50 protein-coding genes (1 of these 50 running past the window's edge) are annotated in these 57,671 nt (G+C 45.1%); 39 read left to right on the plus strand and 11 right to left on the minus strand.

Annotation, left to right across the window (positions count from 1 at the left end):
* From PPA03S_RS33105 to PPA03S_RS28815, 3 genes are all read right to left on the minus strand, one after another.
* Positions 1-578 (minus strand): IS3 family transposase (locus tag PPA03S_RS33105; RefSeq protein WP_062329234.1); only part of this gene is annotated, 578 nt, incomplete at its 3' end.
* On the minus strand, positions 575-874 hold the full coding sequence (locus PPA03S_RS28810; protein WP_062329236.1) for an IS3 family transposase: 300 nt from the start codon (positions 872-874) through the stop codon (positions 575-577). The genes PPA03S_RS33105 and PPA03S_RS28810, both read right to left, overlap by 4 nt.
* 227 nt (positions 875-1,101) lie before the next feature.
* Positions 1,102-2,115 (minus strand): alpha/beta fold hydrolase, encoded by a 1,014-nt coding sequence (locus PPA03S_RS28815; protein WP_062329047.1) that lies wholly within the window; start codon positions 2,113-2,115, stop codon positions 1,102-1,104.
* A gap of 128 nt (positions 2,116-2,243) precedes the next feature.
* Between PPA03S_RS28815 and PPA03S_RS28820 the strand changes: the two genes are divergently transcribed.
* The 7 genes from PPA03S_RS28820 (at position 2,244) to PPA03S_RS28850 (ending at position 8,623) form a co-directional block, all read left to right on the plus strand.
* A complete protein-coding gene (locus PPA03S_RS28820) occupies positions 2,244-3,134 on the plus strand; it encodes a LysR family transcriptional regulator (protein ID WP_062329050.1) in 891 nt (296 codons plus the stop codon).
* 151 nt (positions 3,135-3,285) lie between these two features.
* Positions 3,286-3,999, plus strand: coding sequence for a TetR/AcrR family transcriptional regulator (locus tag PPA03S_RS28825; protein WP_062329053.1), 714 nt, complete (start codon positions 3,286-3,288; stop codon positions 3,997-3,999).
* 26 nt (positions 4,000-4,025) lie between these two features.
* Positions 4,026-4,772 carry a type I methionyl aminopeptidase gene (map, locus tag PPA03S_RS28830; protein WP_062329056.1) on the plus strand — a complete coding sequence of 249 codons (747 nt, stop codon included), beginning with the start codon at positions 4,026-4,028 and terminating at the stop codon, positions 4,770-4,772.
* Between the two features lie 59 nt (positions 4,773-4,831).
* Entirely contained in the window at positions 4,832-5,956 is a 1,125-nt protein-coding gene (solA, locus tag PPA03S_RS28835; RefSeq protein WP_062329059.1) for an N-methyl-L-tryptophan oxidase, read from the plus strand.
* Between the two features lie 199 nt (positions 5,957-6,155).
* Positions 6,156-7,187, plus strand: coding sequence for an ROK family protein (locus PPA03S_RS28840; RefSeq protein ID WP_062329061.1), 1,032 nt, complete (start codon positions 6,156-6,158; stop codon positions 7,185-7,187).
* 52 nt (positions 7,188-7,239) lie between these two features.
* Positions 7,240-7,812 (plus strand): sugar O-acetyltransferase, encoded by a 573-nt coding sequence (locus tag PPA03S_RS28845; protein ID WP_062329065.1) that lies wholly within the window; start codon positions 7,240-7,242, stop codon positions 7,810-7,812.
* A 100-nt stretch (positions 7,813-7,912) separates the two neighbouring features.
* Positions 7,913-8,623 (plus strand): DUF421 domain-containing protein, encoded by a 711-nt coding sequence (locus PPA03S_RS28850; RefSeq protein ID WP_062329068.1) that lies wholly within the window; start codon positions 7,913-7,915, stop codon positions 8,621-8,623.
* Between the two features lie 142 nt (positions 8,624-8,765).
* Here PPA03S_RS28850 and PPA03S_RS28855 read toward each other — a convergent pair whose 3' ends face one another.
* Positions 8,766-9,236 carry a ferritin family protein gene (locus PPA03S_RS28855; protein WP_062329069.1) on the minus strand — a complete coding sequence of 157 codons (471 nt, stop codon included), beginning with the start codon at positions 9,234-9,236 and terminating at the stop codon, positions 8,766-8,768.
* Between the two features lie 133 nt (positions 9,237-9,369).
* On the opposite strand from PPA03S_RS28855, the gene PPA03S_RS28860 reads away from it, so the two are divergent.
* The 7 genes from PPA03S_RS28860 (at position 9,370) to PPA03S_RS28890 (ending at position 16,622) form a co-directional block, all read left to right on the plus strand.
* The gene (locus PPA03S_RS28860) at positions 9,370-9,936 is read left to right on the plus strand and encodes a sigma-70 family RNA polymerase sigma factor (protein WP_062329071.1); all 567 of its coding nucleotides are present in this window, start codon (positions 9,370-9,372) and stop codon (positions 9,934-9,936) included.
* A complete protein-coding gene (locus tag PPA03S_RS28865; protein ID WP_062329075.1) occupies positions 9,926-10,420 on the plus strand; it encodes a DUF3600 domain-containing protein in 495 nt (164 codons plus the stop codon). The genes PPA03S_RS28860 and PPA03S_RS28865 overlap by 11 nt, the downstream gene beginning before the upstream one ends.
* A gap of 138 nt (positions 10,421-10,558) precedes the next feature.
* A complete protein-coding gene (locus PPA03S_RS28870) occupies positions 10,559-11,233 on the plus strand; it encodes a response regulator transcription factor (protein ID WP_062329077.1) in 675 nt (224 codons plus the stop codon).
* Positions 11,218-12,312, plus strand: coding sequence for a HAMP domain-containing sensor histidine kinase (locus PPA03S_RS28875; RefSeq protein WP_062329080.1), 1,095 nt, complete (start codon positions 11,218-11,220; stop codon positions 12,310-12,312). The genes PPA03S_RS28870 and PPA03S_RS28875 overlap by 16 nt, the downstream gene beginning before the upstream one ends.
* A gap of 51 nt (positions 12,313-12,363) precedes the next feature.
* The gene (locus PPA03S_RS28880; protein WP_062329082.1) at positions 12,364-13,824 is read left to right on the plus strand and encodes a serine hydrolase domain-containing protein; all 1,461 of its coding nucleotides are present in this window, start codon (positions 12,364-12,366) and stop codon (positions 13,822-13,824) included.
* A 215-nt stretch (positions 13,825-14,039) separates the two neighbouring features.
* Positions 14,040-14,753, plus strand: coding sequence for a beta-glucanase (bglS, locus tag PPA03S_RS28885; RefSeq protein ID WP_062329084.1), 714 nt, complete (start codon positions 14,040-14,042; stop codon positions 14,751-14,753).
* Positions 14,754-14,933: 180 nt separating this feature from the next.
* Positions 14,934-16,622: an extracellular solute-binding protein gene (locus PPA03S_RS28890; RefSeq protein ID WP_062329087.1), complete on the plus strand. Its 1,689-nt coding sequence runs from the start codon at positions 14,934-14,936 to the stop codon at positions 16,620-16,622.
* Positions 16,623-16,720: 98 nt separating this feature from the next.
* Here the strand turns inward: PPA03S_RS28890 and PPA03S_RS28895 are convergent, their stop codons facing one another.
* The gene (locus PPA03S_RS28895) at positions 16,721-18,361 is read right to left on the minus strand and encodes a response regulator (protein ID WP_062329101.1); all 1,641 of its coding nucleotides are present in this window, start codon (positions 18,359-18,361) and stop codon (positions 16,721-16,723) included.
* 10 nt (positions 18,362-18,371) lie between these two features.
* Positions 18,372-20,081, minus strand: a complete 1,710-nt coding sequence (locus PPA03S_RS28900; protein WP_062329104.1) for a sensor histidine kinase — start codon at positions 20,079-20,081, stop codon at positions 18,372-18,374.
* A gap of 212 nt (positions 20,082-20,293) precedes the next feature.
* Here PPA03S_RS28900 and PPA03S_RS28905 point away from each other — a divergent pair, with 212 nt between their 5' ends.
* From PPA03S_RS28905 to PPA03S_RS28935, 7 genes are all read left to right on the plus strand, one after another.
* Positions 20,294-21,178 (plus strand): ABC transporter permease, encoded by an 885-nt coding sequence (locus PPA03S_RS28905; RefSeq protein WP_245683762.1) that lies wholly within the window; start codon positions 20,294-20,296, stop codon positions 21,176-21,178.
* Positions 21,179-21,193: 15 nt separating this feature from the next.
* Complete coding sequence (locus tag PPA03S_RS28910; protein WP_062329109.1) at positions 21,194-22,072, plus strand: carbohydrate ABC transporter permease; 879 nt, start codon at positions 21,194-21,196, stop codon at positions 22,070-22,072.
* Between the two features lie 41 nt (positions 22,073-22,113).
* A complete protein-coding gene (locus PPA03S_RS28915; protein ID WP_062329112.1) occupies positions 22,114-26,568 on the plus strand; it encodes a carbohydrate binding domain-containing protein in 4,455 nt (1,484 codons plus the stop codon).
* Between the two features lie 184 nt (positions 26,569-26,752).
* The gene (licT, locus tag PPA03S_RS28920; protein ID WP_062329115.1) at positions 26,753-27,601 is read left to right on the plus strand and encodes a BglG family transcription antiterminator LicT; all 849 of its coding nucleotides are present in this window, start codon (positions 26,753-26,755) and stop codon (positions 27,599-27,601) included.
* A gap of 136 nt (positions 27,602-27,737) precedes the next feature.
* Positions 27,738-29,660, plus strand: a complete 1,923-nt coding sequence (locus PPA03S_RS28925) for a beta-glucoside-specific PTS transporter subunit IIABC (protein WP_062329118.1) — start codon at positions 27,738-27,740, stop codon at positions 29,658-29,660.
* Positions 29,661-29,736: 76 nt separating this feature from the next.
* Positions 29,737-31,206 carry a glycoside hydrolase family 1 protein gene (locus PPA03S_RS28930; protein ID WP_062329122.1) on the plus strand — a complete coding sequence of 490 codons (1,470 nt, stop codon included), beginning with the start codon at positions 29,737-29,739 and terminating at the stop codon, positions 31,204-31,206.
* Positions 31,207-31,556: 350 nt separating this feature from the next.
* Positions 31,557-32,855: an NCS2 family permease gene (locus PPA03S_RS28935; protein WP_062329125.1), complete on the plus strand. Its 1,299-nt coding sequence runs from the start codon at positions 31,557-31,559 to the stop codon at positions 32,853-32,855.
* A gap of 68 nt (positions 32,856-32,923) precedes the next feature.
* Here the strand turns inward: PPA03S_RS28935 and PPA03S_RS28940 are convergent, their stop codons facing one another.
* Positions 32,924-33,769, minus strand: a complete 846-nt coding sequence (locus tag PPA03S_RS28940) for a helix-turn-helix transcriptional regulator (protein ID WP_062329238.1) — start codon at positions 33,767-33,769, stop codon at positions 32,924-32,926.
* Between the two features lie 140 nt (positions 33,770-33,909).
* Here PPA03S_RS28940 and PPA03S_RS28945 point away from each other — a divergent pair, with 140 nt between their 5' ends.
* The 7 genes from PPA03S_RS28945 (at position 33,910) to PPA03S_RS33110 (ending at position 43,267) form a co-directional block, all read left to right on the plus strand.
* Positions 33,910-35,853, plus strand: coding sequence for a glycoside hydrolase family 127 protein (locus tag PPA03S_RS28945; protein WP_062329128.1), 1,944 nt, complete (start codon positions 33,910-33,912; stop codon positions 35,851-35,853).
* Positions 35,854-36,011: 158 nt separating this feature from the next.
* A complete protein-coding gene (locus PPA03S_RS28950; protein ID WP_082704354.1) occupies positions 36,012-37,772 on the plus strand; it encodes a sensor histidine kinase in 1,761 nt (586 codons plus the stop codon).
* Complete coding sequence (locus tag PPA03S_RS34120) at positions 37,769-38,899, plus strand: response regulator (protein WP_062329133.1); 1,131 nt, start codon at positions 37,769-37,771, stop codon at positions 38,897-38,899. The genes PPA03S_RS28950 and PPA03S_RS34120 overlap by 4 nt, the downstream gene beginning before the upstream one ends.
* Before the next feature lie 180 nt (positions 38,900-39,079).
* Positions 39,080-40,762, plus strand: coding sequence for an extracellular solute-binding protein (locus tag PPA03S_RS28960; protein ID WP_082704358.1), 1,683 nt, complete (start codon positions 39,080-39,082; stop codon positions 40,760-40,762).
* An 81-nt stretch (positions 40,763-40,843) separates the two neighbouring features.
* Positions 40,844-41,734, plus strand: coding sequence for an ABC transporter permease (locus PPA03S_RS28965; RefSeq protein WP_062329139.1), 891 nt, complete (start codon positions 40,844-40,846; stop codon positions 41,732-41,734).
* 22 nt (positions 41,735-41,756) lie between these two features.
* Complete coding sequence (locus PPA03S_RS28970; protein WP_062329142.1) at positions 41,757-42,641, plus strand: carbohydrate ABC transporter permease; 885 nt, start codon at positions 41,757-41,759, stop codon at positions 42,639-42,641.
* A gap of 482 nt (positions 42,642-43,123) precedes the next feature.
* A complete protein-coding gene (locus PPA03S_RS33110; protein ID WP_157284416.1) occupies positions 43,124-43,267 on the plus strand; it encodes a hypothetical protein in 144 nt (47 codons plus the stop codon).
* A gap of 329 nt (positions 43,268-43,596) precedes the next feature.
* Here the strand turns inward: PPA03S_RS33110 and PPA03S_RS28980 are convergent, their stop codons facing one another.
* The gene (locus tag PPA03S_RS28980; RefSeq protein WP_062329148.1) at positions 43,597-43,998 is read right to left on the minus strand and encodes a VOC family protein; all 402 of its coding nucleotides are present in this window, start codon (positions 43,996-43,998) and stop codon (positions 43,597-43,599) included.
* A gap of 218 nt (positions 43,999-44,216) precedes the next feature.
* On the opposite strand from PPA03S_RS28980, the gene PPA03S_RS28985 reads away from it, so the two are divergent.
* From PPA03S_RS28985 to PPA03S_RS29000, 4 genes are all read left to right on the plus strand, one after another.
* Positions 44,217-44,933 (plus strand): class I SAM-dependent methyltransferase, encoded by a 717-nt coding sequence (locus tag PPA03S_RS28985; protein ID WP_062329151.1) that lies wholly within the window; start codon positions 44,217-44,219, stop codon positions 44,931-44,933.
* Between the two features lie 193 nt (positions 44,934-45,126).
* Entirely contained in the window at positions 45,127-45,966 is an 840-nt protein-coding gene (locus PPA03S_RS28990) for an alpha/beta fold hydrolase (protein WP_062329154.1), read from the plus strand.
* 1 nt (position 45,967) lies between these two features.
* Complete coding sequence (locus tag PPA03S_RS28995; protein WP_062329157.1) at positions 45,968-46,432, plus strand: nitrogen regulation protein NR(II); 465 nt, start codon at positions 45,968-45,970, stop codon at positions 46,430-46,432.
* Between the two features lie 215 nt (positions 46,433-46,647).
* The gene (locus PPA03S_RS29000) at positions 46,648-47,070 is read left to right on the plus strand and encodes a hypothetical protein (RefSeq protein WP_062329160.1); all 423 of its coding nucleotides are present in this window, start codon (positions 46,648-46,650) and stop codon (positions 47,068-47,070) included.
* 395 nt (positions 47,071-47,465) lie between these two features.
* Here PPA03S_RS29000 and PPA03S_RS29005 read toward each other — a convergent pair whose 3' ends face one another.
* Complete coding sequence (locus PPA03S_RS29005) at positions 47,466-48,776, minus strand: amidohydrolase family protein (RefSeq protein ID WP_062329163.1); 1,311 nt, start codon at positions 48,774-48,776, stop codon at positions 47,466-47,468.
* Positions 48,777-48,936: 160 nt separating this feature from the next.
* Between PPA03S_RS29005 and PPA03S_RS29010 the strand changes: the two genes are divergently transcribed.
* From PPA03S_RS29010 to PPA03S_RS29020, 3 genes are all read left to right on the plus strand, one after another.
* Complete coding sequence (locus tag PPA03S_RS29010) at positions 48,937-49,365, plus strand: MarR family winged helix-turn-helix transcriptional regulator (RefSeq protein ID WP_062329166.1); 429 nt, start codon at positions 48,937-48,939, stop codon at positions 49,363-49,365.
* Between the two features lie 385 nt (positions 49,366-49,750).
* Complete coding sequence (locus PPA03S_RS29015) at positions 49,751-50,980, plus strand: multidrug effflux MFS transporter (RefSeq protein WP_062329169.1); 1,230 nt, start codon at positions 49,751-49,753, stop codon at positions 50,978-50,980.
* Between the two features lie 244 nt (positions 50,981-51,224).
* The gene (locus tag PPA03S_RS29020) at positions 51,225-51,650 is read left to right on the plus strand and encodes a MaoC family dehydratase (protein WP_062329172.1); all 426 of its coding nucleotides are present in this window, start codon (positions 51,225-51,227) and stop codon (positions 51,648-51,650) included.
* A 223-nt stretch (positions 51,651-51,873) separates the two neighbouring features.
* Here PPA03S_RS29020 and PPA03S_RS29025 read toward each other — a convergent pair whose 3' ends face one another.
* Both PPA03S_RS29025 and PPA03S_RS33505 read right to left on the minus strand, forming a co-directional pair.
* Positions 51,874-52,053 (minus strand): H-type small acid-soluble spore protein, encoded by a 180-nt coding sequence (locus PPA03S_RS29025; RefSeq protein WP_062329175.1) that lies wholly within the window; start codon positions 52,051-52,053, stop codon positions 51,874-51,876.
* Positions 52,054-52,064: 11 nt separating this feature from the next.
* Positions 52,065-52,235, minus strand: coding sequence for a hypothetical protein (locus PPA03S_RS33505; RefSeq protein ID WP_167666115.1), 171 nt, complete (start codon positions 52,233-52,235; stop codon positions 52,065-52,067).
* A gap of 358 nt (positions 52,236-52,593) precedes the next feature.
* Between PPA03S_RS33505 and PPA03S_RS29030 the strand changes: the two genes are divergently transcribed.
* The 4 genes from PPA03S_RS29030 to PPA03S_RS29045 form a co-directional block, all read left to right on the plus strand.
* Positions 52,594-53,283, plus strand: coding sequence for a glycosyltransferase (locus PPA03S_RS29030; RefSeq protein ID WP_062329178.1), 690 nt, complete (start codon positions 52,594-52,596; stop codon positions 53,281-53,283).
* A 90-nt stretch (positions 53,284-53,373) separates the two neighbouring features.
* Positions 53,374-54,144, plus strand: coding sequence for a hypothetical protein (locus tag PPA03S_RS29035; protein WP_062329182.1), 771 nt, complete (start codon positions 53,374-53,376; stop codon positions 54,142-54,144).
* 238 nt (positions 54,145-54,382) lie between these two features.
* Positions 54,383-56,830, plus strand: coding sequence for a GH39 family glycosyl hydrolase (locus tag PPA03S_RS29040; protein ID WP_082704359.1), 2,448 nt, complete (start codon positions 54,383-54,385; stop codon positions 56,828-56,830).
* Positions 56,831-57,035: 205 nt separating this feature from the next.
* A protein-coding gene (locus PPA03S_RS29045; RefSeq protein WP_062329188.1) for a PTS sugar transporter subunit IIC crosses the window boundary here: on the plus strand, positions 57,036-57,671 show its 5' portion. The gene runs 597 nt beyond the window's last position; only the first 636 of its 1,233 coding nucleotides appear in the window; its start codon is at positions 57,036-57,038; the stop codon falls past the right edge of the window.

A 57,671-nucleotide genomic window follows, 5' to 3' on the forward strand; every position in this document is an offset into this window, starting at 1 on the left:
AGGATTACGCCACTCAGATCCGTGTGCTGACAGAGTCTATCCAGCGTTTCATGAACCAAAGCAAGGTCATTTCGTTCGGAAAGATGCCAAGCCACAATCTCGTTATTATACAAATCCTGAATGACAGACAGGTACACAAACTGTTCTCCAGCGCGAATATAGGTGATGTCTGTAACCAGTTTAGTTCGTGGTGAACTCGCTTGAAACTGGCGCTCAAGTCGATTTGGATTCACTACAGAAGCTTGTTTCCCAAAGAATCGACGCTTCTTTCGAATAACAGAACAGATCCCTAATTGTTTCATTAAACGATACACCTTTTTGTGGTTAACTCTCAGGCCTTCTCTCCGTAAAGCCACCGTCATTCGAAGGTAACCAAAGTAGGGATGAACACGATGAATGGCAAGCAGATGCGATTCCAATTCATGTTCTTTTTGTCTACGTTCACTTGTCGCCTGTCTACTTTTTCTCCACTTATAATAGCCCGAACGGGAAACCGCAGCTAACTTCAAGAGCCAAGCCAGATCATGGCGTGCTCGCAGGTCCTCTATGATTTGAAATCTGGCAGCTTTACTCGTCACTCCTTGTGTAGATTTGGATACTGCTTTTTTAAGTATTCAATCTCCGCCCGCAAGTATGCCATCTCTTCTTCCATACTGGAAAACTTTGTTCTAAGGCGTCCTCGTTTAGATGCAGCAGGTTCTAGACTTATTCCCTGTTTCGTTTTCGCTGCCCATACTTGTACCTGAGATTTATTTTGAATATCCAAATGTTTCGCCACTTCACGTATACTCATATGTTCCTCGTTGACAAGCCGTACCGCCTCCAATTTCAATTCCAAGGAGTACCGCCGGAAAGTTTGTCCTTTTTTAGCCATGAAAAAATCCCCTTCGTTTGGCAAGATTAAGTCCATCTTAACAGATGTCTTTTTTCTCTTGTCTACTAAAAGGGGATAATACCAATTTAGCGGCTTTTTGTATATGGGTACAAGTTCTTGTCCCGAGCCAGCCGAGAACAAGAACTTATACCCATAACATATTAGATGAATATCTAAACAGTTGCGTGAAGGATATCAATCCAAAATGTTTAAAAAGCCTTATTTAATTATTCTAACTCTAACAATCGCTTAAGATGACGATCGATAAGAAGTGAATCCGTTTCGTTTGCTCCGATTCCAAAACAGTGTCCCCATTTGGATTCTATCGGTTGAAAAATAGCATTCGGCATATGTTGAACGTCATACGCGCTATCCTCTGGAGTGAAAAACAAATCACTTGATCCCGGCATAACGAGTGCAGGAGAGGAAATTTTACCTAATGCCTGTTCGAAGTTGCAGCGGTCCATGGGATTATCGCTAATGTCTCCATTTATGCCTGTACGTAACATAGCAATCAAGTCATTCGCGTCAAAAGACAAAAACACTTGATCCCAGTATTCTTCCACATAATCTTTTAATGTGTTGTATCCCTCGGATCGATACAATTTCTCCAAGTAATATGAATTGGAAAATCCCCAAGGGGCATAAACTCTTCCCATCGCTGCGAGACCTTCAACAGGTTGATGCTTGTAAAATCCTCTATTCCATTTTGAATCGGTTTGTAATGCTGTAATCATGCCCTGGAATACCAGTTGTGCGAGGGGCCTGGTTTTCGCCGTTCCGCCAAAGGGTGCAATACGTTCGACCATTTCAGGGTAACTCGTTCCCCATTGAAAAACTTGCATAGCTCCCAAAGACCACCCTACGACAAGCTTGATTTTACGGATACCGAATTTTTGAGTCAGTAGTTGATGTTGCAAACGCACATTGTCATACATCGAGATGAGAGGGAAATTGGACTTATCAAAAGGTGCGGGTGTATTACTGGGAGAGGACGATAATCCGTTACCCAGCATATTTGGCACAATGATAAAATACCGATTGGGATCTAGTGCCTTGTCCTCTCCAATTAACCATTCATTATCTGTATGAAGACCAGCAAACCAAGTTGGATAAACAATAACATTGTCCTTAGCGGCATTTAAGGTACCATAGGTCTTGTATGCCATAAATGCTTGCGGGAGTTGCTGACCCGATTGAAGCCTTATATCTCCAAGAGGATATGTTTCATAATCGTTCATTGATGTATGCTCCTTCAAAATAAAATTAGTACTAACTTGTTTTCACTCTACAATACGCATATCATCAAATCAACGAAACGTTTTTGAATATAACATTCAATTTTTTTGAACGGAGAGGTGCTTGATATATGGAAATACGACAACTAAAAACCTTTTGCACTCTTGCTTCTACCTGCAGCTTTAGTCGAACTGCTGAACTATCGAGCTATGTACCGTCTACCATAACGATGCAAATCAAATCTCTGGAGGATGAGCTGGGCGTGAAATTGCTGGATCGATTAGGCAAAAAGGTCGTGTTAACGGATGCAGGACAACAATTCTTACCTTATGCTACGAAAATCTTGAACGATGTAGAGGAAGCGAAGTATGTATCCAGCCAACATGGGGAAAACAAAGGAACGGTTGTGATCGGGGCAGATGAAGTTCTTTGCGCATACCTTCTACCTTCCCTGTTCAAACGTTTCCGGGAGGACTATCCTGGGGTGCGCCTATTGTTCCGTCCCTTGTCCGGCCAAGAGCTTAAATCTAGTCTGAGAGAAGGGCATGTGGATGTCATTTTTGTATTGGATGAATTTGCTGGAGGCAAAGACTTTCATTCAGAGCTTTTGAAAAAGGAGTCCTTTCATATGGTCGTTTCCCCAGATCATCTGTTGGCAGCTCGATCCTCATTGGTCATTGATGACTTTCACAGACAGCATTTTTTGTTGACCGAAAAGAACTGTTCTTATCGCACTCCATTTCATCAGTCCTTATTGAAAAAAGGCGCCGATGCTTTGACAGAACTGGAGTTTCACAGTGTAGAAGCCATTAAACAATGCGTTGTCGCTGGCCTCGGGATTGCCGTGTTGCCTGAGATGGCTTTAAAGGAAGACTTGAGAGCGGGCCGGCTCGTTGCTTTACCTTGGGATTTATCGGATGTATCCTTTTCAGCACAAATGCTCTGGCATCGTGAGAAATGGATTTCTCCATCTATGGCTGCTTTCATCGAGATCGCAAAGAGTGAGTTAATAGTAATTTAAGGTGAGGGTCATATGTATCTAAAAGAGTTTGAATTAGATTTACCATATATTTAAAAACAAGAACATGTTGTTCTGTCATGGGTTGTTATTTGCAAGCCAATGTTTTATATTGACATTACAGCAGGTCAAAAAAAAGAGGTGAATAGATAAGATGACTCCACGCACCAAGGAACAAAACGAAGAGATCCGGCTGCGGCGTCTGGCACAAATCCGCAGAGCCGCTGCCGATGTGTTTTTGAACAAGGGGCCTTTACTGGAAATCCGCGATGTAGCCACACAGGCGGGTCTCGGCTATGGTACGGTATACCATTATTACAGCAATAAGGGCGATTTGCTGCACGATTTGCTGTGGGACGCGTTGGAGCGGGCCTCGGGTTGGTTGGAGCTACTGCGTGCTTTGGCTTCGGAAAAGGCTCCTACGGACGGGCATTTCGGTTCAACGTTGAATTCCGGGAATTCGACTGACACGGATTCCCGAAGCAGAAGCCATGAAAAGGCTGATGGCGCAGATCTTGGCCCCACTGCCACCGCAGTCCGGCTACTGCAGCTGTGGGCGGAGGATCACGCCCTATACCTACTGTATAAGCTGGCCATGGAGGGCTTTACTTCGCTGCCTGAAGCTCGCTCGACCGCACTCTCGGCCGCCTTTCATCGGGAGGTGATCGTGCCGTTTGCCACGCTGCTGGAAGCCGGGTCTGCGGTGGACGGGGCGGCAACTTCCAACGGAAACGCGGCAGAGTTGCTGTATCGACTGCAGCGCGCGGAAATGCTGCTGGCTGCCTTGGTCGGCTGCGCCTCGCTTTCGCTTCGCCGTGGAAAGCTCCATGAGGAAGCCCGGGATATTGTTCTATTTTTAAAATTATAAATGGATAGGGAGTGAACAAATCAAAGATGATCATTTTAAAATCACCTAGGGAAATCGAAGAGATGAAGCCGGCGAGCCAAATCGTTGCGGACTGTTACCGTGAGGTGACCAAACTGATCAAGCCTGGGATCACCACACAGGAGATCAATGACTTTGTTGCCAGACACATTACCAAGCTGGGCGGCAAGCAGTTTACGAAAGGCTATAAAGGTTTCCCGGCTGAAACCTGCATTTCGGTCAATGATGTGGTGGCCCACGGCATTCCGTCGAACCGGGCAATTATGGACGGTGACTTGGTGAAGATCGACATCGTCGTGGAATATGGCGGCTGGTTTGGCGATTCGTGCATGAGTTATGCGGTGGGCAATGTTCGGCCGGAAGCGCAAAAATTAATGAAGGTGGCAAAAGAATGCTTGGATCTGGGGATCGCCCAGGCGCTGCCCGGTGGCCGGCTCGGCGACATAACATCGGCGATTCAACAGCATGCGGAAGCGAACGGGTTCTCGGTCGTGCGTGATCTGCTGGCGCATGGGATCGGGCGGAGCCTGCACGAGGAGCCGAACTACGAGCATATCGGCGTAGCCGGTAAAGGCATTCGGTTAAAGGAAGGCATGGTGTTCACGATTGAACCGATGATCAATGAAGGTACGTTCCGCATCATGATTGACGATGATCAATGGACGGCGAGAACAGCTGATGGTAAATGGTCGGCGCAATATGAGCATACGATCGCAATCACGCAGGACGGACCGCTGATTTTAACAGCCCAGTAGAGAAAAGAGACGAACGAAGTCCGTAATTCGAGATGACGATAAAGGAGGGGGGAGATACAATGCATTATGACGTAATTGTCATTGGAGCTGGTTCGATGGGGATGGCGGCAGGCTATTTTTTATCCAAAAGCGGGAAAAACACGTTATTAGTAGATTCCTTTGACCCGCCCCATAACAAAGGGAGTCACCACGGAGAGACGAGAATTATTCGGCACGCGTATGGAGAAGGAGAAAATTATGTTCCGTTGGCGCTCAAGGCTCAAGAATTATGGAATGACTTAGAGAAAATGACGGGAAAACAATTATTCCTCCCAACCGGAGTTCTAAACGTGGGTTACGAGAAAACGGATTTTATCCAAAATATGATCTCAAGTTCAAAAACCTATTCATTGCCCCTTGAGATTTTAGATTCAATGGAAGTGAATAAGCGTTGGCCGGGAATCACATTACCGAACAATTACATTGGGTGCTTCGAACCAACATCAGGAGTTCTGAAATGTGAAGAATGCATTGAGGCCTATCGAGAACTTGCAGTACGAAACGGCGCTACCATCATAACCAATAGTAAAGTAAAAGAAATAAAGGTTCATGATAAAAGAGTTACCATCAAGACCGATGATCATACGTATAGTGCTGATGCGTTAGTGGTTTCAGCAGGAGCCTGGTCAGGAAGTCTTCTTTCCATGTTGGATCTAAATCTTCCTCTAAATCCAGTAAGAAAAACATTTGCCTGGTTTGATGACAATAAAGATTTATATAACCACAACAAATTTCCAGCCTTTTCATTTGAGACTTCTGAAGGGATTTATTATGGTTTTCCTAGCATCGATGGTTCCGGATTAAAGGTAGGCCGACATGATGGAGGAAATACAATCAATCCAGATGAGCCGATCTTGGGATTTGATGAACTGGAGCAAGACACGATCGATTTAAAACAATTTTTACATCGCTATATGCCTTCTACACAACAATTGAAGTACGGTAAAACCTGTATGTATACACTGACTCCTGATGAAGATTTCATTATCGACACACACCCTAACTATTCAAACGTTGCCATTGCATCAGGTTTCTCAGGACATGGCTTTAAATTCAGCAGTGTAGTTGGGCAAATTTTAAGTGAGTTAATAATATCTGGGAAAACGGAACATAACATTTCTCCTTTTTCACTCCATCGGTTTTAATAAAAGATGCTCAAGAAACTTCTCAACGCATGTTGAGGAGTTTTTGTGGTGACATTTGTTATGAATCAAATATCAATAGAGAGGTCTTGGAACTTGCCACTTGTGATCGCATGAACACAAAAGTGTAGACAACAAAAGGGATATACATTATGTTAATACTTAATGAAAGTGTTATCAAAAGTGGGTGGAGGTGAAAATAATGGAACCTATCATTAACAATACCATGCGTGTCAAAAGAATGAACCAGGAATTGGTACGAGAAGCGCTGAGAAATATGAGGCAGGGAACCAAATCCATGGTAGCAGAGGCAACAGGTTTAAGTCTAGCCACATGTCGTAATATACTCTATGAACTCCTTAGCACGGGTGAACTCATTGAGTTGGATTTGGAGGAATCAAATGGAGGCAGACCTGCGCAAATGTACATGTATAACGTGAACTTTGCGAATATCGCCTGCATCATGGTCAAGGCTGGAGTAACAGTTCATTCCCTAACGTTCAGTGTCGTGAATCTGGCTGGGGAATCAATAGAAGAAGGCTATCAGGAAGTCGAACATATGAATGAGGAATTGATTTATGAGTTAACTGACAGACTTATACTGAAATATCCTCGTATTCGGGCATTGGGAATTGGTGTTCCAGGTGCAGTTCATCAAGGCGTGATTAATTCCTGTGATATTCCGAATCTAATTCATGTCAATTTAGTCGCTCCCATTCAAGAAAAGCATAAGGTTGAGGTTATTCTGGATAATGACATGAACCTAACCGTCTATGGACTTTATCAGAGACGGGGATACCATGAGAGGAAGTCCCTTATCGTTACGACATTTATTGAAGGTTCTTTACCGGGGGCAGGGATCATGATTGATGGACACATTCACAGGGGGAATTCTCATTTTGCCGGAGAGGTCGCCTTTCTCCCTTTTGGGTTGTCTCATGCTGAGCAGTATAGGCAGCTCCATAATCGAAACACGTTCCATTCTTTAGCTGCCCGTGCAGTTTCGAGTTTGATTGCTGTGATGAACCCGGAAACGATTGCCTTGACAGGTGATTTAATGAAACCTGGAGATGTTGAGCTGATCCGTAATGAATGTCTGAAGTATATTCCAGAGTTACATATGCCCCATTTAATATTACTGGATAATCCAGATGAGGATTACATGTGTGGATTAATTAAAATGACACTGGAAAGTCTTTCTTATTCGCTGCAGCTAGTAGAGAAGAGGAGATGACGCTTTCCTTTGACCGTTTAACACAAACCATTTCGAAAGGATAAAAACAACTATGAAAACAGAAAAGCAAAAAATGATGGATGGAGAATTGTATAAGGCTTGGGACCCAGAACTTACACGTGATCGGGCATATGCCAGACAAATGACACGAATGTATAATCAGACCACTGAAACGGATGATGAACAGAGAGTAGACATACTTAGAAAATTGCTCGGATCTACCGGAGAACACTTAGGAATGGAACCTAATATTCGATTCGACTACGGTTATAACATTCATGTGGGCGAACACTTTTATACTAACTTTGATTGCACAATACTGGATGTATGTGAAGTTCGAATCGGTAATAATTGTATGTTCGGCCCAGGTGTTCATATATACACTGCTACACATCCTCTTGATGCAACGGAAAGAAATAAAGGACCCGAATATGGAAAGCCAGTAAACATCGGTAATAATGTATGGATCGGTGGCCGAGCTATTATCAATCCAGGTGTTACAATTGGTAATAATGTTGTCATTGCCTCTGGAGCAGTTGTAACTAAGGACGTTCCAGACAACATGGTAGTTGGTGGCAACCCGGCGAGAGTAATTAAACAAATCGAAGAAACTCATACGGTTTAAAGCGTTAAGCACGAAACCATCCGAAAGATCCTTTTGAAAAGAATATCCATAAATTTTCTGATCATACTAAAGTTAACTATTGTTGAATGGATGTGTTAGCTTGGATGATCGGTTGATCATTTTAATGAGGAGCATTGCAGCTTTTTTACTTCTGCTCGTTATTGCAAGAATTTTAGGAAAGCAGACTTTATCCAATATGAATTTTCATGAGTTCGTAACAGCTGTAATTATGGGGGCAATAGCGGCAAATTTAGCTTTTAATGAAAAAATGGAAGTGACACATCTTATTATATCGCTTGTTGTTTTTACTGGGACGTCTTACCTTTTATCAAAGCTCAATATTAAAAGTAGAAAGTTGCGTTTGTTGGCGGAAGGTTCTCCTACAGTTCTGATCGAAGGAGGAAAAATTCTCGAAAAAAATCTGACAAAGAACAAATTGACATTAGATTCTCTTAATCAGGTCCTAAGGCAAAAAGGCGTTTTTAATATTAACGAGGTGGAGTATGCATTACTTGAGGTAAGTGGACAAGTTTCGGTGTTGAAAAAAAAGAACTATAGAAATGTTACATTTCAGGATATCCATAAAGGTGGAAGTGGAAAAGAACAAATGCCGATAGAATTGATCATGGACGGAGTACTTTTAAATGAAAATCTAACGTTGAATAATGTTTCAGAGGAACTTTTGTTAAAACAACTTAAGTCGAATCAGAAACAAATAAGAGACGTCTTCTATGCAGTTAAGGGAAGTGATGGCAGGCTATATATTGATTATTATAATGACAAATTAAAACATCCTATTGATGTAGAATAATTTAGCGTTAGTAATTCGATTCAATGAGACATTAAAAATGTATATGATTTGCCGGCGTGCAGTCATTGGAGCAGTTTAAAACTGCTCCTTTTTATCTAGTCAGGACTATTCTTTTATTCATAAAATTCCGAAATTCCAGATTTCATCTTGATATGTTGTAAATTAATAAATTATTATACTTATCTGCGTGTTTTTGTTCATCGATAATAATTCCCCAGAGGGTATCTTTGTATATGCCATGTGGAAGTCCAAACCAAATACTTCTGTACTTCTCTACCGCGGCTAATTCACCTTGAAAAGCTTTTTGTAATCCCATACGATAAGATTCAACTGGCTCAGTTTTTTCAATATTCGATTCCATAATTTGTTGTCCTGTGAGATCCGTATACATTTGTCGAAACATTTTGTTGTGCTCACGTTCATCGTTTCTAATTCCTTCAATAATTTTGGCTTGATTCGCATTTGGGGCAAGCTTGATTAGAGAGTCGTAAAACAGTTCATCGTTCCGTTCTCCTTGAACCGCCTCCTTCATCATTTCGATGGCTTCGATTGTAGAAATGGCCCAAATAGGCGTGAAGGGGGATCTGAAGCAATAGGGACAAGCTAAATACATATATACAAACCTCCAAGTTAAATCTTAGGCCAATATATGCGCACGTGCCTATAAGCGTTACTTATACTTCTTACTGAACCTTTTTCTCCACGGGAGCGAATTAAGGATTGTAACACGTTCAGGAGGGGCCCTTATGAATGATAAAGAGTTAATTCCGTGGCTTGAAAAAGCGGTGCAGGGCGACGAGTCGGCTTTTCAGCTTGTCTATCAGGTGACACACCAAGACGTCTATCGTACAGTTGCTTTTCTCGTCTACAACAAACAGGAAATTGAGGATATTGTGAATGAGGTTTACATGCGCATGTGGCGGTCATTTCACAACTACGACCCGAATCGGCCGTTTCGGTTATGGTTGCATGGGATCACTGTCCGTCTTGTCCAGGATTGGAAACGAAAGACCTGGCGGCGAATGCGCCTCTTTGAACGAAATCGCCAAATGACTTGTGAACCACAGTTTGACTGGACGGACAAAGCTGTCCTGCAGTCCGAAATGCAGCATGAGCTGTTCAGCCTCGTACGCCAGTTGTCTTATAAACTGCGTGTTGTCATCATCCTGCGCTATTTTCACGACTATACGCTGGAAGAAATTGCGGACATGCTGCAGATTCCCGTTGGCACAGTGAAATCCAGACATCATCTGGCGCGGAAGGAACTTCGTAAACGATTCGAATTGACGGGAGGAGACGCGTATGTCCATTGACAAGGAGTTGCGTGAAGAGCTCCGTCAGGTGGCGGATTCGATGCACTGCCCACCCGAGTTGTATGGACGCGTCCAACAGTCCTATCAACATTATGTGAATGATAAGAGAGGTAGATTATCTATGAAAAAACGCATGATCGCAGGTATTGCCGCAGTAGCAATCCTGATTCCGTCTGCCGCATTCGCTGCGTCCTATCTGGCTGATGATATTTTTGGTTCTTCTACGACCATTGAACAGCACGGTGGGACCCAGGAAGATTATCAAGAGATTGAAGGTATGCTTCAAGCAGCCAAAGGCAAGCTCACAGAAGACGAATTCAAGGAGTATATGGAACTAACCAAGCAGGTGGTGCAGCTAAAGCTTAAGATCACTGATGAAAAAGGAGTCAAACATGAGGAGAAGCTGACTCAAGAAGAACAACAGCAGTTTGAGCAGCTCGCCTCCAAGCTGGCACCGTACTTTGAGAAAATTAACAGCAATTAAAAGGAAGCCTATATTCACCTTTACTTTACCAGTTTTTAAACTGGTATTTTTTTTGTCTGGATAAGATTTTTGCTATCCATAACATCGTGCTCTTTGTGCTATGCTTAATTCAAATACTTGAGATACAGGAGACTAAGCATGCCTAAAATATTGATTGTGGACGATGAAGCAGATCTCCGCAAGCTTCTGACCGATTATTTTGAAATTAACGGATATTTCGTCATGACGGCCAAGGACAGCCGGGAAGCCCTAAGGAAAGTCGAACAGCAGCCTGATCTCATTTTGCTGGATATCAACATGCCTGAACAGAACGGTCTTCAATTGTGCGAGAACATCCGGGAGTTTGTCACGTGCCCGATCTTATTTTTAACAGCTCGAATCGAAGATGCCGATAAAATTGCCGGATTTCGAGCCGGAGGCGATGACTATATCCTGAAACCTTTCAGCATTCTCGAACTGGGGGCCAGGGTTGAAGCGCATATGCGCAGGGAACAGCGAATCCAAAGCAAATCCTCGGTGAAGTTTAGCGACGATTTGGTTATTGACTATACGGCACGGGAGCTCTACTACCGGGAAAGGCGAATTCCTCTGGCTAAAAAAGAGTTCGACATTATCGAATTGCTGTCCATGCATCCCGGCATGGTGTTTGAAAAAGAACGCATGTACGAAACGATTTGGGGCATGGACAATCAAGGCGACAGCAGCGTGATCGCGGAGCATATCCGTCGTATTCGCTCCAAATTAAAGGAATACAGCTGTGATAATCGAATCGAGACCGTTTGGGGAGTCGGCTACAAATGGCCAAGCTCATGAATAGGCTGCTGCTCAAGCGGTTTACCTTACTGCAATCTTTTATTCTGCTTTGCGTGGTCACGCTCATGGTCGTGCTGGGCGTCATAACTTTGGAATTTGCCTGGGCGGAGAGTCTGCGGCTGCGTTTCGGAGAGACGGATTGGGTACTGCCTTCCCTTGTTACGGCGGTGCTGCTAACTGTGGCCGCGGGCATTGTCATCATGGCCATTCTATTTTACAGATGGAAACTAAAACGTCCGCTGGAGCTATTAAAACAAGCATCCGAGAACATTTCGGCCAATAATCTGGATTTCCACATTTCCTATGACGGCCGGGACGAGATGGGCGAGCTGATCATGGCATTTGAGAACATGCGCTCACAATTGGAGAACAACCTAAAGACGCTCTGGCGTTCGGTTGAGGAGCGCAAGCAGATCAATGCTATTTTTGCCCATGACCTGAGAACACCATTGTCAGTGCTGAAAGGAAACGCCGAGCTTCTCGCCACTTATCTGCCCCAGAAGAAGTTGTCGGAAGAAAAGGTGCTCGACCTGATCCATACCATGAACCTTCACATTCGGCGTCTGGAGAGCTATGCGGAGGCCATGAACTCCATTCAGAGGCTGGAGGATGTCCCGTTGAATCGCCAGTCGATGGACACGATCTCTTTGACGGCTTTGCTGAATGGCAGTGCCCAACAACTCGCAAGGCAGTTCGGTATACGCTTCGTTTCTTCCTTGGAATATGACAATGCCTCCATCCGTGTAGATCCCTATCTCGTCATGCAGATTTTCGAGAATATGGCAGCTAATGGGGTGAGATACGCAGCCAGTCAAGTGAATGTTCACTATGTCATTCAGGAGGGTACCATGAAGATTACCGTCTCAGACGACGGTCCGGGTTTCTCGCCCGAAGCCCTAAATAAAGCTATACTCCCTTTTTACCGCGGCGAGGTGTGGGATGCGACCGAACATCGCGGGTTGGGACTTTACGTTTGCAAAGTATTTTGCGAAAAACATGAAGGCAATCTCCAGATCGCAAACGGAACTCACGGCGGCGGAAGTGTGACGGCAACTATTGGAACCCGAGTTGATAAATAGTTGAAAATGATCGGATAACATTTCCTTATCTTGAATTCAAGGAGTGTTATCATGTTAAAACGGAACAAAAGAATGTATATCACCATCAGCTGCTTATTATTGTTATGTAGCGTGTGGGCCAACCCCGTGTTCGCCAATGAAGTCCGAGACAGGACAGAAATCCTGCAAGACATCGATGAATATATGAATCGGTGTATGCAGGCCAATCACATCCAGGCTGCTTCACTGGCAATTGCCAAAAACGATGAAGTCTTTTACGCAAAAGGCTACGGGACATACGCGGATGAGCAGACGGTCACGGGCGGCACCCTTTTTCCCATTGCTTCGTTGAGCAAGTCCTTTACTGCATTGGCTGTTCTGCAGCTGGTGGACAAGGGGCGGATCACCCTGGATACTGCTTACGCATCCTATTTTCCTGAGCTTTCTCCACAGGATCCCCGTGTTCTTGAGATCACGGTCCGTCATTTATTGAATCAAACCAGCGGCCTCAATGACAAAGTTAATCCCGATATGACGAGGACTCCGCAATTCCAAAGCTTGGATGAGGTCAACCCATTATTAAGCAAGGTTCAACTTGCCCATACCCCTGGAACTGCCTACAGCTATCATAATCCCAATTACGTGCTGCTGGCGAACCTCGTGGAAAATGTCAGTGGAGAACGCTTTTCGGATTACCTGAAAAAACATATATTTGTACCGCTGGGAATGAACCATACCTTCAGTGTCAGTACAACACAGCAAATGGATGAGAACCAAACGATACCGCAAGGACATTACTTGAGTTTGGGACGTGCCATAGGACAATCCGAACCACTTTGGTTCGTAGACGGCCCTGCCGGCATCGTTTCAACCGCAGAGGATATGTCGCGATGGATGCTTGCCCAACTTCATGGCCAACTCGTTTCCCCCGCGCTGATGAAACAATACCATGCAGCAGGAGCTATCGGTCCGTACGGCATGGGCTGGCTTGCCAACCAAAATGAGTCCAGCGGCCGAACGATCTCCCACAGCGGCATTTTCTGGACCTACAAATCTGAAGAAGTGGTTTATTTGAACGAGCAGATGGGCATTGCATTGATGTTTAATTCGGGTATAAACGCTTTTGTGAATTACGCATCATTTATTGATGGAATTACAGATATCATGAGAGGGGAGAAACCAGAAAACTCTTTTCTAAACGGCCGCAATCTGGAAACCTTCATGATTATGCTGATCCTCGCTACGCTTGCATGGGGCATGGTCGCCTATATCCGCATCCCTCGGAGGAATAAACGTCCAAAGATCAGAACATTAATTCGGATAACCTTCGGAAGGCTGATCCCGATTCTATTTTTATTGTCGCTGTCCCCGCTGGTAACGTTCGTCGGCGGTGGACGCGTGCTGCCAGCGTTCGGGATCTGGACTACCCTGTCCTCAATCGTCATATGGCTTATGGTATGGTCACTCGTGAATTTCGTGCATTTGGCTTGCTATTATTATGTCTACATTCAGAATACAAAAAAACATTTGTAAAGTAATCCAATGCAGATTGACCCGCACAAAATCTTTAGAAATGAATATCCATTCTTTAAAGTTTGCTATAGTTAGTCGGTCCACATCCATATAAAATGGAAACACCAACCATGTAAGCGCTATACAAGTAGGTTATGGCAAGTGGATTCAGCGGTTCTCCGGCGGATCACTTGCCTCAACTCTTACATGGTTGGAATCATTCATGGAGGTGTATGATGAAAAGGAAGTCTTGGTACACATTGGTGGTCACAGGTATTGTTTCTTTGTTCTTTTCGGTAAGCGCTTTCGCAGGGTATGTATTCTGGGAACCGTTAAGTTACTTCAACGCAAGTACCTGGCAAAAGGCAGATGGTTACTCTAACGGAGGAATGTTCAACTGTACCTGGAGGGCCAACAATGTGAATTTCACAAGTGATGGCAAACTCAAGCTGGGCTTGACCAGTTCTGCTTTTAACAAATTTGATTGCGGGGAGTACCGCTCCACCAATAATTACGGGTATGGGTTGTACGAAGTCAGCATGAAACCGGCCAAGAACACAGGCATTGTTTCCTCCTTTTTTACGTACACCGGGCCTGCGCATGGCACACAATGGGATGAGATAGATATTGAATTTTTAGGAAAAGACACGACCAAAGTCCAGTTTAATTATTATACCAACGGGGTTGGTAATCATGAGAAGATCATCAATCTCGGATTTGATGCATCGCAAGGGTTTCACACCTATGCTTTCGACTGGCAGGCAGGGCATATCAAGTGGTACGTTGATGGCGTATTGAAGCATACTGCAACCAGCAATATTCCGAAGACACCTGGTAAAATCATGATGAATGTATGGAATGGAACCGGGGTAGATAGCTGGTTAGGTCCGTACAACGGAGCGAATCCCTTGTATGCAGAATACGATTGGGTTAAATATACGAGCAATTAATACGCAGCCCGGCTGCTTTTGGTGTGTTACAGCGCATAGTTGCATTTATTTAATATAGGTATTCAATTTCCAATATCCTAAATTAGTGCAATAAATGTTGCAAAATTAGTATGGGCATAAATATCGTTCCTTCATTATTATTAATCTGTAAGCAACATTACATAGAATGGGGGAATTGAGTTGGACACAAGTAAAAAGAGACGAATAGGCAGCCTGGTATTGGTAGGTGTATTGTCCCTGTCAGCGCTCCTGAGTGGATGCAGCAGCAATGGAGGGAGTAAAGAAGCGGAACCGACCACTCCAGCGAAAGCTTTAGAGCTTAAAGAAGGGAAGTATGACCCCCCGGTGACAATTAGCTACTTGCGGCCTTGGGGACCAGACGTTAAATTCAAACCAGGCGAGGACCAGGATAACAACGTTCATACCAAATGGGCCAAGGAAAAGCTCGGAATCGAGCTGAAAAATCAGTGGATATCTCCATCCACCAACAATGCCTTCGAGACAAAGCTGCGTCTGTCTCTTGCATCCAATGCAGAGATGCCTGATATTATCTCGTATCGTGGTGAATTCAACCTGGTGCGTGAATTGATTGAATCCGGAAAGTTTGTGGATGCAGGCGAGTTATTTGATACGTATGCGAGCGATACATGGAAGAGTGCCGTGAATGAAGATCCTTCGGTATGGTATCCATATATGCAGGATGGCAAACGAATTGGTATTCCTATTCTGGATTATGCCTATAACGGTGACCCTGTAATGTGGATTCGTGAGGATTGGCTGAAGAAATTTAATCTGAAAGCACCTCAAACATTGGATGAGCTTGAAGTAATCATGGAAACGTTTACGAATCAGGACCCGGATGGAAACGGGAAAAAGGATACGTATGGACTGACCATCGGCTTCAAGAACTGGCTGAACACATGGATGTCTGAAGCTGGATGGGTCTTTGGTGCATATGGCACGATGCCAAACCAATGGAATCTGACGAAAGAAGGAACGTTGGAATATGGCTCTGTGACACCAGGAGCGAAACAGGCGCTGGAAAGACTGCAAAGCTGGATGGGCAAAGGCTACATCCCGGAGGAAGCAGGCGTATATGATGAGACCAAGGCTGCCGAAGAATTCACTGCCGGTAAGGCAGGAATTGTGGTTGGCCCTCACTGGATGCCGTCTTGGCCGCTGGAGGACGTGAAGAAAAACAACCCGAACGCGGAATACAAGGCTTATCCGATCCCTTCCGGTCCTGACGGTAAGGCAGGCAGACACGGTACCTCGAATGGAAATGGCGTGGTGCTCATCAACAAGGACATGAAGAATCCGGAAGTCTTTTTCACTTATCAGAACGAACTGTTCGATCATTTTGCCAACCCCCAAGAGGGTGGTGAGTTCGAATTTGGATTTGCCGAAGGATACGATTGGGTCATAGTAGACGGAAAACCTTCAACCGATGCAAGTCTTACAGACGGTATTGCTCCCGAGAAATACACGTTGACCTTTGACGGAGCGCGGATTCCAAGTCTGAGCATGACTACGCTGGCAAAGCTCGCAAGTGGTGAAGCTCCAGCGACGCCTTTCGAGAGAAAAATCAAATCTGGCGTACCGATACCGATGCTTGATGCAGCCAAGATTGTTCTGGATCAAAAGGATATCGTTTTCAATCAGATGTTTACAGGTGCACCTACAATGACCATGCAAATGAACAATGATATTTTAACGAAGATGGAAAAGGATACGTTCTCCCAAATCATCTATGGTAAAACCTCTGTAGATGCGTTCGATTCATTTGTAGAAAAATGGAAATCCTCTGGCGGGGACCAAATCACCAAAGAAGTAAATGAATGGTATCAATCCGTGAAAAACGGAAAATAACCAACGGTGGGCTGTTGAAACGATGTATTGCGGCTCCAACTACAAAAAGGCATTGCAGGAGAAAGTCTCCTGCAATGTCTTTATTTGAACCATTACATTTATACAGGCAGAGTTTCCCGGTATTCTTGTGGAGTAACATCATAGAATTTCTTGAATACACGGATGAAATAGGCAGTATTGTTGTAACCGACCAGCTCGGCGATCTCAAAAACTTTGGTTGTGGATGTACGTAAATAATATGCTGCTTTTTCCATTCTTAATCGATAGACATAGGCAGTAAGTGCTTCTCCGGTCTCCGCTTTATACACCTTGGACAAGTATACCGGATGCAGATGCACATGGTCGGCAATTGCAGGCAGAGATACGTCTGATGCCAAATGCAGATCCACAAAACTTTTAACGCTGCGAACAATGGTGCTGTGGTTGTCCTTCAGCTCTTGATCAGCGTCATCGCGTATGTAATGGAGCGTACGGGTGGACCATTCCTGCAGCTGCTGTGTGGTAGAGTAGTTGGGCGCCTGGAAGTAGCGATAGGCTTCCATCGGCAGTACAGAAGAGATCTGCTTGCCGTTTTTATGAATGATGTAAGCAAACGCACCAGCCAATGCATAATACACCTCAATCGTTGACTCAGCGATATCATGCTGCTCGCCTGAATGCAGGAGTTCCTCAAAAATAATTTCGATTTTTTGCTCAACATCCTCAAAACGTCCTGCTTCCAACAGGCTTATTAATGTTGGCGGCTTGTATAGGGATCTGATGGCAGGAAGAGGATGGATATCAGTTTCATCTGAAGCTGTCACAAACAGACCCTGAGTCTGTCCCATCCGTTTCCGCATAGACATAACCACGCGTTCATAAATCTCTTCTATTTCATAGGGGAATTTCCCCCAGTTGGACACGGAAATGGAGATTGCACCCTTCAAATACGATTGCACATTCGTTTGAATCTGGGCGGCATAATGCTCAAGCAACGTTTGAGGCTTCTCGTCCTTCTTAAGGCTCATCTTGCTTGCAGGCTTCATCGTGACCAGGACAACAATGTAATCATGAACATCCCGCGTGTGCCAAATATGAAAATGACCCTGCATAACTTCGCTAATAATATTGCAAATGGCATATTCCATCAAAGCAAGATCGCTTTGTGCCATCTCGGATAAATGCTCCTCCATGCGAATGACCAGCATGCCCAGATCCTCCCCGACGGAATAGGGCAGCTCCAGCAGATCTAGCTTCTCTGCAAGCGTCTTCTGATCATAGATTTTGCCTGTCAGCAGCTCATGCAGCATGGTGGATCTCAGCAATGGCAGATTATCCTGAAAGACATGCAGGGCCCTTTGATAAGAAGCAGCATTTTCCCATTTTTCCTTGATTCGGTTGACGACACGCTGCACCGATTCGATGAGATCTTCATCGCTAACGGGCTTCAGCAAATAATCAAAACTTTCCTGAGCAATCGCCTGCTTCGCATATTCAAAGTCAGCGTAACCAGATAACAGAATAGTTTGCACATGCGGCCACCTTTCGTGGATCGCTGTAATAAGTGCAATACCTGACATCTCGGGCATGCGTATATCTGTAATTACAATGTCAATGTCGTGATTTTCCATGATTTCGAGCGCCACCGCTCCGGATAATGCTTCATGGACGGAGCCGATCCCGCAGCTTTCCCACGGAATCGTTTCGGCTAGCGTCTCTACAACTGAACGTTCATCATCCACAAGCAATAATTGCAGCAAGGTAGTTCACCTACTTATCTGTATTCTCGTGCCATATGATATTGACTTTAACGCCACCTAATGAAGAGTGATCATAGACCAGTCCTGCTGCCTCACCATACATAAAGGACAATCGCTGATGGACATTCCATGTGCCGCAGCCCATATCCTCGTCGAGCGGTTTAAGCAGATCCGATTTCAGTTGATCCAACTGTTCGTCAGACATGCCAAGTCCACTGTCTTCCACGGTAATGGTATACTCATCGTCCTTGCAGTCGGCATAGATCCTGATCTCGCCATCCTCGGACCGGGGCTCAAGACCATGAATTATAGCGTTTTCAATGATGGGCTGAAGGGTCAATCTGGGCACTGTTTTATCTAAAATAGCATGGGGTACGTCAATTGTAAAATGCATTCGCTCCAGTCTGAGAGACTGAATCTCCAGATAATTTTTGACCATGGTCAATTCTTCACGAATGGTTGCGAGATCTTTTTCAGACCTGGTTATGTACCGATAATATTCCCCCAGATTGAGTGCCATGGCAACTACAGCTTTTTCATTTTTCATTCTCGCCATATTTTTAATATAAAACAGGCAGTTATACAAGAAATGCGGATTGATCTGGGATTGTAGCTGTTTCAGTGTAGCTTCTCTACTTCTTAATTTCTCCTCGTATACATTTTCAATCAGCTCTTGAATTCGCTGCGCCATGATGTTAAAACGGGCAAACAGGAGGCTGAATTCATTGCGGGCCGTGTAATTCAGACGAACGGAAAAGTCCCCGGTGGATAAGCGATTTGTTCCTCTCACAAGTTGGAGAAGAGGGAGCTGCACACTCCGATAGAGTGTATACAGAACTAGAACGCTCATCACAATCAGAACAGCAATGGACGCATAGAAGAGATTTCGACTGCTTGTAATCGGTCCCAGGATTTGCTGCATCGGCACATAATCCACATAATACCAGCCGAGGCTTTTGGATTGAATGTACGAGACATAATACTCTGTTTGATTCAGTGTGGTGGTGAACCCTCCATTAGCCAGCAACTTCGTATTTTTCAGTGAGGACTGGATATCTTTCAGGGTATTCATTCCGGAGCTGTTGCTGATTAAGCCATAATCCGGATGAAACATGAACGGATCACCTTTGTTATTTAGTTTGTTTTGATTGAGCAGAGATACCAAATGGTGAACCGGAAAACTGATTTTAGTAATTAATTTCGCTTTTGCAGGCTTGTTCATTGCTGTCGTCGGATCCGTCGTGTGCCAGATAAAATGATTGTCGGCATAGGTCCAGGATTGAGACAACGGTGCTGTAAATTCATTATCCCTGTAAGGAATGTAAGCATAATAATCGGTTGATATCACTTTTTTCATTCGGGGGAAGTACAGGGTAATGGTCGAATGCCATTTGCTTGCTGCGTTATACAGATTCATCTTCTCCAGAATGGCGCTCCCCACTTTGACACGTTCATAAGGAATATCTTTATAGTCCGGGCGCTGATATTCCTGAATGCTGGAATCCTGCCCGATCGACATTCCGTAGAGAGACAACTGGTAAATATTGGATTCTACAGAATCAGCAAATGTGGACAGATGATTCATGGTGTTATTCTGGATTTCATGTTCAATCACTCGCACACTTTCTCTGTTCGAGTAGGTGTAGAGGAACAGCACCAGAATAAGCAGCATCACAAATAACAACGTAATTTTGGTAAATACATTCAAACGGCTGAGCAAAGTGAAACCTCCTCAATCTCATTAAAATAGTGATATCGTTGTTGCAATATTAGGATATAGATTGCAAATTTCGATTGCTATAATTTTAATATACAAGTTCACGATGACTTGTAAAATACAAATTTATAGACATGGGGGATGTAGGGGTGAAGGAACATACTTTAGAGACGACGCACAAGCGGCGTCCTGCCAGGGTGAAGCAGCGCTGGAACATGCAAAGGAACTGGACCTTGCATATGATGCTCATTCCGGCTGTATTGCTGGCACTGGTGTTTCAGTACATACCGATGGGTGGCATTGTGATCGCTTTTCAGGATTTCAAGCCATACCTTGGATTTACAGAGTCTAAATGGGTAGGATGGGATAATTTTAAATATTTGTTTTTATATCCTGATGTAGGTCAAGTGATCTGGAATACACTGGTCATTGCTTTTTTCAAAATTGTTGCAGGGCTTCTCGCCCCGTTCCTGTTTGCCATTTTATTAAATGAAGTACGTCTGGTCGCTTTTAAAAGAGTGAGTCAAACGCTTGTATATCTGCCGCATTTTCTATCTTGGGTTATCCTCGGCGGAATTTTGCTCGACATTCTGTCTCCTCAAGGGGGCATGGTCAACCAGCTGGTCGTTGCATTTGGAGGGGAACCTATCTTCTTCCTAGGGGATGGAACGTGGTTCCGGATCACACTCATTATCAGTGACGTCTGGAAGGAGTTTGGTTTCGGAACCATTGTGTTCTTGGCTTCACTATCTGGGATCAATCCTGCGCTTTACGAAGCGGCCGAAGTGGATGGAGCCAATCGGTTCAAGCAGACACTGCATATTACGATTCCGGCCTTGATGCCAATTACGATTGTACTTATGACCCTTTCCATCGGCAATATTCTGAATGCCGGCTTTGATCAGGTGTTCAACCTGTATAATCCACTCGTTTATGACAAAGGAGACATCATTGATACCTTTGTATATCGACTGGGGATTCTAAACGGGAAAATGAGCTTTGCCACAGCAGTAGGATTGTTTAAATCGGTTGTCGCTACGATTTTGATTGTCGTATCGTATAGAATGGCTTACAAACTGGCCAATTATCGAGTTTTTTAGAGAGGAGAAAAGGGCTTGTATTATAAAACTAGAGGATATCGAATATTCAGTATAGCTAACTACACGTTTCTTGGCATTTTATCATTGCTCTGCATTTTGCCTATCATTCATATACTAGCCGTTTCATTCAGCAGTATGGCGCCAGCGTCCTCCAATCTGGTCAGCTTCTGGCCCATTGGCTTTACAACCGACGCTTATGTGAAAACGTTCGGAAATTCAAACTTTATTAACTCCCTTCTCGTATCTGTCAAGCGGACTGTAATTGCTACCGTCGTTGGTATGGTCATCATGCTGATCACCGCTTTTCCATTGTCAAAAGAAGATATCAGTTTCAAAGGGCGTTCATTGTACACCTGGTTCTTTGTATTTACCATATTGTTCAGCGGTGGATTGATTCCGAGTTATATTCTGATCCAGAAGCTGGGTTTAATGAATACGATCTGGGCGCTTATTCTGCCGGGAGCCCTGTCGGTATGGAACGTCATACTCATGATGAATTTCTTCCGGGGATTGCCCAAAGAGCTTGAAGAAGCCGCCTATTTGGATGGAGCAGGCCATATCAAAACATTGATTCTGGTTTACGTTCCATTATCACTTCCAGCAATCGCTACGCTTTCCTTGTTTACCATGGTATTTCAATGGAATTCCTGGTTCGACGGCATGATCTATATGTCTGATATTAAAAATTACCCACTTGCTTCCCTGCTCCAGACGATCATTGTTCAGCAGGATCTAAGCAAAATCAATGTGGACCCTTCCATGTTGGAGAATATCTCGCAGCGAACGGTACGCGCAGCACAGATTTTTATCGGTGCACTTCCGATCCTGCTTGTCTATCCATTTCTGCAGCGCTTTTTTGTCAAAGGAATCGTTATTGGGGCAGTTAAAGAGTAGAACAGCAAGACACTATCAACAGAGCTGAGGGAGGATGTAAGATGAGAAGAGGACTAGCTAGTATGGTTGCTGGGTGTTTAGTGGCTTCACTGGTTTTGCCAGCATTCGCTGGCGCAGAACGTTTACAGGGAGAAGAGGAAAAGGGGAACTTGCAGGCGAAAAGCCTGCAAGCCTCTGTTCCGTATGAAGACCTGACGGGACACTGGTCACAGTCTGCTGTCCTGCGGATGCAAGAATTGGCTTTACTTCAAGGCTACACAGACGGTACGTTTAAGCCAAATCAGGTAATTAGCCGGGCTGAATTTGTTTCGATTCTGGATCGGGTTTTTGGCTTCTCCGGTGGACCGTCCAATTCATTTGCAGACATGGTAACAGGAGCGTGGTACTATGACGCGTTAATCCGTGCAAACGCTTCCGGGATTATACAGGGAACAGATTCTGAACATCTGTCTCCTGATGAGCCGATAACCCGACAGGATGCAGCGGTCATGGTGGATCGTGCATTCCAGCTTTCAACGGGTACCGAAAAGGAAAGCGAACTGTTGAAGTTTCATGATGCAGGCAGTGTTTCCAGTTACGCAAAGAAAGCGCTTACTTATTTGGCGAGTGAACATATTGTAAAAGGATATCAAGGACAATTGAATCCCAAATCCCCAATCACACGAGCCGAGACGGCTGGCTTATTGTCTGCCATGATTGCGGACGTCAAAAGCTCCCCGGGTACACATGAATCTCGGGTCGAGGGCAACTTGATTGTGCGAACGTCCAATATGACGTTGAAAAACACAATCGTGAACGGAAACTTGCTGCTTGCTGAGGGAATTGGGGAGGGTTCCGTTGTGCTTCAAGGGGTGACGGTTACCGGGTCTGTCATCGTTAAAGGGGGAGGCAGTCATTCGATTGAGATCAGCAACTCCAAGCTGAACCGAATCGTTATTGACAAACGCGGAGAACCCGTCAGAATCGCCGTTGCGGAAGGAAGCAGCATACAGGAGATGACCGTAAAACAGAAAGCGATCATAGAACTATCAGCAAATAGCTTGATCGATACCCTGACCGTTCTTCAGCAAGCGCATCAGACCCGAATCGACACGAAGGGCAAGATTAAAAATCTAAGTGTGGATGCGAATGATGTAGTGATCAATGGGGAGAAAGTAAAATCAGGATGGCGTGCATCCCTGACGGGTGAAACGGAACAACCCGCTTCGTCTCAGCCTGGCAATTCAACGAATGCCGGAAATACCCCAACGCAATCTGCGCCAGGTGGGCAAACGCCTACGACACCATCGACGCCAAGCAATCCGTCAGATGAAAAGCCGATTCCTGCAACAACGATACCCCATGACCAATGGGATCTTGTCTGGAATGATGAATTCAATGGGGCGGAAATTGATTCTTCCAAATGGACGGTGCAGGATACGGGACTGGTCTATAACAATGAGTTGCAATATTACAGCCCGGATAATACACGCATTGTAAAGGATCAGAATCGAAGCGTGCTGCAAATTGAAGCTAAACGCGATCAGAAAGACGGGAAAGATTACACCTCCGGTAAAATGATTTCCATGGGAAAAGGCGACTGGACATACGGTAAGGTGGTTGTTCGTGCGAAGCTTCCTGTAGAAAAGGGCATGTGGCCAGCCATATGGATGATGCCGACAGATGAAGCGCATTATGGAGGATGGCCTGCGTCTGGAGAAATTGACATTATGGAGTTAATCGGTGGGAAAGAGAGCAGCAATAAGGTATATAGCACATTGCATTATGACGCTGTGAAACCGGATGGTTCTCATGGACACAATCAGGGCAGTATGACGCTTCCGGAAGGAGAATCCTTCGCTGACGATTATCATGATTTCCAGGTAGAATGGCTTCCGGGCATGATTCGTTTCTATGTGGATGGCAAGCTGCATCATGAAGTGACCAACTGGCAGACAAAGGCTGCGGGTCAGCCGGAATATTATACGTTTCCTGCACCATTTGATCGTCCATTTTATCTGATTCTGAATTTGGCAGTTGGAGGAGACTGGCCGGGATCCCCGGAAAGCAATTTTACGTCAGAAACGATGAATGTTGATTTTGTACGCGTCTACTCATACAAAAATTTAAGTCAATGGCCTGATGTAACCACAAATCCAATTGAGCCAGAATCACTGCGTAAACCACAAGCCGATGGAAATCAGATCTATAATGATCAGTTTACGGAAGGTTCTGCTTCCAACGGTGTTCCTCTTCAATGGCAGTTCATTACAAACGCCGGAGGAGCCGGTGAGGTCACCGTTGTTGAGGATGAGCAGAAAGGGAAAGCGGCGAAGGTAAGCATTGCGCAAGCCGGAACTGAGAATTATTCGGTTCAGCTCACACAGATGCCGATTTACGTCAAGAAAAACAAAAAATACAAGATACAGTTTGACGCCAAAGCATCGGCTGACCGTACGATCCGTTCCAAAGTGACCCAATTTGAAAAAAGCTGGACGAATTATTCCGGTGAACATTCCTTTGACCTGACGACAGATTGGAAATCGTACGAATATACATTCAACATGCGGGATGGCTCCGATAATAATACCAGATTCGAGTTTAATTTAGGAATGAATGACAAAACCGTTCTGCTTGCCAATGCTCGACTGATTGAGATCGGTGAAGCCGATCCGTTGATTGCAGAGCGTAAAGCACTGCCTGATGGCAATTTCATCTTCAATGGAACGTTTGATCAAGGCAAGGAACGTTTGGGATTCTGGTCCAGCAGCATTCAGGAAAGTGCTGCAGCCAAAATCAGTGTAAATAACTTCTCGAAATTCCCGATTATGGAGCGTCAATTGGTTGTTGATGTGACACAAACGAGTGGTGAGCCTGAGCAGGTTATGGTAACCCAGCCGGATATGAAGCTTGAAGCGAATACAACATACGGTTTCTCCTTTGATGCTAAGGCTGACACCCCACGGAGCATGAACTTGGATCTGATCAGCGCTGATGGACATTCTGTTCAGGTTCATCAGGGCCAGAATCTTCAGCTTGGACAGGAGATGAAGACGTATACCGGAGAAATCATGATTGGCGAGGGATTGTCCACCGTGAATGCCGAGCTTAGGCTTTTGTTCGGAAGCTCCCAAGGCACAGTTTATGTAGACAATGTTCGTCTGATGAAACGCGGCAAACCTGTATCGGTCAATGGCTACGCCCACGTGCCTGCAACCGAAGCCTGGAACATGCAAGGCTTGCAGTTGGAGAACTCCGATGAAGGAGGCAAACATGTCAGTTACATGGATAAAGGAGACCTGCTGCAATACAAGATCGATGTAGCTAATGATGGCGTTTACGCCCTGTCTGCCCGAATGGCCAGTGGAAAAAGCGATTCGAGCGTTCGTTTCAGCATCAAAGACGAACAAGGCACAATGGTTGCACAATCGGATCTCAATCTCGGGGATACAGGTGGTTGGCAGACCTACAAAACAGTATACTTCCCGGCAGTTTCCTTGGCGGCAGAAAAGCCATATTATATTGATTTTGAAGGAGAAAATTATAATACTCGCTGGGTGGATATTTCACAGAATAAAGTTCAAAATGGAGAACTTGCAGCAGACGGTAATCATTGGGATCTGATCCCGAATGTTCTGACAGCAACATATGCAGAGAATGCCGGCATGACGATTGAATTGCCGGACACCAACACGAATTGGTGGGATGCCTTGCTGCAACAAAGCCAAATCGGTCTTGAGGCAGGCAAAACGTATCGGCTTACATTTGAAGCATCGGCATCCAGTCCCAAAAAAATGCAAGCCGTTGTGTCGCAAAGCTCAGGAGAGTTCAAAAAGTATATGGATCAGGAAGTAGAGCTAACGGATAGCAAACAGCAGTATGCTTTTACATTTACCATGGAGGATACCCCGGATGCCGGAGCGGTGCTTGCATTTGGCTTGGGTTCTCCGGTATCCACTGGCCCGCATACAGTGTCCGTCCAAAATGTGTTGTTATTTGAGGTCAATCCGACTGCAGACCAAGGAGGACAGCCCGCTCATGTGAATCTGATTCCGAATGGGGATTTCTCCAAAGGAAGTGAAGGTTGGTTTACGTATGCAGACGGGGACTCCAAAAACCTGGAGATGAACGTCAGCAATCAGCAGCTTCAGGCGAAAATCGGGGACGCAGGACAAAATCCATGGGACCGTCAAGTCATCAACGAAGGTTTTGGCATTCAGCAAGGCTTCAAATACAAGCTGACATTTAAGGCCAAATCCGATAAGGCGCGAAAATTAAGCCTGGGCATCGGATGGGTTGACGCAGCAGCGAATTATGAATGGCATGGTTTCTATGGCCAAAGGGTGGATCTGACCAACGAAGAACAAGCGTTTACCTTCACATTTGAGGCAGCAGAAGAAAGCTATCCAAATACGCGAATTTCATTTGACATGGGCAACATTTCAGGTGCAGAGGATGGGGATACAACCATCACATTGTCTGACGTAAGCTTGATCAATATGGGTCCTGTTCAATAGCTGAAAACTAATTTTGAGTCACACCTATTATTTATTTGACAACGATTACATGATTCGTTACAATACAGGTAAATACGGAGTGTCACTGATTCGATCAGGCACCACCTCAGTCTCCATTTCACAAGTGTATACTTGTGTTTGAAGACTATGGTGGTGCTTTTCTCATATAGGGGGTGAAGGCAGCATGAAATTCAAAAAATCACTGAACAACAACATCGCCCTGGCAGAAGATGACGAAGGTTGCGAAGTCATTGTCATAGGTACTGGCATTGGTTTCAAAAAGGCGAAAGGGCAACCCCTTGATCGCGATCAAATCCAGAAAATGTTCAGAATTGGAGCCAATGACAAATACCAGCGGATCGAGCATTTTTTCAACGAGATTCCTCTGCAAGTCATTGATATAACCGATCAGATTATAGAAATGGGTCAAGAGATGATTGGGAAAAAGCTTAACGATTCAATGCTGTTGACCCTTGCGGATCATATACATTTTGCACTGGAACGCCATAAAAGCGGTATGGATGTGCAGAATCCCCTTCATTGGGACATTCGGCATCTGTATCCTATGGAATATCGTGTAGGCGAACAAGCCGTTAACCGGATAAACGAAGCTTTTCACGTGACGATGTCCCATAGCGAAGCAAGTTCCATTGCACTGCACTTCGTGAATTCGCAGATCGATTCAGGCAGCATGAACCAAACGATCAAAATTACTAAAATGATCAATGACAGCCTGGAGATTATGTCCCATCATTTCGGCATCGCACTGGATCAGGAGTCTGTGAACTTTTCCAGGTTCATCACTCATTTGCGCTACTTCATCGTCCGCCAAATGAACCGGGAGGTACTTTCGTTCAAAGATCAGCATTTCTTGTATGACGTGCTGTCGGAAAGGTACCCTTCAAGCTTCCAATGTGCGCAAAAAATAAAGGAGTTTATGGAACGGCAGCATGAGTTCACGATTACGCCTGATGAGATGGTTTACCTAATGATTCACATCGAGAGAGTGACGTCGCATTCCGATGCGGGCTGAACATCACGTTTGAATAAATGGAATATGGAGTGTTACTGATTCGATCAGGCACCACCAAATGTTACCGACTCTGCCCATGCAGCGGACCGGTTTAGCATTTGGTTTTTTTTTCGCCAAAAACAGAGGAGGAATCAGCATGAACCACAGGGAGTTGTCCACGGAAATCATCGAATTAACAGGAGGAGAAGAAAACATCATCCAGGCCTGGCACTGCATCACCAGACTCCGCTTCAATGTTAAGGATGAGAAGAAGGTTCAACTGGAGCAGATTAAAAAACTGAATGGTGTCCTGGGTGCTCAGTTTCAGAACGATCAATTCCAGGTCGTCATCGGAAATAACGTCGCTGCGGTATATGAGGAATTGGAGGGTCAACTGAAGCAGGGCACCTCTACGGAGCATGATAAACAGGCTCCACGTTCCAGAGGCATCAACGCTGTTTTGGATACCATTTCGGGCATATTCACACCGATTCTGCCAGCTATTGTAGGCACGGGTATGCTCAAAGGAATTCTGGCACTGCTGGTGACCTTGGGACTATTGCACGAAACCAGTGGCGAATATCAGATCTTGTCCTCCATCGGCAATGCTGCTTTTTATTTCCTGCCTTTCCTGTTAGCCGTATCATCCGCTCGCAAATTCAAGGTGAATGAGTATATTGCTCTGACGTTGGCAGGTACATTGATGTATCCGACCATTCTGGATGCTTTCAATGCCAATCACCTTGAACCGATTCGTTTCCTTTCGCTCCCGGTGTCGATCGTGAATTACACGCAGTCCGTCATTCCGATTATCCTGGGTGTGTGGTTGCTTAGCTGCGTGTATCGCTGGGTAGACAAGGTTATTCCAGGCCCGGTTAAAGTTATTTTCACATCGATGATCGTTCTGGTCATTACGGTTCCGGTTCTGTTGATTGCCATTGGCCCGTTAGGCACGTATATCGGTACTTACTTGGAAATGGGTACATCCTGGCTCTTTGCCCATTCCGGTCCTTTGACGGGAATTATCCTTGGCGGCTTGATGCCATTAATCGTCATGACGGGGATGCACTATGCATTTTTCCCAGGCACACTGCAAAATTTGAGCAAACTCGGTTATGACGTGCTTTTGTTACCCATCAACCTCGTCACAAACATGAGTCAGGCTGGTGCGGTAATGGCTGTGTTTCTCAAAACGAAAAATCCGAACATGAAGTCGATTGCACTGTCGAGTGGAATTTCCGCTTTACTGGGCATTACGGAACCTGCATTGTACGGAGTTACGCTAAAGTTGAAAAAACCGTTCTACGCATCGCTCGTTGGCGGAGCTGCAGGTGGTGGATTTATAACAGCAGTTGGCCTGAAATGTTTTGGCTTTGCTGTTCCCGGATTGCTGTCACTGCCGTTATACATCGACCCGAAGGGTGGAATGTCCAACTTCTGGTATGCGTTGATTGGAGTCGCCATCAGTTTCATCGTTTCGTTCATCTTGACTTTGATGCTGAAATGGGATGATTCGGAGCCACAGCCCTTGGCTGCGTCAGACTCCCCACCAATGGAATTGAAGCCTGAAGCATTGCCGAAGGAGAACGAAATGCCACTCACCGTTCGCTCCATTGAAGAGAAGAAAGGTGAGGTACAGAGTCCGCTTACCGGGGAACTTGTTCCACTTGCAGAGCTTCCAGACAAAACATTTGCAGATGAGTTGACAGGCAAAGGAATTGCGATCAGACCGACAGAAGGCAAAGTGACTGCACCTTTTGACGGAACAGTCACGATGGTAGCCAAAAGCAAACATGCGATTATGCTTCAATCCACGGATGGGATTGATATACTCATTCACGTTGGACTAAACACGGTCTCGCTCAAAGGCAAGTTCTTTGAGGTCAAAGTAGAAGCAGGACAAGAAGTCCGCTTGGGCGACCCGCTTGTTGAATTCGACCTGGAGAGCATCAAAGCTGCGGGACTAGACATCGTTTCTCCCATTATTGTGACGAATACGCCGGATTATCTGGATGTTGTGCCAGTGCATGTGAAGGGGGTGATTTCAATGAATGAATTGCTTCTTGTCACTGTTCGCTAAATGTTTTTTCACATTTATCATATGAAGTCATCTTAAATTCAAACTCAAACTATTATACAAAAGGAGCACAACCATCATGACAAAACAAGAAACTAAACAAGTATTTCCAGCAGGCTTTTTGTGGGGAGGCGCTACAGCAGCCAACCAGTTGGAGGGAGCTTTTGATGCTGACGGGAAAGGGCTGTCCACTTCGGACATGGCTCCATTCGTACCCAAGGAACTTCGCAATGGCAAGGATTTTACCTTTGATGTCAATTCTGTTGAGCTTGAAGAGTTCCTGGGAGGAAACACGGATGTGTATTTCCCGAAACGCAACGGGGTAGATTTCTATCATCGTTATAAAGAAGACATTGCCATGTTCGCCGAGATGGGATTCAAAGTATTACGGATCTCTATGGCATGGACACGTATTTTCCCTACAGGGGAAGAAGAGGTTCCCAATGAAGCGGGCCTGGCGTTCTATGACAATGTGCTGGATGAGCTTTTGAAGCATAACATCGAACCGCTCGTGACCATCTCCCATTACGAAATGCCTGTACATCTAACTCAGAAATACAATGGTTGGGAAGACCGCAGACTCATTGACCTGTATCTGAAATTCGCCAACACCCTGTTTGACCGTTACAAAGACAAAGTGAAATACTGGATTACATTTAATGAAATGAATATGATCCTTACCAGCCTGTATACAGGTGGCGGTATCCTTGAGGATAAAATCAAAGGCAGCAAAGAGCAGGTTGCCTATCAAGCAACTCATCACCAGTTTGTAGCGAGTGCATTGGCTGTAAAAAGCGGTAAAGAGAAGATGCCAAACGCCCAAATCGGCTGCATGATTTGCCGTCTGGAAACGTACGCTGCATCAAGCAAACCGGAAGATGTTCTGCAAACACTGAAGGAAGATCAGATGAATCTGTTCTATCCAGAGGTTCAGGCACGGGGCGAATACCCATCTTACATGAATCGATATTTTGAGGAGAACGGGATCGAGCTGGTGAAGGAACCGGAGGATGATGCAATTATCAAAAACAACACGGTCGATTTCATTGCATTCAGCTATTATATGACCTATATCGGAAAATACGATCCGAATGACAACAGCAATTCAGGCATGCTGGTTAGTCAAGTGAAAAACCCTCACCTGGAAGTGACAGAATGGGGTTGGCCAATCGATCCAATCGGTCTTCGTGTTGCACTGAACCGTTTGTACGACCGTTATCGGATGCCTTTATTTATCGTTGAGAACGGACTTGGTGCTACCGACAAACTGGAGGAAGACGGCTCCATTCATGACACATACCGGATTGACTATCTGCGTCGCCACATCGAGCAAATGAGAGAAGCGGTAGCGGATGGTGTAGATTTGATGGGCTTCACAAGCTGGGGACCAATCGACATTATTAGCTGCTCCACATCTGAAATGGGTAAACGTTATGGCTTTATTTATGTAGATCAAGACAATGCCGGGAACGGTACGCTGCAAAGATACCGCAAAGACTCGTTTGACTGGTATAAACAAGTTATTGAGAGTAATGGCCAAATCTTATAACAAGCATAAAACATCTGTGCAAGACAGCCGATCCATGGATCGGCTGTTTTTGGTTTGAGATTATTATTCTTACTAATAAACGAATGAATAATTAATATCATATCTGTATAGTTCGTAATTAACTGTGAACAGATGGGTTGATTCGTTGACAATCCGTGTTGTATTTATTAAAATACGAAATGGACATCAGGTTGAAACAGATATGAGTATCCTTATTTTTGGTTTAAAAGCTTTAGCTGTTAAATCCTAACGACGAATATAGGAGCGATAATATCACATCCTATATTAGATTAGGATTTTTTTGTTTTTACCTTTGGAGAATAATTTGAAAGTTGGAGGCTGGCTTTACCATGGACAATTGGTTCAAACTAAAAGAACGAGGCACGAGCGTTTCAACAGAAATCATCGCAGGGATCACGACATTCTTCACGATGGTATACATCGTTATCGTCAACCCGGGAATACTCAGCAGCACGGGAATGGATTTTAACGGAGTATTCATTGCTACGGTGCTGGCAAGTATTGTGGCGACTCTGATTATGGGGATATGGTCCAATTATCCGATCGTCTTGGCACCGGGTATGGGACTGAATGCATTCTTTGCCTATAGTGTAGTGGCCGGATATGGCGTATCTTGGCAGGTTGCACTAGGGGCAGTATTTATAGCAGGGCTTTTGTTTATTATTTTATCGCTGACTTCATTTCGTTACATGCTGCTTGATGCCATTCCTGCAAGCTTAAAACATGCCATAACCGCAGGGATTGGACTCTTTATTACGACGGTAGGCCTGCAAAACTCCGGGATTATTGCGGATTCAGAATCGAACTTGATAACCCTTGGGAACTTGGCAGAGCCGATGACATACCTGACCATTATCGGATTGATTATTACGGTGGCGCTAATGGCCTATAATGTAAAAGGTTATCTGTTCATCGGAATGGTGATTACAGCGATACTTGCCTGGATCATGGGACTATTTCAAATGCCGGAATCGATTGTATCCATGCCGCAGGGCATTACGACAACGGCTTTCCAACTGGATCTGACAGGCGTATTCTCCAATGGTTTGTATACGATCATATTCACTTTCCTGCTGATTACGCTGTTTGATACGACCGGAACGATGCTCGGAGTTGCTGAACAAGCAGGATTGCTGAAGGACGGTAAATTTCCGCGCTCGCGTGGCGCACTATTGGCGGATGCCGTAGGGACGACCACTGGCGCGTTGCTGGGAACGAGCCCAACCTCGGCTTATATCGAATCCAGTACCGGGGTGGCTGCAGGAGGAAGAACCGGCCTGACGGCAGTAACGGTTAGTGTACTGCTTGCTCTTACTTTGTTCTTCACACCGATCGTGAGTGTGATATCAGGCATCCCAGCGATCACTTCCCCGGCACTAATCATTGTGGGATACTTTATGATTAACGTCATCAGCAAAATCAATTGGAAGGATCTCGAAGAAGCATTTCCTGCCTTCCTGATTATCATACTTACTCCGTTAACGCACAGCATTGCGACAGGTATCGGCGTAGGGTTTATTTTCTATCCGGTACTCAAGCTTCTCCGCGGAAAGGGCAAGGATGTTCACCCGATATTCTACATTTTTGCGGTATTGTTCTTCATTCAGCTTGTATTCCTGGACCACTAGGAAACGGTCTAACTAAAAAGGAGAGCTGCTTGTATACAGGCAGCTCTCCTTTTTTGTATCAGATTTAATTATTTCAAATACTGCCTGCGAAATTGCAACGGAGAAATACCGAATTCCCGTTTGAAGCAGGATGAGAAATAGGGGGAGTAACGAAAACCCACTTCCTCGGCCACCCGGTCAATGGACCAATCGGTGGTGACCAGGAGACGTTTGGCACGCTCCAGCCGATACTGTTGCAGATAATCCGACGGCGTGCAGCCGTACCTCACTTTCATGCACCGAACAATATAATTCGGATGAAAATGCAAGGCAGTCGCAATCGCATCATTGGTGATTTTCTCCCGATAGTTGGCCTGAAGGTATGCAGCAGTCCGTTCGGCTAGTCTGGAAGCCACAGAATCCGTTCGCCCAAAACTTCCTTCTTCGAGCATGCCAAGCAATTCGCCAAGCAACTGCTGCTCCTGCCAAAAGGAAAGGGCTGGCGGCTGGGCCAACAGCTGCTCCACCATGCCAAACACCGTCCGTGAGTCAGGCAAATGCATGTACTTCGGCAATCGCAGTGTGTAAGGGTTGATGAATGGCCTGGTTGAATAGGGTGATGGATTGTTCTTTGTTTGCTCAGCTGGAAAAGAATCCCGTCTGGGTGCATGCTCAAAGTGTACCCAGTAAAAAACGGTATCCTGCTCGCAGGGCTGGACAGGATAATGTTCCGCATCAGGCAGCAACAGCAACATGTCCCCTTCGGTTAGCGTCCAATGCGTCTCATTCTCGCCAATATGCATCTCGCCACGAACCAGGATCAGCAAATCATACGCCCCGATATTGCTGCGGTGGGGATGTTGATCCCCGATCTTGTATTCCGTCCGGCCCGATCCCAGATAATAGGGCAGCGGGGGGATCCGAAGCTCAATCATGGTGTCTTCACCCAGAACATTCACGCCCCTTCGCCTGTGTTATATTTTATAGAAATTGGTTCATTCCATCCCTATTAAGTCCTTAGTACCAAGCATATAATTGAGTTCGTAAAGAGTCAATTTATATAGGAGGTACGTTGATGCAAACAACACAGGTTCACATCCGGGACAAATTTTGGGAAGACTATTCCGAGCTGGTTCGCCAAACGGTCATTCCCTATCAATGGGAAGCGCTGAATGACCGCATCGCAGGGGCAGAACCGAGTTATGCCATTCGCAATTTCCGGATCGCTGCTGGTCTGGAACAGGGCGAATTCGGGGGCTGGGTGTTTCAAGACAGCGATTTATATAAATGGTTGGAAGCGGTTGCTTATTCACTGCGGAGCCACCCGGATCCCGAATTGGAGAGGATCGCTGACGAAGCGATCGATCTGATTGGTCTGGCTCAGCTTGATAATGGGTACATAAACACCTATTTCACGATCAAGGAGCCGGGCAAAGAGTGGACCAACCTGTATGAGGCCCACGAACTATACTGTGCCGGGCATCTGATTGAAGCCGCGGTGGCTTACGCCGAAGCGACGGGCAAACGTAAGGTGCTGGACATTGCATGCCGCTTTGCCGACTTGATCGATACTCTTTTCGGTACTGGGGAGAACCAGAAGCGGGCATATTGCGGGCACCAGGAGATTGAACTGGCACTCGTCAAGCTGTATCATGCAACCGGGGAGGAACGTTACCTGAATCTGAGCCAATATTTCATTGATGAGCGGGGCAGCAACCCGAGTTATTTCACCCAGGAATGGGAACGGCGCGGCAGAACGGGCATCTGGTCGCAAGGTTCACCCAATCTGGAGATGTATCAATCGCATCTTCCGGTGCGTGAGCAAACGGCTGCGGTCGGACACTCCGTACGTGCCGTATACATGTATACGGCAATGGCCGATCTCGCCCGCTTGACGAATGATGACAGCTTGAGGGCTGCGTGTGAACGGCTGTGGGCCAATACGACCCGCAAACAGATGTACATTACGGGCGGCGTCGGTGCAACGCATCTGGGCGAGGCGTTCACTTTTGACTATGATTTGCCCAATGACGCAGTGTACGCGGAGACTTGTGCATCCATCGGACTCATCTTCTGGGCACGCCGGATGCTTCGCTTGGAAGCGAAAAGCGAATATGCGGATGTGATGGAACGTGCGCTGTACAACAACGTGCTTGGCAGCATGTCCAAGGACGGCAAGCATTTTTTCTACGTCAATCCGCTTGAAGTATGGCCGGAGGCGAGCAAACGCAATCCGGACAAGCATCATGTGAAACCGATCCGCCAGAAGTGGTTTGGCTGTTCCTGCTGCCCGCCGAACGTGGCCCGTTTGCTCAGCTCGCTGAACGATTATATCTATGATGTGTCTGCGAAAGGGAACGCAGTTCACGTTCATTTGTACATTGGCAGCACGGTGCAGTTTACGTCGGCCGAAGGCCGGGAAGTCACGCTTAGTCAGCGTTCCGAACTCCCATGGAACGGCAAAGTTGACTTCAACGTCTCGCTTGCTGCAGGAAACGCCGATGGTGTTACCTTTACACTCGCGCTGCGCGTTCCCAACTGGTTCCAGAGTCGGCAGCCTGTTCTGCGAGTAAATGGTGAATTGCAGAAGTATACGGTAAATAACGGTTATGCTAACATCAACCGACTCTGGTCGGAAGGAGATGCACTGGAGTGGCTGCTGCCACTGGAAGCCCAGTTCATTGAAGCCCATCCGCAAATCCGGGCCGACGCTGGCAAAGCGGCCATTCAGCGCGGACCGCTCGTTTATTGCGTGGAAGAGGCGGATAACCGAGCACCACTTGCCTCGTTATCCATTGCCGAGACAGCCAACTTGACGGAGCGGGAAGCCCCGCATCTGCTCGGCGGGTGCGTTGTGATTGATGGTGACGGATTGGCCGCCGACGGATCCGCATGGCCGGAGGATCAGCCGTACCAGCCGATCCGCAAGTCTCGTAATCCCGTACGCTTTACGGCCATCCCTTATTATTTATGGGGTAACCGCGAACCGGGTGAAATGAGCGTCTGGCTGCGCAACTGATGCGGGAGTCATCGAAGCGAACCCAACGTTTCAAGGCCCTGTATGGCAACTGAACATAACGCGTGGTTTCGAGACTGGCAGATCAGAAGGTCCCTCGTGTATTACCGGGGGCCTTCCGCCATGTCAGCATGTTGAAACCCGGAAGCGGAGATGAATGCATGAACACAGACCATGTAGGAAAGTCCCGTATCGAACGAATCACGCTGAAAAATCGAATTCTTCTTTTATTTGCGGTCGTAGCCCTCATTCCTTTCCTCTTATCCTGCTACCTGTCCTACCGTACGATCAATTCCATTCTGACCACCAAACTGCAATCCGGCATCCAAAGCAATCTGAAACAGGTGACGTTGTCCCTGGAAAACACGCTGAGCAACCTGAACCATGCCTCCCAGCAACTCGCCTTCGAAGGAAGCATCGGCAAACAGCTGGAACAGCTCATGATTGCGGATCAACCCTATGACCGCAGTTATTTGACCGACCAGATCAAATACCAGCTAAACCTGATTGCATTTACCAATCCCAATATCGGGTTGTCCATGTACTATTTTCGCGAAGACGATACGTATCTCTTTGAAACGATGGGGGTAAAGGATTCATTCGATCCGGAGGAACTGCCAATCATGGCCAGTTATTACGGGATTACTTATTTCGGACCCCATATCAGCAACGACAGATTTAACGATCAATACGTTCTTTCCGCGCTGCGAAAGGTGGATTTGCCTGAACGTGAGGACGCTTATGTGTACATTGAATCCGGATTTAAACTAACGCAAAGCATCCTTGACCTTGACGATGTCAGCAAAAACACGGCTCATCTCATTTTAGATAACTATGGGCGAGTCTCTTACAGCGAGTTAGGGGATATGTTTCACGAAAACACGACTTTTCTTGATTCTGGAGATTCTGAGGTTGGCGTAGCAACTTCGGGAATCACCTCAGATTATTATTGGTACAGGCAATACAGCAACCAGGGATGGAGTGTGGTGTCGCTTGTTTCCAAAGCGGATTACGACCAGGAGAAAAACCGGTGGATGATGCAGATGTTTCTGTTAACTGTGTTGTTTGCCGCAGTCAGCTTGGCTATCGGTTGGTTGTTGTGGAAAATGGTATATCGGCCATTGTCCCAATTTCATCGGGAGATGAAGCAGATGCTTGACAGCAACTTCGACGTGGTGGATGCAAACTCCCGCATACCAGAGTTTGAAATGCTACTGACGCAGTTCGGGCGGATGAAGTCTCACATTGCAAGATTATATTCCGAGGTTGAGCTAAAAGAGAAGCGCAGGGCGGATCTGGAAATCGAAAAGCTCCTGTACCAAATCAACCCGCATTTCCTGATGAATACACTGGATACCGCACACTGGCTAGCTGTCATGAATGGACAGGAGGAGATTGACCGGCTCGTGACTTCGTTGAACAAGCTGCTGTATTACAACTTGCGCAAGGGAGGTCAGAGCTCTACCATACGCGAAGAGATTGAATCACTCAGGCAGTATCTTACCCTGCAGCAAATCCGGTACAATTTTCAATTCGATGTTCGCATACACATCGATGACGAACTGCTTAACGTATCGGTACCGAGGTTCATTCTGCAGCCACTGGTTGAAAACTCCCTGTACCATGGGCTGGACGACAAGGGGAGGATTGAAGTGGAAGTAAGAAGGCACAACAGCCGGCTTGAAATCTCGATCAGGGACAATGGCAGAGGCATCTCCGAAGAAAAGATCAAAGCGCTGCTGGAACAAGAACAGGCAGAACGTCATCGGGTTGGAATGGGGATTGGCATGAATTATGTAAAGCGTATGCTGGAATCTTATTATGAAGGTCATGCCAGCCTGAACGTATCAAGCGAACCGGGGAAAGGAACCCGGATTGTCATTCAACTGCCGATTCAATGCAAAGGGGAGGAATCATCATGATCAACGTACTAATCGTCGATGACGATCAACTTGTACGCAAAGGGCTCATGCTCGCGATGCCGTGGGATGCATTTGAAATGAAGGTCATTGGCGAAGCGGGGAATGGGGAGAGAGCGCTTGAATTTTTATCAGAGAACCGCGTGGATTTATTGATTACAGATCTGGCCATGCCTGTCATGTCAGGAATTGAGTTAATCCGTATCGCACGTAAGCAATACCCGGCATTGCCGATTGCTGTCCTCACGCTGCATCAGGATTTCGAATATATTCAGGAAGCGCTGCGTTTGGGCGCCATTGACTACATTGCCAAAGTACAGCTGGAGAAAGAACGGTTCGAAGAAGTGCTTGGGCGCATCCATGACCGTATTCAGACCGACAGGCGAAAACGTTTAAATGACGATACCGCATCAGAATCCGATAAGGACGCGTTGTTTTATGGAGGGTCTGACACAGCTACACAATTACTGAACGAATCGAACTGCGAATGTGAGCAGACCAGATCGACATCTGTTGAAACGGGAGATGGGAGCCTAAAGGACAAGTTACATTCGTTTCGCTGGGTTCATGATGAGCGATATTTGAATGAACTGTTGCAAGAATTGAAGACCATGAGATTGCCCGTGCCCCGATTGATGCAGTTGCTTTACGGCTTTACGGTAGACTGGAACCGAACATTCAAAAACATCGTCCAAACGGAAATGACCATGCCCGTTCATTTTGCGTCATGGCAAGAGGTGGTGGAATGGATGGTCAACTTTCGTGCAAAAGCACTTGTATTATCGGGCGGCCAGTACCTTCGCAAGGAGGTGAGCAGCAGCATTTTAACTGCCGTCAAAATTATTCATGACGAGTTGCAGAAACCGTTATTCGCCAGCGATGTCTCGAAGCGGGTCAATCTCAGCCGCAGTTATTTCAATCAATGCTTCAAGGAAATGGTCGGTTATTCTTTTAATGAATATCTTCGCAAGATCCGGATCGACAAGGCACGGGACTATTTGACCCAAACGGCCAAACCGATTGTCTGGATTGCGGAGCATACGGGTTATGCGGACGAAAAGTACTTCAGCCGGATGTTCCGGGAACAGGTGGGCATGCTGCCAAGCGAGTACCGTAATGCACCAAGATGAGGGTAGACGGATGGAGCTCAGGGGGGATGAATGGATTGTAAGCGTTATCAAAATCGGACGTTTCACCGCCTGTTTCTCGTTCGCCCCTCTATCCATAAACGTTTTCCGGCCGTGTTATATTGTTGGTGCTGGACGCTAATGACATTCCATTAAAGGGGGAGCATCCATTTGAGCAAAAAAATGGTCATGGTGGCGATGATGCTGTTACTCACATTCACGAGTGCCTGCAGCAGTGCAGGCAACAAGGAAAACGGAACGGCGGAAAACAATACCACGCATGGCGTTGCTGAAGAAGGGCCGGCCGATCCGTTCGGTAAGTATGAACAGGCGATTACCCTGACGTATGGCAAAGAGGTCGATCCAACGGACAAAAGTTTGCCTGCCGGAGATACGCCGGAGAATAACCAGTATTCTCGTTATGTGAAGGACAATCTGAACATCGATACCAAGGTAACCTGGCAGGCGGCCACCGGAACGAACTATGAGCAGAAAGTAAACCTGGCAATTTCAAGTAACGATTTGCCCGATGCGCTTGTGGTCAAGGATACCCAATTGCGGGCGATGGTGAAGGCTGGCCAGCTGGAGGACCTTACCGATGCATTTAATCGATATGCTTCTCCGGCCATGAAGAGTTATATGGAAAAAACGAACGGTGTATCGGCCGAGGCGGTAACATTTGACGGGAAAATGTATGCTATTCCTAGTATACAAGTACACTCCGACGGTGTTCACCAAATGTGGATACGCAAGGACTGGCTCGACAAGCTGGGACTTGAGCCGCCAAAAACAATGGAGGAGCTGGAGAACGTTGCAAAAGCATTCGTGGAACAGGACCCGGATGGCAACGGCCAGAACGATACGATCGGTATTGCCGGGCAACAGAACGGCGGCCGGTTATACGCCAATTTTTTGGAATCGACGAATAACACGTACGGACTTGATCCGATCTTTGGAGCGTACAAAGCTTATCCTGGTTACTGGTTAAAAGACGATTCGGGCAACCCGGTCTACGGTTCCATTCTGCCTGAAACAAAAGAGGCGCTCGGCAAACTGCGCGACATGTATGCTAATGGGCTAATTGACAAGGAACTTGGCATTCGCAAAAGTGCGTCTGAGCCTGTAGTCAACGGAAACGCAGGCATCTTCTTCGCTCCATGGTGGATGGGATACGGACCTTTGCCGGATGCGATCAAAAACGATCCTGAAGCCAACTGGCAAGCATACTTATTGCCGCTGGATGCCGATGGGCAATTTAACGCGCATATGGGAGCTCCTTCTACCGTATTTGTTGTCGTTCGTAAAGGATATGAGCATCCCGAAGCCGTCATCAAAATGCTAAATTTACTCATTCGGGACGAGTCGAAATTCGATATCTCCGTGCCTGTGGGACACTATCCGCTGCGTGTTCCGATGTCCTACATGGATGAGAGCGAATATTCGGCAAAAGCGTTGCAGGAAGTGCTCGCCGGCTCGAAAAAACCTGAAGACTTTACCGATCCGGGCTACAAACTGCTTGCGGCAGATATCCAAAATGTCAAAAAGGTGAAGAAAGAGCCGTATGACAATATGGACATCCAGTATTGGGACCCTCAGGCAGACCTTGGCGTATGGAGCCGCATCTATTCATTGTTGGTAGGATCATCGTCCTTGCAACAGGACTACAACAAGGTATATAGCCTTCTCTATTCCCAGACTCGCACGATGGAAAGCCGCTGGTCGAATCTGAAGAAGCTGGAGGATGAAACCTTCCTGAAGATCATAATGGGAGCCGCACCTCTGGATACGTTCGATACGTTCGTTAGCGACTGGAAAAAGCAAGGAGGAGACAAAATTACCGAGGAAGTCAAGGAGTATGTCAAGTAGGCAGCCGTCCAGAGCGCCGGGTACATCCGGCGCTTCTTCTTGAGAAGATCAGGATGGGAGATTGCGAGGGAGGAACACCGGATGCGAAACCGAAGTTTCATCAAACATTATTACATCATGTTGTTACCCGGAATGGTGTGGCTGCTGTTCATCAGCATCATTCCCATGTTCGGGATCGCCATCGCCTTTCAGGACTTCAACCCGGGCCAAGGTATCTGGAAATCAACCTGGATCGGGCTCGAAAACTTCGAATATATGTTCAGCCTGAACGATACCAAAACCATTTTCTTTAATACGGTCTACATTGCTGTCATGAAAATTGCGGGCAATCTGATCGTGCCGTTGGTCTTTGCAATTATGCTCAATGAATTGCGTCTCATGGTGGTAAAGCGTTGGGTTCAAACGATCGTATACCTTCCGCACTTTTTGTCTTGGGTTATTCTGTCCGGTATATTGCTCGATGTGTTTTCGTATACGGGTCCCGTCAATGGACTACTCAACTTGCTGGGGATTGAACCGGTGTTGTTCTTTGCCCGTGCAGACCTGTTCCCGTTTATTGTTGTAGGTAGTGATGTATGGAAGGAGTTCGGTTTCAACACGATCATCTATCTTGCTGCGCTGACGGGCATCAGCCCATCCCTGTACGAAGCCGCTTCGATTGACGGGGCAACCCGTTTGCGCAGAATCTGGCACGTGACTTTACCTGGCTTGCGAACCACGATTGTTCTCTTGGCAGTGTTAAGTTTGGGAAATGTGCTCAACGCAGGCTTTGATCAAATTTTCAATCTGTACAATCCGCTTCTGTACTCGACGGGCGATATTATCGATACCTGGGTATACCGCGAAGGTTTGCTGAACATGCAGTACGGACTCGCAACCGCGGTTGGTTTGCTGAAATCGGTGGTCAGTTTCGTGCTTATCATCGTCTCGTACCTGCTTGCTTCGAAGTTCGCCAATTACCGCATATTCTGACAATGAGAAGGAGTCGAGCGAGATGATAAGAGAAACGACGCTGCGATCCAGAGTTATCGATGTCACACTGCTGGTTGTGCTGCTCCTGATCGCGTTCCTGTGCATTTTGCCTCTCTGGTATACGCTGGCCGTGTCTTTAAGTGAAAAATCGGCTGCCGCTGCGGGAAAAGTATGGTTATGGCCCGTTGGCTTCAACTTCAATTCATACCAGCAAATTATCGGCGACCGTTCCTTTTTCAATTCCTTCTGGATTTCCATTCAGCGGGTTGCGCTTGGTGCAACAATCACGTTTATCGTGACGACAATGATGGCTTATCCGCTCTCCAGGAGCCCGCGTGAATTTCGCATGCGCAACGTGTTTATGTGGATTCTCGTGTTCACGCTGCTGTTCAACGGCGGCTTGATTCCCTGGTACATGACCGTGAAGGCCATTGGGCTGTACGATACCATTTGGGCGCTTGTTCTTGGAGGGGGAGTGCCGGTATTTAACGTCATTCTGATCGTGAACTATTTCCGCAATCTTCCCAAGGAGCTCGACGAGGCTGCGCTCGTGGACGGGGCCGGGCCGTGGCGAATGTTGATCACCATTTATGTGCCGCTGGCCGTGCCCGTACTGGCCACGGTAACGTTGTTCACCATCGTTTACCATTGGAATGAGTTCTTTCATGGTCTCGTGCTGACTTCAGGCCAGGATCATTATCCGCTGCAAACGTTAATCCAGCAATTTGTCGTGGTCATCGACGCGTCCAACATGACGGAAGACCAGTATAAGCGGATGAATGAGTTATCCAATCAAACACTGAATGCCGCAAAAATTTTCATCGCCATGCTTCCCGTACTGATTGTATATCCGTTCCTGCAACGCTTTTTCATCCACGGCATTACGCTCGGTTCGGTGAAGGAGTAGTTGTTTGGTTCATGATGCAATACAGGGGTTGTTGCAAGGTTCCCTGGTCGGCGCATTTCTGTCAAATTGAAAGCCTCCAAGAAGATGGACCGACTCGTTCCATTTTCTTGCAGGCTTTTTGGGCTTTTATTTTTGACCAAACGGAGGAAAGCTACAGATCTGTTCAGGAAATTAATGGGGCTACTGATCGAAGAAGGAGAAAGCAGAAAATCTGTTCACTTGATCACAGATGATGTGTTTTATTCTATCAGTTCGTTAGATGCAAATAACCTTGATTAATTAATCGAAATTTTCAATCAAAATCCGAACCCAGCCAAAAAAAATTCAAGCAAATTGCTGAGCAACCGTAAGGCTTAGTCCATATGCTATGCAAAAAAGTAAACATAACTCGTCAACTTCAACGTGCTATATTCGTTACAGGTTGATATATCAACCTCGGTTTGTACTCACCCACTATCGATATAAAAAGGAGATTTAATACTATGCAAGATAGACCCGTCGCTCTGGTCACCGGAGCAAACAAAGGTATCGGCTTTCAAGATTCTCAGCCTATGTGGAAGAGGGGAACAACCGCTGGCCGGCTGTGCACCGCCTTGATGCCGAACATCTATACTGCCTGGCGTTAGAAAATGCCCGTCTGGTTCACGATTAGATAGGGTTGCAGATGAAGGTCTGCCATTTCGGGATATCGCGCGTGTTATTGGCAAGCATCTGAACGTATCTGTAGTCCGTATTTCACGTGAAGAGGCAGACGATCATTTCGGTTTTCTCAGCACACTTGCAGCACTCGATATCCCGAGGTCAAGCACTGCAACTCAAGAACTTCTGGGATGGCGCCTGTGCAACCTGCACTGATCCCCGACCTCGAGCAGTCTCACTACTTCAATAACTGAATTTCCAATCTTTTATTGAAAAAAACGCCGATGACCTTAACCAGGTAACCGGCGTTTTCATTTTAGCGTTTCGGCATTTTGCTCTCATCCATGTACAGCAGGTTCCAGCGGTGACCGTCCAGGTCGGCAAATCCGGCTCCGTACATCCAGCCGTCCGTTTCACTCGGCTTGCCAAAGATTTTTCCTCCGGCAAACTCGACTTTCTGAATAAAGGCATCAACTTCTTCTCTGCTTTCAGCGCCAATGGAAAATATGACTTCTGCGCTATGGGAGGTATCTGCGATTTTTGAACCTGTAAATTTCTCAAACGCCGCATCCGGGAACAGCAGAATCGTTGTTTTGCCTATGGAAAGCTGGGCTCTCTCGTTTCCAACGCTTACTGCATGAAATCCAATCTCATTGAAAAAGGCAGTTGACCGCTCAACATCTTTGACAGGCAGGTTTATCCAGATTTCTTGTGACATGGCTGTTGCCTCCTGGAATATATTTTCGACTACTTTTACTATACTCTAATTCTCGCATCAGAAGCGAATCTTTTAATAGAAACTGCAGCTTCCAACGTATTGGAATGAGACTTGAACAAAACCTTTGACACTTGTTTATGGAAACATCTATTATAACTTTAGTATTTTTTATTTCATTACTATAGTAAATGCCATTAGGAAGTAGGTAGACATTACATATGATTCCATTAGTATATGACCAGATTAACCATTGGGGAAGAGACGATGAATTTTTCTTAGCACTGCTAAAGAAATTAAATGTAGAATTTATAGCGGACCTGGGCTGTGGAACAGGGAGATGGACTACTCATCTTGCTCAAAAGGGTTACATCATTACAGCTATAGATCCTAATGAAGAAGCGATTGATATGGCAAAAAGCAAAGATCATCCAGGCAATGTGAATTGGATTGTAGGTGATAGTACAGATTTGCAATTCAATACGTATGACGCGGTGATCATGACAGCCAATGTTGCTCAGGTATTTCTTACAGATGATAGTTGGGAGCAAGTAATTTCAGATGTTATTCAATCCCTAAAAGTTGGAGGTCACTTTATCTTTGATACAAGAAACCCTTTGGCAAAAGTGTGGAAAGAGTGGGAGAAGGACAAGACTCCTGACTTAGCAAAAGACAGACTTAGTGGAGATTCTCTAGAAATTTATACCGAATATGAGGGGTTTGAGGGAGATATATACACGTTCTATGAAATTATAAAAAATACAACGATAGACAAAGTCCTGATTCATGAAAAAATGCAGCTAAGGTTTCGAACTCAAGAAGAATATGCTGAGTCGTTAAAACAAATTGGATTTACACAAATTGAAACGTATGGTGATTGGGAATTTAAACAGGCGCATTCTGAAAACAAATCGTTTATTTTTCATTGTGTGAAATAGAGTAGGAACTGAACGTTCCAATACATACGACACAAAGTCGCTAGCATAGCGGCTTTTTTTATTTAGGGGAGGGACCTGCTTCCATAACCCAAACGAAGAAGGTCAATTGTGAGAAATCATATGTGGATCTTACTATAATGGTATAATGATTGAATCACTACGATTGATCGTAACCAATAGGAGGAAGAGTCCAATGGATAAACAACAGATTCTTATCCGAAATAACGTGAAAGTAACGGGCTCTGGTTCCGTTGCTCTTATATTTGCCCATGGATTTGGCTGTGATCAAAACATGTGGCGCTTGATTGTACCGAATTTTGAAGAGAAATACAAGGTTGTACTGTTTGATTTTGTCGGTTCGGGAAATTCCGATATTCAATCTTATGATCCTAGTCGTTATCATGATCTATACGGTTATGCTCAGGATGTCTTGGACATTTGTTCTGCACTTGAATTGAAGAATGCCATTCTAGTGGGGCACTCCGTCGGTGCAACCATCGGTATGCTGGCATCCATTCAAAGACCGGATTATTTTGATCGGTTAGTTCTAATCGGACCTTCTGCACGCTATTTAAACGATTGGCCTGATTACATCGGCGGATTTGAACGGGAAGATCTGGTTGCTTTATTGGACATGATGGATCAGAACTTTCAAGGCTGGGCGAGTTATCTGGCTCCTGTCATTATGGGGAATACAGACCGGCCGGAATTATCCGAAGAGCTGAAGCAGAACTTTTGCGCAACAGACCCTAAGGTGGCCCGACGTTTTGCAGAAGCTACTTTTCTATCTGATTACCGTAAGGAACTCAGCAAGGTGGTAGTACCCTCGTTGATTCTGCAATGCTCCGAAGATGTGATTGCGCCACTGGAAGCTGGAGCCTATGTCCATGAGCAGATGAAGGGGAGTGAGTTCCGGCTGATGGATGCAACCGGTCATTGTCCACACCTGAGTCATCCAGATGAGACCATTCGCCTCATTAGCGAATATTTTGCCTCAACCAATTCAATACAGGAAAGCGAGCTACACACATAATATGGATGAATGGTTGGATTACGCCTCATGCGGTTATTTATCGATAGATCAAAATCGGAGAATACAAATCGTTAACGATACCTTTTGTCGCTTGCTTGCATATGAGAAACTAGGAATCATCGGTACCAGCTTTGAATCCCTGCTAACTCGGCCGAGCCAGGTTTTCTTTCAGATTTATTTTTTGCCGCTGATTAATCTTAACCATCAGGTTAATGAGATGTGCTTAATGATGAAAACCGGTAGTGGTGGAACATTAGATGTGCTTTTAAATGCTGTGGTCCGAGGGCAAGGAGACGAACTAACTTATGATTGTGTCCTCATTCCCGTCCTGCGTAGGAAAGATTACGAGCAGCAGACTGAACAAGCTGATAATGCTTATCGGAAAGCGAAAGAACAACTACAACGGATTGAGCAGGAGCTCAAAACGAAGGAAGAACTTGAATCTCTTTCTCCTCCCAAGGTCTAACTTATCACTTCATTATTGAGCATATAATGTCACGGGACATAACATGTACCATCAAAGTCGCTATAAAAGCGGCTTTTTTGTGTTGAGGAATCATTCCCATTAGGGCGTACAATACCGTTTTTAGTGGGAAATGCTCCAATTATTATGTTTACTGTCCAAGCAGACTAGTTACCTATGAATATATTATATTATCTTCGTGATAAGGAGGTAACACTATGACAACGTTTTTGGATGCGAGAACATCGCAAAATGCAAGTTTGGCCAACTCGATCGCGATCCCCATCCTTCTAATTAACACACCGCAAGTGTTTGGTCAGATTGGTTTGCTAACAGCAGGTGCAGGGACTAACCCTAGAGTTCAATTAAAAGGAACCGTTTCTGTACAATTACCGCTGGCCCTTGTTGGGGTCACCATAACGATTGTACGCGGTACGCTGGCAACAGATCCTGTGATCTATTCGGCAACATCCACATTTAGTTTGAGCGTGCTTGCACCTCAAGTTATTACGTTTTCAGCAGATGATTTTAATCCACCAATTACTCCTCAATTGACGTACACTGCTTTTATCAGTTCTAACTTGCTTGGTACAATCCGTGTAGGACCTGAGAACTTCGACGGATTTGTCGTATCGGACTAATAAAAAGGATCTGAAATTACAGATATAAGATATATACACCTTTACTTTACCAGTTGTTAAACTGGTATTTTTTTGTCTATTAACGTTTAGTTCGCCGACGACGAATACTCCCCAAGGAAACCATTGACACTTAACTAAAACAAAATCATGGAGGATTCGTTATAGTGAGGATCAAGTACAACGAGAAGCTTTGTTGAGAATTTTAAATGTAGTGAACGTGGAGAGAAAATGAACATAAATCAATGCTCAACTAACGGGAGACGTTACCCTAATAAAATCAAGAAGGCAGTCGATTAATGTGATCGACTGCCTTCTTGATTTTATGTCTAGTTTATCGAAAACGATGAGCATTAACTTGAAATAATCAATTCATTCTATAGGGAGATCAAATCTGATTAATCCAGTTGCTGTAAACCATTGAACCACACCGATTTTATTGACAAGGTATCTGAAATTTGAGTGGTTGGATCACCCTCTACAAGAATAAAATCAGCGCGTGCACCTTCGGTGATACGACCGCGGTCGTGAAGACCAAAGCAACGGGCCGGTTTGGAAGTAGCTGACTGAAGAGCTTCGATCGGCGTGAACCCGGCCTTCACCAGCAGCTGCATCTCATGGTGGACACTGGCCCCATGAGCAAGGCCGCCAAGGTTCGGAACGGGAACCGGAGCGACATCCGTTCCTACCAGAATATCAACACCGGCACGGTGAAGATCCATCACATTCTGAAAGCTGTTCTCCATATTACCTTGCGGGAACGTATTGAAGCTTGAATTCAAAATATCGATCCAGTCTGGACTTAATTTGGAATGAACACGCGGATCATTCGCTAATTCCGATGCCGGATTTCCGATAATCGATGAATTCAACACCAAGCACGGTATAACAAAAGCGCCTGAACCCGCTATGGACTTCACTAAGTCGGATGTGTACTCGGGTCTGTCGATAAACAAATGGCCCAAACCGTCGACTCCAAAATCGATAGCTTCTTGCGATGAAAGAGCCGTCAAGACGTGGGCAATGACCAGCTTATCCAACTTGTGGGCTTCTTTCACGGCTGTCTTTAGAATCTCGTCGCTAAGTACAGGCAGGCCAGGTGCCCCCATGACCGTTCCTTCTTCAATCATGACCTTGATATAGTCGGCTCCATTCTCCACTTGGGTATGCACATGCTTAATCGCCTCTTCAACTGTTGTGACTTGCGGTATTTCTTCGTGATCGTGAGCGTATGCGGCCAACATTGCTTCCCGATCTTCCTCGGATAACTTCTCTAGTTCCTTTAATATGAATTCCGGTATTTCATCTCCATCTGGCAGTAACTCATCTGGGTGTCCACCCGGAGCGCTGATCGCTGTGCCAGCAGAACGGACGTCAGCCACGTCATTTACATTTTTCAACTGAATCTCGCGACCTCTTTGAGTGAAGTCGCCGTTCATTTCGAGTTCGGTTGTAACGCCGAATTTTAAGGCATCCCGTAATCCCCCAATTGAGGTGTGGACATGGGCATCAATCAGACCAGGCATTAGAGTCGCATTTTCTCCGTTAATAATCGTTGCTTCGGCCGGAAGTTCTCCGCCGACTGAAATAATGGATTCCCCTTTAATGACAACATGTCTGTGCGCAATGATTTGATCTCCGTCAAAGATACGTACATTTGTAATCGCCGTCACTGGTTCTAACGCTGAATTTTGAACTGATTTCTCCATTTCAATTCCCCCTAAGTGTTTTCAGTATAACAATTCGGAGTATAACTGTTAGTTATCTAACTGTCAATAAGCTAATAGTTGTTTGACAAGCCTAAAGGATCACTGTATAGTACATTTACTTACAATTAGGTATCTAACAATTGGAGGGAGGGGGATTATTATGCAATCCGAAAAGGATACACCATATCTGGATCTGTTTCAGGTTATTGGTCTGAAGTTAAAGAAAAGAGCGGACGAGAGTATAAAAGAGCTGGGGTTAACCGCTCAACAAGGAAAAGTAATCGACTATATCTATGAAAATCAAAATAATCAAATCATTCAAATGGACCTTGCAGACCGATTTCATTTAAGTCGTGCTAGCATTACAAGCATGCTTCAAGGTTTAGAGCAAAATGGGTTCATCGAGCGCAAAATTCCGGCCAACAATGAACGGCAAAAAAATATATATGTGCTGCCAAAAGCGATTGAATTGATTCAAGACTTTCAAGACTCATTCCAAAAAGTGGAGGAAGAAATCGTTCAAGTCCTTACTGAAGACGAAAAGCAAGTCTTAAAGAAATTGTTGATCAAAATCAATGAACGCCTATGAATAAGACGATACCCTATGAAATTATGGAGCCATCTCCAAACTAGGTTCCTAGAAGCTCCCCCTGACAATCAGTGCCAACTTATTAGCTTGCGTTAAAATAGATGATTTGACTTACAGTTAACTCTATGTTTTATACTTCGAATAGGCTTGTAGAGTCAGAACTAAAATGTAAATGCTCAGGCTAAGTTTATGGGAATAATACTTTATTGAAATTAAGTTCAAAAGGAGGGAAAAGTCTGGATTTCACCTATCGCTCAAGGTACACACTTTTAGTAGAAATCGAATATGTCTTTGGGTACTGAAATTATAGTGGCAATGTGTATATTGACTGGTGTCTACGTTCAAATAAACTAAATTATGTAATGAATTGGAGATTTAATCAACAATGATAAAGAGCAATAATTGGAATGTATTTGGCCTGGCGTTGTTGCTGGGTTTATTTTCAACATTAGGTCCATTTACGATTGATATGTATTTACCGGCTTTTCCTGAGATTGCAGAAAATTTCAATACAAACGCGTCGCTTGTTCAGTTTAGTCTTACTGCTTGTTTATTAGGGCTAGGTATGGGGCAACTCGTTATGGGTCCTTTGAGTGATGCTCACGGTAGACGTAAACCGTTGTTAATCTCCATGGCTGCCTATATTATTTGTTCCTTGGCGTGCGCTTTTGCTCCTAATATCGGACTATTGATTTTGTTTCGTTTCACTCAAGGATTTGCGGCTTCAGCAGGAATTGTCATTTCTCGTGCGATAGCTAGGGACCTTTATAGTGGACATGAACTCACTAAATTTTTCTCTTTGCTGTTGCTTGTAGGGAATTTGGGGCCTTTGGCAGCACCGATCGCTGGAAGCGGCATTCTTTCATTCACGACATGGATTGGTGTGTTTATCTCACTCTCATTTTTGGGCGTTTTCTTATTAATAATGACAAAATGGGGTTTGAAGGAGTCAAACCCGCCTGAACGACGTATGGCTCCCAACTTCAAACAACAGTTAGGGAACTACAGAACGCTTCTACGTGACCGCAAGTTTGTTGGCTATATGCTGGCACAGGGAATCATGACGGCTGGGGTCTTTGCATATGTAGCAGGAACACCATTTATTTACCAAAATATATATGGAGTCACACCGACTGTATTTGCTATATTGTTTGCTTCGAACGGGATCAGCTTGATCATCGGTTCCCAAATTGTGGGTCGGTTAGCACAACGTATACCTGAGCAGACTCTTCTATTATCTGGACTGTGGCTTGCTTTAGCGGCAAGTGTTGCAGCTTTGGTGGTAACCTTAGTTCATGGCCCGTTGTTCGCTTTGGTTATTCCGTTGTTCTTCTTTGTTTGCTCCATAGGTATTACGTCTACTGCAGCATTTCCGCTTGCGATGGAGAGCCAAGCCAAGATGGCTGGAAGTGCAGCAGCGCTACTTGGAGTTGTTCCTTTTCTTTTAGGCGCCCTGGTTGCTCCTCTGGTGGGTATCGCAGGTGAAGACACTGCCGTCCCGCTTGGACTCACTTTATTAATGACCAGTCTCGTTGCGATTCTGACATACTTCCTCCTAGTTAAGAACATCTCGCGTCGGACACCTCAACATGCTCAGTCTGATCCTAACTTTTAACTCAGAAAGGGTTGATGATAGGATCATTAGACCACATAAGCGGAAAAATTCTCACTTAACTGGTCATTCAGTTGGTGAGAATTTTTCTAGTCATAGTTAGTACCAAGTACTATAATTAAGTCTTGTAAATTAAGATATAAATATTAATTAATGAATCACAAAATAGTTTCAGTGATCTTAACCTTTGCAAATTTAAGTAACATATTCACTCAACCCATAATCTTCAGCGAGGGAGTTTTTATTTATGAAATTCAATGAATTTTTTGTTGGACAGACCTTTAAAACGAAGTCCTTAGAAATGAGTAAAGAGGACATTATGAGATTTGCATCCGAGTTTGACCCGCAATATATGCATTTGGATGAAGATAAAGCAAAAAAGGGACGCTTTAATGGGATCATTGCTTCCGGGGTTCAAACCTTAGCCGTTACATTTAAACTATGGATTGAAACTGGTAGCTATGGCGATGATGTGATTGCTGGAACCGCATTCAATAATATTAAATTTATTAAACCAGTATATCCAGGAGACATACTGTATACCCATGTTGAAGTTATTGAAGTAAAAGAGAAGAGAAATGACACAGGACTCGTTACTGTGAGGTTTTCGACTTTCAATCACAACGAGGAAGTGGTTTTTACAGGGGACTTATCAGCTTTGGTTCAGAAGTAGACCTTTAGGAGGAAACATTGTTTGTAATATCATCGCCCTTTGGATATTTCGCAGAAGTGTACTCCGGATGTTACAGTATGAATGAAAAGGGATGTACTACCGTCAGAAGCATGAATAGCAAACTTGCTATTTGTTAACCGGAGCTTAGGTGCTCCGGTTTTTTGTAGTCAACAAGTTTTATGGCTGCACTATCAAAGTGAGAGTGCTCCTCATCCGCTTTATTCTAAGGATGTTCAGTCAGACTGGACAAAGGAACGGTTATTTCCTGTTCCGAGTTTCCGATCAGATAGATCCGAGCTGTTTCATCCTCATTGACATGCTGGATAAAGATAGGGGTATCGTTGTAAGTTACATTTTTCATAATGGCCGATTCAGAAATTTCAATTGCTCTTTGTTTGTTCATGAGAATTCTCCTTATTCTGAAAGCTCATTCAATTGATCAATATGACTGTGGGCGGCCTTTTTTATTTCTTGGTCGAGTTTCGATTGTCCCTGAATTTCTGCGGCAGTCTCCATCTGATTATTCAGCTGATGCTCGATCTGTCCAATTCCATGCGCTTCTTGTTGCTGTTTGCTCTTAGCCAAAACGATCCCTCCAAATAGTGATCAGATCTTTAAAATCCCTACATCACTACATTGCACCAAACAGTAAGTGCTTATGCAAAATTTATCTCGTAAATCTGATTTAATAAACATTGTGTTCCCCACTACAATTCCACTGACATGCACAGAAAGCAAGAGCCGAATGGAGAATAGGTCACATCGGTAAACCATTTCGATTGGATGCCGTAAATTTCATCTCATACTCTATCAAGATCAGTTCAAGTGTCCGTTGCGTCTTGCTTAGTTACTCATACATTATAGAGTCGGCAGAATTGGATGAAGACAGTAAGTTCGTTGAGACAGGTATGCGAGTTTAGAGATTCAACGAGGAGGCGAAATTATGACAAGAAAAATCGTGATCGAGATTAATTTCAACAACTATGGTTTTGACCCGCAGCGTTTGACGAGAGAATGGCTGGAGCGAAGAATGGACATTTTTCGCAGGTTTACGCTGAATTGTCTCAAGGCGCAGACGAATCAGGATTTCCTGACCGTAGTGAAGCTCTCGAAGGAATCAGGAGAGTTAATGCAGGAAATTTTGGCAGAGCAGGAACCGTTGCCGGCCAATATCCGTTTCGGAACGCATATCGAGAGCGTTGGCGCCATACTCGCCTTTGCGGAAGGACATGAAGACATTTACATTGCCAGACTGGATTCGGATGACCTGTACCATAGGACGTTTGTTCAGCAGCTATATAACGTGCAACCAAAGCCAGAGACGATGGCGCTAATCAACCAGAATGGGTATTTGTGGGACAGCGTCAATAATGAGATGGCACCGACGTTTCATCGTTCACCGCAATTCTATGTGTATCTGTATAAAACGGAGCAATATGCCTCAGGATACCGCGTCAAGTTACCGGGGAGAGGCACCCATGGAAATGTCATTGATCTGCCACATGAGTTGCTGCCTCCACGCAATTATATCAATATTGTTCATTCCAGTAACACCTCGGTCAAAAAGGTTCCACCTAAAGACCGGCTGAGTGGAGACGAGATTGAACAAGTATTAAGAGAATTCATGATCTGACCAGAGGCGTTCTTGATAGATTCAGGGCAAAACGAAGAGGTACAGGTTCCTACGTAGATCATCCCTGAACGTCAAAGGAGGGCTAAGAGAATGTCTAAGGAAAAAAAGCTTATTGTAGAAATGCTCTTTAATAACTGGGGATCGACAGCGGATCGACTGACCAAGCGCTGGATAGAATACAGAATAGATCTATTCATGAAGTATGCATTGAAGAGCCTGGTCCTTCAATCTTCTCAGGAGTTTACCTGCTACGTACTGTATGACCCGAAGTCTGAGAAGCTTATACACGGGACACTAAAAAGGTATCCTCCCCTGCCTTCCAATATCTGTTTTGTTACATCTAAAGATTACCAATCTCGTGTGATCCAAGATATGGAAGAGTTCGAGTATTTGTACCGCGTCTATCTGTCCAGTGATGATATGTATCACAAAGATTTTATAAAAAAGCTGCATGCCTATAAACCCCAAAGAGACACGGTATCCCTGGTACCGCAATACGGTTACATCTACGACTCGGTACAAAAGCGACTGGGTAAATTTTTTTTCTGGCTTCCCAGCTACGGTGTAACGCTTGTCAATGTGAATGAGTATTTGAAAGGACAAGCGCCTCGTTATACCTGGCGCGATGCATTTAAGGTTCCCCGAGAATTCATTAATATCAAGGAACCAATCTGGATCAATCATATTCATGGACAGAACACAGGAACAACATTTGACAATGTACTGACCTGGAAAATAGCACATATTCATGATGCTTGTACGTTGGAGCCGTGGAATAACAGTAAGCAACCTAGAGCTGTTTTCGGTCCTGAAATCACAAATCCAAATGAGATCGAACAGATACTGAATAACTTTTTCTAACTGTGCGTTTCGATTCCAAGGAATATCACAATAAGTGGCCGGTCATTCCGACCGGCTTTATGTTTTTGGTCGCGGGACAAGAACTTATACCTATTGCCGTAAGGGGTAGGAAACTGGGCTTCATGTTGATATCTTCGAAATGAAGTGTCTATAATAAGCGGTATGAAGGGAGGCGCAGACAATTCGCTATTTATACGAGTTTATCCAGCATCAGGATGATCTGCCTATGAAACTCTTCGTGAATTCTGTGAAACATATTGATTTTCATTGGCATAAAGAAGTTGAAATTGTTTATGTTCTTCATGGCTCGATCATCATGTATCTGGACCAGAAGCAATATACACTCCATGAAGATGATGTCATCGTCGTAAACAGCATGTCAGTACACAAGATTGAGCGTACCAATCAAGATAACGTGTTGTTAACATTGCAGTTCGGTCCGGAGTTGCTGAACAGTAATGCATTTATCTCCTGCAACTCTGCCCTGAACGTTGATCAAGACGCTTCCCGGCTACATAGTATTAAACAAAATCTTGCTCAAATGGTATGGGAAATAAACAAAAAGTCGCCGGGTTACCAAAGTTTCACAATGGGCAGATTACAGATGTTATGCGGTTGCCTCCAGAGATATTTTTTAGGTGGAACAAATACGCCGATGGGGGAAGGAAGCAAAGATTACGACTATAAAAGGCTGAATAGAGTCCTCACATACATTGATAGTCACTACAATGAGAAGATCACGCTGCAGGAAATGGCTCAGTCCGAGCATTTGAGTTTGCATTATTTTTCCCACTTCTTTACCGATAAAATCGGTATATCCTTCCAAAAGTATTTGACGCTCATTCGTTTGGAGAAAGCCCAGACCCAGCTGGCAGGGAACGAAAAGAAAATCTCGGAAATCGCACTGGATTGCGGATTTGCCAACGTTAAACTGTTTAACAAATACTTCAAAGAAAAGTACGGTTGCACGCCTGGTTCCTATCGGGAAGCATCGCATGCAGCCGTACCCCATCAGTTGAACGTGAACCGCAAGCCCAAAACGTATGAGGAATCTTCAAGCGGAGATTATTACGAAATGGAAACGCTGAATGCAATTGGATCGCTGTATCGATATCTGGACGCAAAAATGGACACGGGTCAGGACAAGGTCCATCTATCGACTACTCTTGGGGCAGACCAAACCCGCATTGAGGTTCAAGCAGACCAGACATCTTTTGTTTATGAAAAGCACTGGAATACCACCATGACGGCAGGAAGAGCTGTAGAAGGATTGCGTGAAGATTGGCGGAAGCAATTGTCCGCATTGAAAGGAAAAATCCCTTTTCAACATATCCGATTTCATGGGATATTCAATGACGAGATGATGGTTTACAGCGAGAAAGAAGATGGCACCCCCGTCTATAATTGGTCTTATGTGGACAAGTTATATGATTTCATTCTAGATCAGGGAGTTCGGCCATTTGTGGAACTGAGCTTTATGCCGAGCCAACTGGCGAGGTCCAAAGAAACGATATTTTGGTGGAAAGGGAACATTAGCCCACCGTCAGATCGAGCCAAGTGGCAAGCGCTAGTTCGCGAATTTGTTCGCCATTGTTTGAACCGTTATGGGGCGGAAGAATTGAAAAAGTGGTATTTCGAAGTGTGGAACGAGCCTGACCTGGCAGGTGTCTGTTGGGCAGGAAGCAAGGAAGAATACTTCGCTTTTTATGAATCCACCGTTCATGCCATCAAATCGGTATTGCACGAACTGAAGGTGGGAGGCCCCGCCATGGGTTATGGATCTCTCTGGAACGACACTTGGGCTGAGGAGTTTCTGGCTTATTGCAGAAAGCGGGAAGTGGCCATCGACTTCTTTTCGTTCCATATCTATTCGGAATATCCCAAGCTTAAAGCTGAAGATGATCGTTTGACCCAAATCATGCCGCCTTCGTTTTATAAGGAAAGCATTGACCGGCTGCGGCAAAAAATGAATGCGTCATTGTACGGTCATGTTGAACTTCATGTTACCGAGTGGAACTTTTCGCTATATGACCGAAACTTGCTGCACGATACCATGTTCATGGCTCCGTTTGTCATCTACCAAACCATGAACACGCTAGGTGACGTGAAAGCGATGGCTTTCTGGTCCTTTACCGACGTATTTGAAGAAAGCATCGTTCCCGCTTCTCCGTTTTATGGAGGCTTTGGCTTGATTAATCGTGATGGGCTAAAAAAACCTAGCTATTATGCGTTTGAACTCATGCAAAAGCTCGGTGATGAACTGCTAATTAAGGGAGAAGGTTATGTTGGAACCCGAAAAAGCGACGGAAGCATGCAATTTCTGTTCTATCACTACGTTCACGTAGATCAGCTGTTTACGAGTGGAGATTGGTCGGAATTATCCTGTTCAACCCGCTATGACGTATTTGAGGAAAAAGGTGACAAAACATTCGAACTCAAGCTAAACAAGCTCGCAGGACCCTATAAATGCACCAGTTATCAACTGGATCGGGAGCATGGATCGGTATTTGACGAGTGGACCCGCATGGGATCGCCCTATTCCTTAACGGAAGAAGAGATCTTTTATTTAAACGGGAGAAGCGGTCCCGTCATACGGACAGAGATAGTTAGAAAGGAATGTTGGAGCAAAGAAATTATGCTCCCGCCTCATGGTGTGATGTTACTCATGTTCGATAGGCAATATTAAATGAAAATACAACCTCAAGACATCTTTTCCGAAATGGAGGGATGTTTTTTGTTGTTTATTTACTTGCACAGGTAGATAAGCTAGAACGGAAGACATGAAGTGGGCAAAAAACGAACCATAATGCGGCAAGTTTCAACAAGAAAGCGTTAACACTTTTCTATATACTTTGGTTGTGGCAGCTAAGAGAAAGACAGGGGGAGTTTGGATGAAGCGTTTCATGAAATGGATGACAGATTCGTTCGCGCCCAAATTGGAGGCGTTTACGAACAATATTTGGGTTTCTTCAATTCAAGAAGCCATCATGGTCGCCATTCCGATGATTTTTATCGGTTCGATTATTACATTGATTTCGATTTTGCAGGATTTCATTCCGGGAATGCCGGATCTGACACCCATCACCACATTCAGTTTTGGTTTATTGGGTTTGTTTATTGCTTTTCTGACGCCTTATGTGGTCATGGAAAAAAAGGATCGCCACAAAATCAAGTTGTTAGCGGGAATGACTGGGGTATCCCTGTTCGTTATGCTTCTTCATCCAACGATGAACGAAGATGGAACCATTCAATTCATTCTTGAACGGTTCGGACCTTCGGGAATGATCACAGCGCTCCTGGTGGGTGTGTTTGTTGCTCTTGTCATGAATATTTGCAACAAATTCTCGTTCTTTAAAAAGGGGTCTTCACTACCCGAATTCATTATGGACTGGTTTGATTTTCTCGTTCCAATCGCTTTGGCATTAACTACAGGATGGGTTCTGGTATATCAGCTTCAGTTTGATATTTTTGCGATGATCGTGAACGTTTTTGAGCCAATCAATGCCATGGGGCAAAGTCTGACAGGT

This window comes from Paenibacillus pabuli NBRC 13638, assembly GCF_001514495.1.
In the GTDB taxonomy this organism is placed as follows: Bacteria; Bacillota; Bacilli; order Paenibacillales; family Paenibacillaceae; genus Paenibacillus; species Paenibacillus pabuli.

Coding starts and splice junctions, on each gene's coding strand:
- licT (WP_062329115.1), top strand. CDS start 26,753: ATGAAATTCAAAAAATCACTGAACAACAACATCGCCCTGGCAGAAGAT.
- PPA03S_RS28930 (WP_062329122.1), top strand. CDS start 29,737: ATGACAAAACAAGAAACTAAACAAGTATTTCCAGCAGGCTTTTTGTGG.
- PPA03S_RS28860 (WP_062329071.1), top strand. CDS start 9,370: ATGAATGATAAAGAGTTAATTCCGTGGCTTGAAAAAGCGGTGCAGGGC.
- PPA03S_RS28845 (WP_062329065.1), top strand. CDS start 7,240: ATGAAAACAGAAAAGCAAAAAATGATGGATGGAGAATTGTATAAGGCT.
- PPA03S_RS34120 (WP_062329133.1), top strand. CDS start 37,769: ATGATCAACGTACTAATCGTCGATGACGATCAACTTGTACGCAAAGGG.
- PPA03S_RS28970 (WP_062329142.1), top strand. CDS start 41,757: ATGATAAGAGAAACGACGCTGCGATCCAGAGTTATCGATGTCACACTG.
- PPA03S_RS29030 (WP_062329178.1), top strand. CDS start 52,594: ATGACAAGAAAAATCGTGATCGAGATTAATTTCAACAACTATGGTTTT.
- PPA03S_RS28945 (WP_062329128.1), top strand. CDS start 33,910: ATGCAAACAACACAGGTTCACATCCGGGACAAATTTTGGGAAGACTAT.
- PPA03S_RS29025 (WP_062329175.1), bottom strand. CDS start 52,053: ATGAACAAACAAAGAGCAATTGAAATTTCTGAATCGGCCATTATGAAA.
- PPA03S_RS28980 (WP_062329148.1), bottom strand. CDS start 43,998: ATGTCACAAGAAATCTGGATAAACCTGCCTGTCAAAGATGTTGAGCGG.
- PPA03S_RS28950 (WP_082704354.1), top strand. CDS start 36,012: ATGAACACAGACCATGTAGGAAAGTCCCGTATCGAACGAATCACGCTG.
- PPA03S_RS28870 (WP_062329077.1), top strand. CDS start 10,559: ATGCCTAAAATATTGATTGTGGACGATGAAGCAGATCTCCGCAAGCTT.
- PPA03S_RS28875 (WP_062329080.1), top strand. CDS start 11,218: ATGGCCAAGCTCATGAATAGGCTGCTGCTCAAGCGGTTTACCTTACTG.
- PPA03S_RS29010 (WP_062329166.1), top strand. CDS start 48,937: ATGCAATCCGAAAAGGATACACCATATCTGGATCTGTTTCAGGTTATT.
- PPA03S_RS28855 (WP_062329069.1), bottom strand. CDS start 9,236: ATGTATTTAGCTTGTCCCTATTGCTTCAGATCCCCCTTCACGCCTATT.
- PPA03S_RS29005 (WP_062329163.1), bottom strand. CDS start 48,776: ATGGAGAAATCAGTTCAAAATTCAGCGTTAGAACCAGTGACGGCGATT.
- PPA03S_RS28905 (WP_245683762.1), top strand. CDS start 20,294: ATGCAAAGGAACTGGACCTTGCATATGATGCTCATTCCGGCTGTATTG.
- bglS (WP_062329084.1), top strand. CDS start 14,040: ATGAAAAGGAAGTCTTGGTACACATTGGTGGTCACAGGTATTGTTTCT.
- PPA03S_RS28995 (WP_062329157.1), top strand. CDS start 45,968: ATGGATGAATGGTTGGATTACGCCTCATGCGGTTATTTATCGATAGAT.
- PPA03S_RS28935 (WP_062329125.1), top strand. CDS start 31,557: ATGGACAATTGGTTCAAACTAAAAGAACGAGGCACGAGCGTTTCAACA.
- PPA03S_RS28965 (WP_062329139.1), top strand. CDS start 40,844: ATGCGAAACCGAAGTTTCATCAAACATTATTACATCATGTTGTTACCC.
- PPA03S_RS28820 (WP_062329050.1), top strand. CDS start 2,244: ATGGAAATACGACAACTAAAAACCTTTTGCACTCTTGCTTCTACCTGC.
- PPA03S_RS33110 (WP_157284416.1), top strand. CDS start 43,124: ATGCAAGATAGACCCGTCGCTCTGGTCACCGGAGCAAACAAAGGTATC.
- PPA03S_RS29000 (WP_062329160.1), top strand. CDS start 46,648: ATGACAACGTTTTTGGATGCGAGAACATCGCAAAATGCAAGTTTGGCC.
- PPA03S_RS29035 (WP_062329182.1), top strand. CDS start 53,374: ATGTCTAAGGAAAAAAAGCTTATTGTAGAAATGCTCTTTAATAACTGG.
- PPA03S_RS28940 (WP_062329238.1), bottom strand. CDS start 33,769: ATGATTGAGCTTCGGATCCCCCCGCTGCCCTATTATCTGGGATCGGGC.
- PPA03S_RS28880 (WP_062329082.1), top strand. CDS start 12,364: ATGTTAAAACGGAACAAAAGAATGTATATCACCATCAGCTGCTTATTA.
- PPA03S_RS28985 (WP_062329151.1), top strand. CDS start 44,217: ATGATTCCATTAGTATATGACCAGATTAACCATTGGGGAAGAGACGAT.
- PPA03S_RS28825 (WP_062329053.1), top strand. CDS start 3,286: ATGACTCCACGCACCAAGGAACAAAACGAAGAGATCCGGCTGCGGCGT.
- PPA03S_RS28815 (WP_062329047.1), bottom strand. CDS start 2,115: ATGAACGATTATGAAACATATCCTCTTGGAGATATAAGGCTTCAATCG.
- PPA03S_RS28810 (WP_062329236.1), bottom strand. CDS start 874: ATGGCTAAAAAAGGACAAACTTTCCGGCGGTACTCCTTGGAATTGAAA.
- map (WP_062329056.1), top strand. CDS start 4,026: ATGATCATTTTAAAATCACCTAGGGAAATCGAAGAGATGAAGCCGGCG.
- PPA03S_RS29015 (WP_062329169.1), top strand. CDS start 49,751: ATGATAAAGAGCAATAATTGGAATGTATTTGGCCTGGCGTTGTTGCTG.
- PPA03S_RS28960 (WP_082704358.1), top strand. CDS start 39,080: ATGGTCATGGTGGCGATGATGCTGTTACTCACATTCACGAGTGCCTGC.
- PPA03S_RS28915 (WP_062329112.1), top strand. CDS start 22,114: ATGAGAAGAGGACTAGCTAGTATGGTTGCTGGGTGTTTAGTGGCTTCA.
- PPA03S_RS29020 (WP_062329172.1), top strand. CDS start 51,225: ATGAAATTCAATGAATTTTTTGTTGGACAGACCTTTAAAACGAAGTCC.
- PPA03S_RS28840 (WP_062329061.1), top strand. CDS start 6,156: ATGGAACCTATCATTAACAATACCATGCGTGTCAAAAGAATGAACCAG.
- PPA03S_RS28925 (WP_062329118.1), top strand. CDS start 27,738: ATGAACCACAGGGAGTTGTCCACGGAAATCATCGAATTAACAGGAGGA.
- solA (WP_062329059.1), top strand. CDS start 4,832: ATGCATTATGACGTAATTGTCATTGGAGCTGGTTCGATGGGGATGGCG.
- PPA03S_RS28865 (WP_062329075.1), top strand. CDS start 9,926: ATGTCCATTGACAAGGAGTTGCGTGAAGAGCTCCGTCAGGTGGCGGAT.
- PPA03S_RS28990 (WP_062329154.1), top strand. CDS start 45,127: ATGGATAAACAACAGATTCTTATCCGAAATAACGTGAAAGTAACGGGC.